The organism is Citrobacter sp. 506, assembly GCF_050434985.1.
Lineage (GTDB): Bacteria > Pseudomonadota > Gammaproteobacteria > Enterobacterales > Enterobacteriaceae > Citrobacter > Citrobacter braakii.
On sequence record NZ_JBNDJN010000003.1, the window covers coordinates 228,467 to 286,137 of the forward strand.

Genomic DNA, 57,671 nt, shown 5'->3' on the forward strand with positions numbered 1-57,671 from the left:
CCCATTCAACTTTCAGCGCCAGCGTGTTGCCGTCGGCGAGCGTGAAATGCAGCACCGAGGCCAGTTGGGACGCCGCGCCTTTGATCGTCGGGAACAGCGGTGAGCACAGCAGGATAAAAACAAAAATAAACAGATAGATAGAGCCTACGCGGAACAACACTTTTGCCGAGCGCGGCGTGGTTTCGCGGGTATGGCTGACCTCAATGCGCCACTCGGGATCGGTTTTCCCTTTGCGCAGGCGGCTGACCATCGCCACGGCAAACAAGCTGACCAGGCTACCGGCAAAGGCGGGCAATTCCGCGCCAAGATGAATGGCGACAAAATATTGCGGAACCAACGTGGTGATGCCGCAAATCAGCGTGATCAGAAATACGCCACGAATGGCTTTCAGGCCGCCGCCAATAATGCAGACAATGACAAACGGCAGCAGGATATTAAACAGCGCGAGCTGCAGAATAATGGTTCCGCCTAAGGTATACACCGGCAGGTTAACCTGTTCCGCCAGAATAGAAACCGGGATCCCGACCGCGCCGAACGCGGTGGGAACGGTATTCGCCACGAGAGAAGCGATCGCCGCCTTCAGCGGGTTGAATCCCAGCGCAATAAGAATGCCGATCGGAATGGCGACCGCCGTGCCATAACCTGCCGCGGCTTCAAGGAATCCGCCGAAGCACCATGAAATCAGTAGCACCTGAATACGCTTATCTTCGCTAATGCTGGCGAGAATATCGCGCAGAATATCCAGCGCTTTGGTTGCCTGCATGACGTTATAACTGAAGATGGCGCCGAGGATCACAATCACAATCGGCCATAACCCCTTCAGGGCGCCATAGCCTATCGCGGCTTTCAGATTCTGTACGGGCATTTCCCAGAATATGGCCGACAGCGCGGCAGTGAATACCAAAGAGATCAACACGGAATAATGGATGGGCATTTTCAATTTCAATATTAAAAATACCATCAGTAGTAAAGGAGAGAGTGCCAGGGCAAACATAAAATATTCGTTCATTGCTATTCCTGATTGGTTTATTAAACCTGATTTATATTTATGGTGGGGAGGCTACATTGCTGGGTTAATAAAGTATGTAAACTGAATCGCTTCAGTGAATAAAGTAATTATGATTTGTGGTTTTGTAACTATTGTAATCTTTTAATTAAAATCCAATGCCAGGTAAATATACTTAAGAGTAAGCTGAATACCTATAAATAGTTATATGATAACCTTTTTAATAATGCTGGTGATGAGAATAGTAAGCACCTGAAACTGTTTTTAAGGTGTTCATAACGCTGTGGTTTTAAATATAAAAATGTGAGCGAGACCGAAAGAAATAAACCTGGTTGTTGCATATGGGGGTTGATTAGGGGATTATTTGGTTTTGTCATACAAATGAAAATACAGACATATGCGACTGTCCTGACTTAAGAAGCGGAGAGTCGGCATCAAAGGAAAACGACCCGAGCATCACCATGAACCCAGGTATTAGTAAAAACAGCAAACAGAAAAACTGGGCGTGAAATACGGCTGAACCTTTGCTTGATATCGCGATATCAAGCGCAATAAACAGAAATGAAGCAATGGAGTAGTTATTGTGAATGTAAATTTCTTTGTTACCTGCATTGGTGACGCACTGAAATCACGGATGGCACGAGACTCCGTATTGCTGCTGGAAAAACTGGGTTGTCGCGTTAATTTCCCCGAGAAGCAAGGGTGTTGCGGTCAGCCAGCCATCAACAGCGGTTACATCAAAGAGGCGATCCCCGGGATGAAAAACCTGATCGCCGCCCTGGAAGACAACGACGATCCGATTATCTCGCCAGCAGGCTCCTGTACCTACGCGGTAAAAAGCTATCCGACGTATCTGGCCGATGAACCGGAATGGGCGCTGCGTGCCGAAAAAGTCGCCGCGCGTATGCAGGATCTCACCTCCTTTATCGTCAACAAGCTGGGCGTGGTGGACGTCGGCGCGAGCCTGCAGGGCCGCGCTGTCTATCATCCCTCTTGTAGCCTGACTCGAAAGCTGGGAGTTAAGGAAGAGCCGCTCACGCTGCTGAAAAACGTGCGCGGGCTGGAGCTGCTGACGTTTGCCGATCAGGATACCTGCTGCGGCTTTGGCGGGACGTTTTCGGTCAAAATGGCCGAGATATCCGGCGAGATGGTGAAAGAGAAAGTCTTACATTTGATGGATGCGCAGCCGGAATATTTGATTGGCGCAGACGTCAGTTGCCTGCTGAACATTGGCGGTCGACTGCAACGGGAAGGCCAGCCGGTCAAAGTGATGCATATTGCTGAAGTGCTGATGAGCCGCTGAGGGGAAAGAGATGTCGATAAAAACCAGCGATGTAGAATTTAAACTGCGCATTCGTCAGCAGATAGAAGATCCGATCATGCGCAAAGCCGTGGCCAATGCGCAGGAGCGTATTGGCGCAAATCGACAAAAAATGGTCGATGAGTTAGGCCACTGGGAAGACTGGCGCGATCGTGCCAGCCAGATCCGCGATCACGTGCTGAGCAACCTCGACGCTTACCTGTATCAACTCTCCGAGAAAGTGACGCAAAACGGCGGCCACGTCTATTTCGCCAAAACCAAAGAAGAGGCCACCGCCTACATTCTGCAGGTCGCGCGAAGCAAAAACGCGAAGAAGGTGGTGAAGTCCAAGTCGATGGTGACCGAGGAGATCGGCGTCAACCATGTCCTGCAGGATGCGGGAATCCAGGTGATCGAAACCGATCTCGGGGAATACATCCTGCAATTGGATCAGGATCCACCTTCGCACGTCGTGGTCCCGGCTATTCATAAAGATCGCTATCAGATCCGCCGCGTGCTGAACGAGCGTCTGGGGTATGACGGCCCGGAAACCCCGGAAGCTATGACCTTGTTCATTCGCCAGAAGATCCGCGAGGATTTCCTGAGTGCCGAAATCGGTATTACCGGCTGTAACTTTGCCGTGGCGGAAACCGGTTCAGTATGCCTGGTGACCAACGAAGGCAACGCGCGCATGTGCACCACGCTGCCGAAAACACACATTGCGGTGATGGGCATGGAGCGTATCGCGCCAACCTTTGCTGATGTGGATGTGCTGATCACCATGCTGGCGCGCAGCGCCGTGGGCGCTCGTCTGACGGGCTATAACACCTGGCTGACCGGCCCGCGTGAGGCGGATAACGTGGACGGACCGGAAGAGTTCCATCTGGTGATTGTCGATAACGGTCGCTCGCAGGTGCTGGGCTCTGAGTTTCGCGATGTGCTGCGCTGCATCCGCTGCGGGGCCTGTATGAACACCTGCCCGGCGTATCGCCACATTGGCGGACACGGCTATGGCTCTATCTATCCCGGCCCTATTGGCGCGGTGATTTCTCCACTGCTCGGCGGCTATAAAGATTTTAAAGACCTGCCGTACGCCTGTTCCTTATGCACGGCCTGCGACAGCGTCTGCCCGGTGCGTATTCCGCTGTCAAAACTGATCCTGCGTCATCGTCGGGTGATGGCCGAGGAGGGCATTACCCCGAAAGCCGAGCGACGGGCGATCAAAATGTTCGCTTATGCCAATAGCCATCCGGGGCTGTGGAAAGTCGGAATGATGGCGGGCGCGCATGCGGCAAGCTGGTTTATCAATGGCGGGAAAACCCCGCTCAAGGTTGGCGCGATTGGTGACTGGATGGAGGCGCGCGATCTGCCTGATGCTGACGGCGAGAGCTTCCGCAGCTGGTTTAAGAAACATCAGGCGCAGGAGAAAAAGAATGGATAACCGTACCGCGTTTTTAAACACCATCGCCCAGGCGCTGGGTCGCCCGCCGCGTTTCGAACCGCAAGCGGATGCCGCGCCGGTTAACAATTATGCCAACGAGCGCCTGACTGAACTTAGCCCGCAGCAGCGCTGCGATGCGTTTATCCAGTTCGCCAGCGAAGTGATGCTGGCCCGCTGTGAACTGACTCGCGAGGACCAGGCCGCAGAAGCAGCGCTACGCCTGTGTGAAGAATTGGGTCAGCCGGTAGTGCTGAGCGGCGACAGCCGACTGGTGGCGCTGGGCATCACCGAACGTTTGCAGCAGGAATGCAACGCCGTGGTCTGGGATCCGGCGCGAGGCAGCGAAAATATTACCGAGGCCGAGCAGGCGAAAGTCGGCGTGGTGTATGCCGAGTATGGCCTGACCGAGTCCGGCGGCGTGGTGCTGTTTTCCGCGCCGGAGCGCGGGCGTTCTTTGAGCCTGTTGCCGGAGTCCTCGATTTTCGTGCTGCGTAAAAGCACCATCCTGCCGCGCGTGGCGCAACTGGCAGAAAAACTGCATCAGAAAGCGCAGGCCGGTGAGCGTATGCCATCGTGCATTAACATTATCAGTGGACCCAGCTCGACGGCGGATATTGAGCTTATCAAGGTGGTTGGGGTGCATGGCCCGGTGAAGGCGGTGTATCTGATTATTGAGGATTGTTAAGGCAGGAGAAGAACCGCTCTGGCGCTGCGGGCCAGAGCGGTATCGATGTTATGCAATCATGCTGATGATCAACACGATTACCAGGCCAACCACGGAGTTCACCAACTCCAGCAGACCCCAGGTTTTCAGCGTATCCTTCACCGACAGGTCAAAGTAGCCTTTGAACAGCCAGAACGAGGCATCGTTGATATGGGTCAGGGTGTTGGAGCCAGCCGCCGTCGCCAGTACCAGCAACGCCGGATCGACGCCCACCAGTTGACCGGTTGCCGGGTCGAGAATGGCTGCGCTGATAATCCCCGCCGCCGTCATGGCTGAGACCACGCCCTGACCGGTTGCCAGACGAATAAGCACGGTTATCAACCACGCCATGATGTATGGAGAAATATTGCCGTGCGACATCAGCATGCCGATGGTATCGCCGATGCCGGTATCGATAATGGTCTGCTTCAGTACGCCGCCCGCGCCGATGATCAGGATCACCATGGCGATGCTTTTCACCGCGTTTTCAAAGGCGTTCATCACCCACTGCATGTCGTGACCACGCGCGGTACCAAACAGCACGAAGGCGACAATCATGGCGATAAACATCGCAATTGGCGAGGAGCCTAAGAAGTTGACCACTTCCCACGCCTGCGTTCCTTTCACCAGCCAGATGTTGGCGATGGTGGTGGAGATCATGATGATCGCCGGGATCAGCGGAACCAGAATAGAGATGCCGAAAGACGGTAGATTGTTCTGGTCAACCGGTACGTCGGCCTTCATGAATGACGGCGTCGGGCGATCGAGGTTGCCGAGGAACTTCGGCAGGATAATCCCGGCGCAGATCACGCTCGGAATAGTCACCAGAATACCGTAGATGTAGACCATACCCATGTCAGCGCCGTAGGCGTTAACCAGCGCGACCGGACCTGGCTGCGGCGGGAACAGAGAGTGGGCGGTGGTGGCTGCGGCAACGGCAGGAATCGCCAGCTTGAGGAACGGGATCTTCGCTTCTGCGGCAATGACGATCACCAGCGGCGCCAGCATAATAAACGCCACTTCATAGAACATCGCCAGGCCAAAAATCAGACCAATAATGATCACCGACAGCTGTACATAGCGCAGACCGAGTCGCGCCAGCAGCGTATGAGCAATCTGATGCGCCGCGCCGGAATCGACCATCAGCTTACCGATGACTGCCCCGAATACCACGATAATCGCCAACTCACCCAGCGTGCTGCCAAAGCCGGATTTCATGGTGTGCAGCAGCGCCATTAAGTCCATACCCGCCAGCATGCCGACCGAGAGCGCCGCCAGCAGCAGGGCGACCATCGAGTTTATTTTGAATCTTAGATTGAGCACCAGCATCAGACCGATGCCGAATACGACCCACAGAATATTGAGAACATGCATATAACGTCTACCTTTATTGGTTGAACTATTATGACTTTGGTTGAGATGTTATCCGTATTGGTTAACCATTGATGCGATGAATGTCACATTGCGTTACATGTTTACATCTTTACTGCGCTTCCTGGCCGCAAAATGGCGATCTAATCAGCAAAAATCGTGATTTGGTTAACCAATTAATTCCTTCAGGTTGACATGTCATACCAAAAGGAGGAATTTATGTGCCATATCGTCGAGTCCATAACGTAAATGAGGAATAAAAGATGGAACAGACATGGCGCTGGTATGGTCCTAACGATCCGGTCACCTTAGCGGATGTACGTCAGGCGGGTGCCACGGGCGTGGTCACCGCCTTGCACCATATCCCGAACGGGGAAGTGTGGACGGTTGATGAGATCCTAAAACGCAAAGCCATTATTGAGCAGGCGGGCCTGGTCTGGTCGGTCGTCGAAAGCGTACCGATCCACGAAGACATTAAAACCCGTTCTGGTAACTATCAGCAGTGGATCGCCAACTACCAGCAAAGCCTGCGTAACCTGGCCCAGTGCGGCATTCGTACCGTGTGCTACAACTTCATGCCGGTTCTCGACTGGACCCGTACCGACCTGGAATACGTCCTGCCGGACGGCTCCAAAGCGCTGCGTTTTGACCAGATTGAATTCGCCGCCTTTGAGCTGCACATCCTCAAACGTTCGGGCGCGGAAGCGGATTACACCGCCGAAGAGATTGCTCAGGCGAATGAACGCTTCGCCACCATGAGCGATGAAGACAAAGCGCGTCTGACCCGCAATATCATCGCCGGTCTGCCGGGCGCGGAAGAGGGCTATACGCTTGACCAGTTCCGCCAGCATCTTGCGCGTTATAAAGATATCGATAAAGCCGCACTGCGCGAGAACTTTGCCGTCTTCCTGAAAGCAATTATTCCTGTGGCGGAAGAAGCAGGCGTGCGGATGGCAGTACACCCGGACGATCCGCCGCGCCCAATCCTCGGCCTGCCGCGCATTGTTTCCACTGTGGAAGATATGCAATGGATGGTCGATACGGTCAACAGCATGGCGAACGGTTTTACCATGTGCACCGGCTCCTACGGCGTCCGGGCGGACAACGATCTGGTCGACATGATCAAACAGTTTGGCCCACGCATTTACTTCACCCATCTGCGCTCCACGCTGCGTGAAGATAACCCGAAAACCTTCCATGAAGCGGCGCATCTTAACGGCGACGTCGATATGTACGAAGTCGTGAAAGCGATCGTTGAGGAAGAGCAGCGCCGTAAAGCCGAGGGTAAAGAGGACCTGATCCCAATGCGTCCGGACCACGGCCATCAGATGCTTGACGATCTGAAAAAGAAAACCAACCCAGGCTACTCCGCGATTGGTCGCCTGAAAGGGCTGGCGGAAGTGCGTGGCGTTGAGATGGCTATCCAGCGCGCTTTCTTTAGCCGCTAAAGCGAGTTGCCGGTCACCTGTCTGGCCGGCTTTTTCTTTTCTCTTCCGTTGGTCATTCAACGGGTTCTGGAGTTCACGATGACAACGACAATTGCCAATAGCAACCTGCCGGTTGCTCGCCCTGCATGGGACAGCTCGCGCCTGCAATCCCGCATTGTTCACCTGGGATGCGGCGCATTTCACCGCGCGCATCAGGCGCTGTACACCCATCATCTGCTGGAAACCACCGACAGCGACTGGGGGATCTGTGAAGTTAACCTGATGCCGGGTAACGACCGCGTCCTGATTGAAAACCTGCGCAAACAGCAACTGCTGTATACCGTGGCGGAAAAAGGCGCGGACAACACCGTGCTGAAAGTGATTGGCTCGATGAAAGAAGCGTTGCACCCGGAGCTTGACGGCTGTGATGGTATTTTACAGGCTATGGCGCGCCCGCAGACGGCAATTGTCTCGCTGACGGTCACGGAAAAAGGCTACTGCACTGATGCTGCCAGCGGTCAGTTAGATCTCAATAACCCGCTGATTAAACACGATCTGGCGAATCCAGGCACGCCGAAATCGGCGATTGGTTACATCGTGCAGGCGCTGCATCTGCGTCGTGAGCAAGGGCTTGCGGCCTTTACCGTGATGTCTTGCGATAACGTGCGTGAAAATGGTCATGTGGCGAAAGTCGCGGTGCTGGGTCTGGCGCAGGCGCGCGACCCGCAGCTGGCGCAGTGGATTGAGGCTAACGCCACTTTCCCGTGCACCATGGTAGACCGCATTGTTCCGGCGGCGACGCCAGAAACGTTGCAAGAGATTGCCGACCAGTTGGGCGTGTACGATCCGTGTGCTATCGCCTGTGAGCCGTTCCGTCAGTGGGTTATCGAAGATAACTTTGTCAACGGTCGCCCTGACTGGGACAGCGTTGGTGCGCAGTTCGTTGCCGATGTGGTGCCGTTTGAAATGATGAAACTGCGTATGCTCAACGGCAGCCACTCTTTCCTCGCGTATTTGGGCTATCTCGGCGGCTATGAAACTATCGCTGATACCATGACAAATCCGGCGTACCGCAAAGCGGCGTTCGCGCTGATGATGCAGGAGCAAGCGCCGACGCTGTCGATGCCGGAAGGCACCGATCTTAACGCCTATGCGACGCTGCTCATTAAGCGTTTCAGCAACCCATCACTGCGTCACCGCACCTGGCAGATTGCGATGGACGGCAGCCAGAAATTGCCGCAGCGCCTGCTGGATCCGGTGCGTCTGCATCTGCAAAACGCCAGCGACTGGCGTCACCTGGCGCTGGGCGTGGCGGGCTGGATGCGCTACACCCGTGGCGTGGATGAACAGGGGCAGGCCATTGATGTTGTCGACCCCTTGCTGGCTGAGTTCCAGCGCATTAACCAACAGTTCCAGGGGGCCGAACGCGTGACGGCGCTGCTGGGGCTGAGCGGCATTTTTGGCCATGATCTGGCGGAAAACGCTGATTTTGTTGAGACAATTATCGCGACGTATCAACAGCTGTGTGAACACGGCGCACGTGAGTGCGTTGCGGCGTTAGGCGCTGACGCATAATCCCCGAAGTATGACGGGTCAATCAAAATGCTGATTTGGTTGACCCGTTTTCTGTTTTTGGCTTCCCGCAAATGCTATAGTTCAGGCGAAAAAACGTTTTTTGTAGGCTTGATAAGATGCGTCAGCGTCGCCATCAGCCAACGGCACAGGTGCCGGATGGCAGCGCATGTGCCTTATCCGGCCTACGGATCTGAATTGACGCATCTGACGGACATAACACGATGAAATCGAACACTTCTCAACAAAGACCCTACCAGGAAGTGGGTGCAATGATCCGCGATCTGATTGTCCAGACGCCGTACCAGCCCGGGGAGCGTTTGCCGCCGGAACGTGAAATTGCTGAGATGCTCAATGTCACTCGCACGGTGGTTCGCGAAGCGTTAATTATGCTGGAAATTAAAGGTTTGGTGGACGTGCGCCGCGGCGCCGGGATCTACGTACTCGACAATGCAGATGCGCAGACCATCGACAGTACGGATGTCAATCATTGCAATGACGCGGGCCCGTTTGAGCTGCTGCAGGCGCGACAGCTGCTGGAAAGCAATATCGCCGAATTCGCCGCGCTGCAGGCTACGCGTGAAGATATCGTTAAAATGCGCCAGGCGTTACAGCTGGAAGAGCGGGAGCTGGCCTCCAGCGAAGCGAACGGTTCTGAAAGCGGCGACATGCAGTTCCATCTCGCCATAGCCGAAGCCACGCATAACAGCATGCTGGTGGAGCTGTTTCGCCAGTCATGGCAGTGGCGTGAAAACAACCCGATGTGGATCCAGCTCCATAGCCACCTTGACGATACCCATTACCGTAAAGAGTGGATGGGGGACCACAAACAGATCCTGGCGGCATTAATCAAAAAGGATGCCCGCGCAGCCAAGCTGGCAATGTGGCAGCATCTGGAAAACGTCAAACAGCGCCTGCTGGAGTTTTCAAATGTTGATGACATCGACTTTGATGGTTATCTGTTTGATTCCTGGCCGCTGGATAAAGTTAACGCCTGATTTTCTTTCCTCTCCTATGCGGGCTGTTGCAGCCCGCGCGACACTTTTCAGCACAAAAGCTTATTGCATAACAACGCTTTTTTCTCGTCATGAACGTCACGTAAAAAAAGGTTTCCATCACCTCAGATGATGATTTTTCCTCCGTCGTTACGCGGTGAAAATTGATTTATATCAATTAAAAACAACTTATTTTTGCATGCGAAAAAATGCATTGTTTACCTTATTTTTACCTTTCCGTGCTTATTTTTAGACAAAATGGGTCTGTGTTAAGTGAGAATCAAACTGATTTCCGCGGTGGTCAGAGCGAGGCAGCCTGGAATAACAGTGCATAAAAACAGGCGCTTCACGGAAATGTAGACATTAATAACGGCACGTAACTTATTGGCTGTAATGATGTTTTGATTTGAGGTCATGTTTATTGTCAATAGTTCTGGCTTTTTTAATCAAATGAATAAAAGTGAATATATGTAAAGTTAAAATTACACATTATTCTATAATCAAGTTATCTTTCATTTGAAATGCTGTTCCAGTTTTTTGTCCGTTATTAACAGTTTCATTACTATTGTCACTGTATTTTGCCGTTGACATGTTTTTACACTGACTGCATATTTCATCGCCATAAGCGTGTTTGCGTTCAGGAGATGATAATGCCCTCTCGAGATTACCCCGATATTAGAAAGGCCAGGGGTACCCGTTCAAAAGATATGGTTCTTTTAAGTGCCCGTGTCGATACCTCTCTGTGGGAATATGTTCGTACGCTGGCATTTGAAACCCGTAAAAGTAAACAAGATATTATTGCCGAAGCAATAATGTTATATCGCTCTGTTAATGAGAGCGTAAACGAAGAATCTAAGTAATTACTCTCTGTTCGGGTTTTATTTAACCCAAAATGATATGTGTCTTGCCACTTTATTATTACCTTCATTGGTGTGTTAGAGGTTTTCCCCTTTTCCATAGGGGGCTTTTTTATGCGGGTATTCTGCCTTCATAACAAAGTTGATAGCAAAATTCACAATTAAAAGTGAGTAATAACATGAAAAAGTCAGCAGTGGCATTAGCTGTAATGGTATTAGGGGTAACCTCCGTTCATGCAGCGGAAATTTATAATAAAGATGGCAACAAACTGGATCTGTACGGCAAAGTAAAAGCGGTCCATTCCTGGACTGGCGGCACCGATGCCGACGGTACATACGCGCGTCTGGGTTTTCGCGGTGAGACACAAATCAACGATCAACTGACCGGTTATGGCCAATTTGAAAGTCAGTTTGATGCCTCTAAAGCAGAAGGTTCTCAGAATGGCGTCAATACACGTCTGGCGTTTGCTGGCCTGGATTATGGCCATGACGTTAGCTTTGACTACGGTCGTAACTACGGTATTGCTTACGACGTGGGAGCTTACACTGACACTCTTTCAGAGTTCGGCGGCGACTCCTTTGAAGATACTGACCGCTTCCTTACTACACGTACTGCTGGCGTTGCAACACTCCGCACCAAAAATCTGTTTGGAGCCGTTGATGGTCTGAACATTGGCGCGCAATACCAGGGCCAGGATGACACTAACATTAGCCCGGCAAAACAGCATGGCAATGGTTATGGCTTCTCCCTGGGTTATGACAATATTGCGGATTCCGGCATATCTGCGATTGCGGCCTACACCACCAGTGCGGTGACTGCTCTGCAGAAACGAAGCGGCTGGGATGGCGAAAACGCAGAGTTCTGGGGCGCGGGTCTGAAATATGATGCTAATGCCATCTACGTCGCGACCATGTACGGCGAGTCCCACAACCTGATTCAGGATGCGGATAAAGCTGAGCACTTTGAAGCAATGGCTGCGTATGTGTTTGATTTTGGTCTGCGTCCGAACGTGGGTTACGTTCACGCGCGTGACAACAACAATAATGACCTGACTGAATACGTAGCGTTGGGCACGGATTACTACTTCAACAAAAACATCGTGGCTGATGTGGGTTACAAAATTAACCTGCTCGACGGCAAAGACGACGACAACCAGGTTGTTGCAGGTCTGACCTATCAGTTCTAATTTGTTTTACTAGCATAAAAGGCGTCTTAGTTAAGACGCCTTTTTTACCTCTGCCGTGTTTAAACTGGCTGACTCTCTTTCACCTGTCCACCGCTAAACAGCCATTGCCAGATGCTCACTTTTACCCATGCGACCACGCAGAGAATCAGGTAAAAAAGTGGATTATGCGTAATGGTAACGTACATGACCTCCATTAAATCCACATGCAAATTACCGGCAATTGCCATATTGATAACAAAAATTGAGGCTACCGCGCTGGCCAGTAAAATAAATACGGCCTGAAGCTGGGTTATCTCTGGTAACCTGCCAGAGGCCCATTGCCATAAAAATGTTGTTGTTAACAGGAATATAAGAAACAATCCTAACGCGCCAAACAGGCCAAAGTCTTTATAATCTTTTAGCGTGCCAATTAAACCCACCAAAATAATTAACCCCAGTAGTATTTTTTTAAACCATGACATGTACTTTTCCCGAAGATAGTGTTGATGCTGAGTTAATATGTCCATTTTTACGCATTTTAAATTGAGTTTATAAATGAACAGCCGGGGATTATAAATTGTCTGGCGGGTAATTGCCGATTATTTGTGGTTTATTAAATGTTGACTTTTGATTGCGGACTAATCCTAAGATACCTGTTTATAAGGTTGTCGATTATACCCTTTTGGGGGAGGCGAAACGCTGTTTGTATAATTGTGCGAGGCTGATGAGTGCCGCAATAAACAAGGCGACGGCACCGCATAGCGTGGCGTTAACGATCGCTTGAGCGCCGCTTCCCAGCAGGCTGGTTAAGAGTGGCCCGAGTATTTGCCCAATGCCGTAAGTCAGGGTGACCAGGCCCAGCAGATTAATATTGCGCGGTACGCAAAGTTGACGGGCGAGCGGCATGACCAGCGAAGTGGTCCCCATAAACGTTGCGCCAAAACCCACGCTGCTTATCACCAGCAGCGGCAAGGAGTCGCTGGCGAGCGTCATGACCACGCAAGCGCTTTGGATCAGTAAATTCGCCGTCAGGCATTGCAACACCCCCCAGCGTCGGGCAGCCCACAGCCAGGCGAAACAACCCGGAATAATCGATATGCCGACCAACGACCAGAGATGGGCCGTCAGCAGCGGCGACCCGGCACTTTTCGCCATCAGTGGCAGGTATGTAGCGACAATGATGTAGCCAAATCCGGCTAATCCATACAGTAGCGCCAGCAGCCACCAGGACATAGGCTGATGCTCTGTTTTTACCGGTGCTGCGGCGGGGAGCGCATGGTCGCGAGATGGCAAGAGCATAACGAGTAGCACAAAGAACAGCGCGGAGGCTGCCGCTGCCCCCAGCCAGAGCGTGTGCGATGACAGCGCAAAATGCAGACCGCTGATGACATATTCATTGCCCAGCAAAATGCCTGCGCCAACTCCGGAGAACAACGCCGCGATCACGAAGGGATGCCGGGTATGATGCAGGACGATCATCGAACCAAAGATCATCATACCGGCACTGGCGACGCCTGCCAGAAAACGGATCAGCATCACCAGCGTGGGCTGCTTAACGCTTGCCATTGCCAGAATCAATCCTGCGGTAGCGAGCGCAGAAGTTAACAACATCGGGCGTAAACGTGAGGGAAGATGGAAGAGCCCGAAGGAGAAGAGCAGGCTTCCCGCCAGATATCCGGCGTAGTTGGCGCTGGCAATCCAGGAGAGCTGGTCAAACGTAAACTGACCTTCCGACAGCAGTACCGGGAGCATCGGCGTATACAGAAAGCGTCCAATTCCCATGCCCAGCGTTAAGACCAGCATGCCAAAGAGCGCGACGCTGATGGCATGACGATTTGAATCGGGGCTTCCCTGGGACATACGGACTCTCATTTCACGCTGTTAGTTTGATGATTGTTATATTACATGTGCAAATGATAATAAAAAGTAAAATAAAAACAGGGATTTTACTTTCTCCTTAAAAATTCGCCAGCGTCAGCAGGGAAGGAATTTGCGACAACAGATATAACACCAGCCCAATAGAACCGCCGACCAGCGTGCCGTTGATGCGGATAAACTGTAAATCTTTACCGATGTTTAGCTCAATTTGCTGCGACATATCGTGCGCATCCCAGCTTTTCACCGTGTCGCTGATGTGGCGCGTCAGGAAGGTGGCGAACTCCGGCGCAACTTTATACGCGGCCTGCTCCAGATGCCCATTCAGTGAGGCGCGCAGGGCGCTGTCGGCAACCAGTGTTTCGCCGAACCACTGTCCGGCGCTGGCGATGCGCTGCTTCACGCGCGAATCGTCAGCGTTAATGTCGGCTTTCACCCACTGGCGCAGGTCTGCCCACAGTTCGCCAAGATAACGGTTGAAGGCTTCGTCTTCCTTCAGATAGTTTTTCATGCTTTCGGCCCGCACGGCCATCTCCGGATCGTGTTTGAGCTTATCGATTAGCTTAAACGTGGCGCGATCGAAGGCGTGGCGGATCTGATGCGCCCGATCGTGGCTGATGTCATCCAGTAAGGAATTAACGGCATCAGACACCAGTTCGGCGCTGTGCTCGCCCAGCCATTCAGTCGGCAGGATCTTCGCTTTCAGCGGATGCTCGGTCTCCAGCCAGTGCACGATCTGTCGGGCGATAAACGCCCGCGAGCTGTCGCGCTGGAGCAGGGCGATAAGTTGGGCGATCAATGTGTCGAGCAACACCTGATGGCGATTGTTTTTGGTCATGCTTTCCAGCATCAGCGCGCTGGTACCGGAGAGATCGACCTTGTCGATGGCTTTGTGCACCGCCCGCTTGATCAGCCGCTGAATGCGGGCGTCGTCGGTGAGTTCGAGAAAACCGCTCATTATTTGCAGCAGATGCTGGCCAATTCGCTGGGCGTTTTCCGGCTGGCTGAACCAGTTACCGATCAACAACGCCGGTTCATGGCGGCGGATCAGGGCGATCAGGGACTGGGTGTCGAGAAATTTTTCCTGCACAAACTGACCGAGATTCTCCCCGATCCGATCCTTATTGCGCGGGATAATCGCCGTATGTTGCGAGATGAACGGGATTGGTACCCGACGAAAAAGCGCCACCACGGCGAACCAGTCCGCCAGCGCGCCGACCATCGCCGCTTCGGCGATCGCTTTGATCCCGAGCACCCAGAAGTTAGGCGGCAGAAACAGCGTGATGACGAAGGTAGCGGCGGCAATCAGCAGCAATGAGAGCGCCAGTCGCTTGGCGCGTTTGAGTTCAGCAATTTTATTCATAGGCTTAAGGATAGAGCCAGACGGGGGGATCGCGCAAAAAATGTGGAGCGCCTCCCATTTTCAGACGAGCAAAGCTTACTCCGGGATCCAGTTGTCCCAGGCGGGTAAGGGGCCGAGTTCCGCCACCAGAAAATCGATAAACGATCGCACCTTCGGATTGCTGTACTTACTGGGAAAATAGAGCGCATACAGGGCGTGGGTTTCGCAGGTGATGGTGCCGTCGAGCATCAGCGGCGTTATCTCTTCTTTTTGAATATGATCGCCAATCAGATAGGTGGGCAAATACGCCACTCCCTGATCTTCTAACACCGATTTCAGCAATACCAGACTGCTGTTGGCCTGGATTGGCATATGCAGTTTTAACTGATGCAGACGATCCTGTTCATCCGCCACCTTCAGCACCGGCGTGAGACCTGGGTAAACCAGGCAATCATGATTGACCAGATCGCTACGACGCTGGGGCATGCCTTTTTTGGCAAGGTAGCCGGGTGAGGCGCAGTACGCCCAGCGGACAGGCACCAGCTTGCGCATTGCGTAGTTCTGCGGTGGTGCGGTGGAGATTCGCAGGGCGATGTCGAAATCTGTTTCGTTCAGATTCACGAAGTTATCGTTGAGATCGATATACAGATTCACATCTGGGAACTGGGAACGATATTTATCCACCAGGTTCACCAGCCGGGAATAACCAAACGCAATTGAGCAGGTTATGCGTAATTCACCCTGCGGGCTGTGGTAATAACCGGAGGTGGTATTCAGCGTTTCATCGAATTCTTTCAAAAGCTTATTGGCGCGGTTAAAGAGATATTGCCCGGCATCGGTCAGGGTAATACTGCGGGTGGTACGTTTAATTAATGTCGTGCCTAACGTATCTTCCATTGCCGCCAGGCTTTTGCTGACCGCAGATGGCGAGACGTTGAGCTGCACCGCGGCTTCTGATAATCCTCCGCAGTCGACGATTTTAATGAAAAACTCCAGATGCTTGAGTGAAATCGGCGTACTCATAGTTTCCTTTTATTCACAAGTGATTTGCAAAAACGGTACGAATAGGCCGTTACATTCGCGTTTTAAACATGCAACTATTGAATCACAGGAAACAACTTGCTGGCAAAATGAAAAAATAACAACTTAGGTGAGTTACGTCACAAAATAAAAGGAGGCGAAACGGAAACTCATCACATTGTGAATTTAATCTCATTAAATATTATTCTAAAGGTACCGATTATGTGGTCACGACTCGAACCCTACAGATCGTCGATTATTTTATTAGTTGCTCTGGTGATTGGCGGCTTATTAGGTATTTATGCCCCCTCGTTTGCAAGTAAACTCCAGCCAATCGGCCAGATATTCTTAAATCTTCTATTTATGATTATTGTGCCGCTGGTGGGGATCAGCGTCATGTCTTCGATCGCCAGTATGACCGACCTGAAAAGGCTGGGGCGCATTATGGCGATTATCTTTATTGTTTCGATCGCAATGGCCTTTATTCCGGCTGCCGGGATCGTTGCGCTGGCGCTATGGTATAACCCGGCGCAGGGCGTCACTATCGATCTTTCGCAGTCGGTGCAGGCGGGCAGCGGTAAGATGGATTTTGTCAGCATGATCACGACCAGCGACTTTATCGGACTGTTTTCTAAGTCCAATATTCTGGCGCTGATTGTGATGGCGATTATTGCTGGTGTGGCGATTGGTCAATCGGATCAGGCCGGTAAGCGCATTGCGTCGCTGCTGGAAGATGCCAATACCGTGATCATGAAGATCGTCTCGATCATTATGAAGGTCGCACCGATTGGCCTGGGCTGCTATTTCGCTGCCACTATGGCCAGTCAGGACTCTGCACTGCTGTTAACCTTTGCTCGCGCCATCGGCCTGTTCATGGTGGCCACGCTGGTCTACTTTGTTTTTGGCTCGATTCTCTATTCGTATATTGGCGGCGGTATTCCGGCGGTCAAAGCCTTCTGGCGTAATGCGATTGAACCGTCTGCGACTGCGCTGGGAACCTGCTCTTCGCTGGGGACTCTCCCGGTAACGCTGCGTGCCGGTAAGGCGATGGGGATTAACCCGGAAATCGTTGATGTCTCCATTCCGCTACTGGTTAACCTGAACAAAGGTGGCGTGGCGATGATTGCCGCGCTGAAAATTGTCTTTATCTATTCCGTGCTGGGCATGGAGTTCACCACCGAGACCTTCTTCCTGACCATGCTGATTGCGGTGCTCTCCGCCATTATCGTCGGCGGCGTACCGGGCGGGGCATTCCTCGGTGAAATCTTTATCGTCACTACGCTGGGCCTGCCAATGGAAGCGATCCCGATGTTGGTAGTGCTGGGCACGATTACCGATGCGCCTGCCACACTGATTAACGTTATCCATGATTTGAATGCGGCGCAGATTGTTGAACGGTTCGCTGGAAAAAAGCAGACCAACACTGAAATAAACTCTACTGCTGCGGTGGTATAGGTTTCACACGGATTAAGAACAGGAGATGTTATGAAAGACGTAATGAAGCTTGAGACGCAATTGGTTGTTGCGGGTCGCGACAAACGCTACACCCAGGGAGCGGTGAATCCGGTTATCCAGCGCGCCTCTTCGCTGGTGTTTGATACCGTGAAAGACAAAAAATTTGCCACCGCCAATCGCGCAAATGGCGAGCTGTTTTACGGTCGTCGCGGAACCTACACCCACTTTGCCTTCCAGAAGGCAATGAGCGAACTGGAAGGCGGCGTTGGCTGCGCGCTTTACCCGTGCGGCGCTGCGGCGGTGACCAATGCGATTCTGGCGTTTGTCCAGGGTGGCGATCATATTTTGATGACGGGCGCGGCCTACGAGCCAACCCAGGATTTTTGCAATAAGATCCTGAGTAAATTCAATGTGGAAACAACGTATTACGATCCGTTGATTGGTGCTGGTATCGTTGATCTTCTGCGTCCGGAAACGAAAGTTGTATTCCTCGAATCGCCAAGTTCGATCACCATGGAAGTCCAGGATGTACCGGGGATGGTGAAAGCTATCCGCGCGGTTAATCCGGAGATTGTCATTATGATCGACAACACCTGGGCGGCGGGCGTACTGTTCAAAGCGCTGGAATATGGCGTGGATATTTCCATTCAGGCGGGAACGAAGTACACCATCGGTCATTCGGACGGCATGCTGGGCACGGCGGTGTCCAACGCGCGTTGTTGGGATCGTCTACGCGAGAACTCCTATTTGATGGGACAAACGCTGGATGCCGATACGGCCTACAACGGCAGCCGTGGATTGCGCACCCTAGCGGTACGTCTTAAGCAGCATCAGGAGAGCAGCATCCATATTGCCCGCTGGCTGTCGGCAAGGCCGGAAGTGGCGCGGGTGAATCATCCGGCATTACCGGAATGCCCGGGGCACGAGTATTTTCAGCGTGACTTTGCCGGAAGCTCAGGCCTGTTCTCGTTTGTGCTGAAAAAGAGACTGACCGACGAGCAGATGGCGAATTTCCTCGATAACTTCTCGCTGTTCCATATGGCCTATTCGTGGGGCGGATTTGAGTCGCTTATTCTGGCGAATCAGCCAGAAGAGCTGAACAGCATTCGCCCAGCCGGAGAGGTGGATTTCAGCGGCACCCTGGTCAGGGTGCATATTGGCCTTGAGGATATTGGCGACCTGATTGCCGATCTGGAAGCAGGGTTTGCGCGCATTGCTTAAGATAATGTGATGGTTGCCGGATGCGGCGCAGGCGCCTTATCCGGCCTATCACTACGACATAGGCCGGATAAGCGTCAGTGCCATCCGGCAGGTTAGTTTTCAGTGGCTAACGTTGTTGTTTCATGCTGGCGAACCCGTTTCAGTAAGCCTGCCAGGGTAAAGACGACAGCAATACCCGCCGCAACCGCCAACAGATGAAACGAAATCCTGCCGCCGTTAAACCACAGCCAACGTCCGATTTCGACAGAAACCGCCATCACCGTCAGGATGACCATATTCAGCGACGCCGAGACCGTACCCTTCGGTAAGTTGTTGGAAAACAGCGTAAAGCGGAACAGCGTCGGAAAGATCATACCAATGCCAAACGCATACAGGCTGGTTCCCAGCACCGACCACAACCAGACGTGCGGCCACAGCAAATTGCCGGCAATCAGCACCGCCAGTCCGCTCAGTTGAATGGGTGCCGCCCGCCAGATAAAGCGTGGCTGGGTTGGATCCTTCACAAAACGAACAACCACCATATTGGCGACGATCACCGCGCCAAACACCGGTGCCTGCGCCCAGGCGAACTCTGATGTGCTCAAACCGCCAGCGTCGATCAGGATCACCGGCGAGACCGCCACCCAGCTCATCATCGGGATATAGCTTAACGACAGCGTGGCTGCGCCAAACAAGAACACCCGGTTACGGAAAACCTCGCGGAAATCACGCAGTACGCCGCGTGCACTGAACGGCACCGCGCCGCGCTTAACGGTTTCCGGCATTGCTAACGCTAGCCCAATCAGGGCGATAAGCCCCATGGCGGCGATAATGGCGAACAGGACTTTCCAGTGTACAAAGTGCATCAGCGCTGCGCCGGAGAGCGGGCCGATAACTGGCGCAACCAGCACAATGGAGGTGATTATCGCCATTAACTTTATGGCCTTCGTTTGCCCAAACGCCTCCTGAACCGTGACATAGCCAACGGTAGCGATAAAGCAGATGCTGGTGCCCTGTACAAATCGGGCGACCAGAAATTGCGTCATTGAGGTGGTCAATAGCGTGGCAGCGCAGGCGAGCGTAAAAATTAACGCCCCCGCAATCAGCACCGGTCGACGGCCAATCCGGTCGGAGAGCGGTCCCAGCAGCCATTGCAGCGCCATGCCGCCAGCCAGATAGAGGCTCACCGCAGCGGGGGCCAGGCTGACGTCGGCGTTGAAATCACGCACCACATTGATGATGCCTGGCTGGATCAGGTCCGTCGACAGATAAGCGGCGAAGTCATATAAAATCAACGCGACAGGAAAAAATAGCGTCGTGGTGCGTTGGGAGAAAAACGCGAGAATCCGTTGCATAAAACAGCTCCTTTTCGGGAGAAAACCCTCAACGGGAATAGCGAAATTCAATACCGTCTTTGAGACGTCAGACCGATGACAGAAAAAAGCAGACTGCAAATGTACTGAATTTCATGTAATCAAAAACGCTGCCTGCGCGAGGCGCAAACAGGAGAAACGTTTTCAGACTCGGGTCAGAAAACGTAACGATTACAGGTAACAATCAGCACATCGCACCTCGGGAAGAATTGGTTGAATGGATAATAGCCACCCAAAGTGTAATGCGGATTGGATATTAATTAAACGAGTTTATCCGCTTTATTTGCAGAAAATCGTCACGCTTATCAGAAAGTGACGCTCTGCAGAAAACGCAGCGCGATCGCACTGCCGAAGACGATCAGCACGCCGCCGGCGATACGCTCAATCCACACGATCCCTCTGGTTAACCGTCGCTGGATCTGCGGTAAGCCGATGAACATCACGATCAGCAGATCCCAGAACAACACCACGCTGGTCATCCAGATCCCGCTCATGGTTTGTTGCAGCAGCGTCACCGACGGGCCGAGCAGGGCGGTCATTAGCGCCAGATAGAACAGCGCATTTTTTGGGTTGAGCAGCGACGAACCTAATCCCAGCAGCAGCTGTTTGCCAAATCCTGGACAGGTAGACTGGGCGTCTGCTCCGGTCAGGGTTTGCGGGCGGCTGCGTATCAGTAGGCTGCCAATCCATAATAAATAGAGCGCGCCCAGCAGCTCAATAACCGTAAACAGCAGGGGAAGCTGGCGCAGGATCCCCCAACCAATAATCGCCAGCAGGATATACAGCCCGTTGCCGATGGCGATCCCCACGCACAGCCCAGCGCTGCCGCGCATCCGGTAACGTACGGCGTAACCGACCAGTAAAAAGAAGTCCGGCCCTGGGCTGAGTAGTGCAACAAAATGCGCCAGCGCCAGCGCGGGAAAAGCAGACGGAAAAAGTTCAGCAAGCAGCGACATAGCGACCTCAGAAAATGAAACAGAGATCAGCGTACGCCTGACGCAACGCTAATTATTGTCTGATATTGATCGTCCCAGTGCGTACTGGCGCGGTGTGGCTGCTGTGTAGCGAACAAAGGTGCGATGGAAATGGCTCTGGTCGGCAAACCCGCTCTGGTAGCCGACATCGACAATCTCGTCCCCGGCCCGTAGCCGCTGACGGGCATAGTCAATCCTCACGATGTTCAGATAATTTCCCGGCGTCAGCCCGGTGTCCTGCTTAAAGGTCCGAATCAGCGTCTCTTTACGCATGTGACACTCATCTGCCAGCTCATCCAGCGAGGGTGGGGAGAGCAGACTGGACTGCAACCGCTCGCGCAGATACTGGCTGGTGACGCTTAGGTTTTCCGGTGTTACCGACTGCAATGGCAGCGAGCGCAGCAATGCTTGTGCGGCATCAGTTATCTGCGTCGTTTGCCGTTGCGGCATGAGCGCCACAAGGTGCATGTAGCACTGGAATAATTGCGGATCGCGGATAACAGGAGTGCGCGTACAAAGCCGTTGATTGCTGTTCAGCGCAGACAGATGGGCAAGACACCACCGGGCATCAAGATAAAGCATGTGATAGCTGCGAAATTGCCCGTTGACGGGATTACAGCTGTGAGGTGCCAGTGGTGGGATCACAATGAGATCGCCCACCTTCAGATGGTATTCCTTGTCATCGCACAGGCAGCAGGTTCCTCCCTCGAGAATTGCCCCAATCGAGAGCTGAGAGTGGTGATGGCGCTTATAGGCCTGCTTGCTGCGCCAGGTGCTGCGCAGCTCCAGCCACGGCAGTTGCTCATCACGCCAGAACGATTGTGGAATATCCCGGGTATGCGTCACATCGTGTCCTCCATGAAAGTGATGATTTGTTATAGCACAGGCCCTGCGGTGAAAAAGCGGGAATGTGCATTGAGGTCGTGATTCTGCGTGATACGTTCCAGACAAATGCAGACGTTACAAAGGGGCGTTTTTATCCCGGAAATCGCCTCGCAAAGAGAGAACGTTACAGGTGAGAGTGTGGTTTACCAGCGCTACAGTCACGGCATCTTATTTCCAGGTGATGGATCGCCATGAACAAAGCACCGACTTCCACCCCGCATGATGCGGTCTTTAAAACGTTTTTGCGCCACCCTGAGACAGCTCGGGATTTTCTACAAATACATCTTCCCGCTTCGCTGCGCGACCTTTGCGATTTTCAGACGCTGAAACTCAAGCCGGATAGTTTCATTGAAGAGGATTTACGTGCGCACTATTCCGATGTGTTGTGGTCCGTGAAAACGACGGAAGGTGATGGCTATGTTTATGTGGTGATTGAACACCAAAGCACACCGGATGCGCATATGGCATTCAGGTTGATGCGTTACGCGGTAGCGGCCATGCAGAAGCATTTAGATGCCGGGCATCAGCAATTACCGCTGGTGGTGCCGATGTTGTTCTATCACGGTGCGAAAAGCCCATATCCTTATTCCCTATGCTGGCTGGACGAGTTTGCCAACCCGAAGCTGGCTCGTCAGCTGTATGCTGTGGCGTTTCCGCTGGTGGATATTACGGTTATCCCGGATGACGAAATTGTGCATCATCGACGTATGGCGCTGCTGGAGTTAATCCAAAAACATATTCGTCAGCGCGACCTTATGGGGCTGGTCGAGCAAATTGTTTCCCTGCTACTTACCGGACTGACTAATGACAGCCAGATAAAGACGCTGTTTAATTATATTTTACGAACTGGCGATGCACCTCGATTCAGTGAGTTTATTCGTGAGGTTGCCGAACGTTCACCGCAGCATAAGGAGCACTTGATGACGATCGCCGACAGATTGCATGAGGCAGGGCTACAAAAAGGCAGGCTGGAAGGGTTACAGGAAGGACGACAAGAAGGGCTTATAGAAGGGCGACTTGATGAGGCGCTCCGTATTGCCCACACCATGCTGGCAGACGGTATTGATATCTGCACGGTACAAAAAATTACCCGGCTTTCCGCAGAAGATATTCAGGGTTTAAGTCATTAGATATGAGTTAAATCGCATAATCGCCTGCCCGGAATCACCGGCCGGTCCGATTTACTCTATCGCCATCTTTACCGCCTCGCCGAGCTTTTGCATCACTTCCTGATGCTTCTCGTTTGGCGGTAACGCGCAGTTGATGCGTACGCAGTTGCGATACTTTCCGGATGCGGAGAACAGCGATCCCGGTGCGACCTGGATTTTCAGGCGACAGAGCTGCTTAGCGACGCAGACCATATCGACCTGGAGCGGCAGCTCGACCCACAGCATAAAGCCGCCTTTTGGTCGGGTGACGCAGATCCCGCAGGGAAAATATTCCCGTACCCAGCAGGTGTAGATCTCCATATTACGCTGATAAATCTGGCGCATACGCCGGATATGCCGATGGTAATGACCTTCGCGCACAAAGGAGGCTGCTGCCAGCTGCGTAGCGGGAACGTTAGTACCAATGACGGCGTACTTCATGTGTAGCAGTTTGTTGTAATAGCGACCGGGAACCACCCAACCCACGCGCAGTCCTGGGGCTACGGATTTGGTAAACGAACTGCAGAGTATTACCCGGCCGTCACTGTCCCAGGAGTGGATCGTACGCGGGCGCGGATACTCTGTGGCCAGTTCGCCATACACATCATCTTCAAAAATGACGATGTCGTGACGCTGGGCGAGGGCGAGCACCGCCCGCTTACGCGCATCCGGCATAATGAACCCGAGAGGGTTGTTGCAGTTGGGAACCAGCAGCACGCCTTTGATCGGCCACTGATCCAGCGCCAGCTCCAGCGCTTCAATGCTGATCCCGGTATCCGGATCGGTTGGGATCTCAATCACCTTGATCCCCAGGCCGCGCAGTAGCTGCATTGTGCCGTAGTAGGTGGGGGATTCAACGGCGACAATGTCTCCTGGCTGACAAACCGCCAGCAGCGCCAGCGACATTCCGCTCTGGCTCCCGTTGGTTATCACAATATCATCGGCGTTGAGGACTGAACCGCTATCCAGCATCAGACGGGCGATCTGCTGGCGTAGATCCTGGCTGCCGGGAAGCTTGTCGTACCCCAGCACTGCCTTCAGGTTATGCTGCACTACGCGGCTGAGTTCGCGCCAGAGCGGTTTCAGGCTCGGTTGACTGACATCTGGCGCGCCGCTGCTGAAGGGGATCACAGATTTATCGCTATGCCCTTTTAGCATATCCAGCACCAGATCCCACTGCGTTATCTCGACCGGACGCTGCACCGGGCGCGACATCGGCGGCACGGGCGGCTGTGCCTTTTGTGGCGCGACAAAATAACCGGAACGCGGCTGCGGGGTGATCAGCTGTCGCTGTTCCAGCATCTGATACGCCTGCTGGACGGTGCTGATACTGACCCCGTGCTCCTGACTCAGGTTACGTACCGAAGGCAGTTTTTCGCCATGGCGATACAACCCCTGCTCAATGCGTTCGGCCAGCAGATTGGCCAGATGTTGATAACGCGTCATGCTGTATCCCTTATGGGTACCATACAGATTAAAAAACCAGTACAGATTGGCGTGAAAAAAGCGATGCAGAACTCTTTTTAACCAATCTGTATGTTAAATAAAAGTACTTTGTGAGTCTGTATTGCTTAGGGCCAAATCCGTGAAGATAAAGCCTCAGACAAGGCGGGGAGGCAAGGTATGGAATTTCATGAGAATAAAGCAAAGCAGCCATTTATTGGGTTTGTTCTGATCTGGCGGGCATATAAGGCGTGGAGGTTACGGGCGCAAACGCGGCGCGTATTGCAACAGATGAGTAATGAGCGGCTGCGGGACGTCGGGCTGCGACGCGATCAGATAGAGTGATTTTCTTCCATCGACAGAGGCTGGAGGGTTATCACCCGGCCTCTTTTGTATTCACATTATTTATCAATTCATGCTTCTGGATAGCCTGTTTCTTGATACTTATCCTGATAAGTATTATTTTCTTCTCAGCGATGAGGGGAAAGTAAGATGACGGAAGATGAACTGTTTGCCCGCCGTCCGATGGGGATGCGCATGGCAATGGTGGTGCGCCAGTGGCGAGCCATTATTGATGCTGCCATCACCGATACTGGCCTGACGCAGTCAAGCTGGACGGTACTGATGCAACTGTATCAACTGGGAGACAACGTCTCGGTCAGTGAACTGGCACAAATGCAGGGCATTGAACTGCCGCCGCTGATGCGCACCCTTTCGCAGCTGGAAAAGCAGGGCTATCTGCTGCGTTCCACATCGCCTTATGACAAACGCATCCGTCTGCTAACGCTGACCGCGCAAGGCCGCTCAAGGCTTGAAGAACTTAACCGGGTGATTGAGACATATCAACATCGCGTCACCTGCACCATTCCCGAAGCGGAGCTTGCCTCATTCAGCGCGACCTTAAATCAACTCGCCTGCAATTTGCGGACAATCCGCGAAGAAGACAATCAACACTAAAAACTATGATGACCCCAGAACAAAAATTTGCCCGTTGGGTAAGGGTGAGTATTGCCGCTTTCCTGGTAATATTCGCCTGGTTTATCGTTGCCGATATCTGGAGCCCGCTGACGCCGGACTCCACGGTGATGCGCGTGGTAACGCCCGTTTCCTCACGCGTATCCGGTTACGTCGCGCTGGTGGCAACGCTAACGATGTATTTCTGGTACACCGGGTGTTTTCAGATTGCCTGCTGCTTCCCCGTTATCTAATTATTCAGAATACGATTTATTTGTTCGAGAAATAAAGATGTATGAATTATAAATATTTTGAATTCTAATAATTGTGACTTTATGAACATATTTAATTTTACAATTAAATATGATAGGCGTAATTATTATATTTTAAAGGATGTAAATCATATGACATGGGAATATAAAGTATCGACAGGTATACTGAGCCATAACGGTAAATTAATTGCTTATTGCTACAGTGGTGCTGGTGAATCAAAGGATAAACCGAACTGTGAACACATACGTAACAAGGGCCCCATTCCACGAGGCGTTTATTTTATTGCTGGATGGAATAATCATAAAAGTCCCGCCGCTATTATCCTCGAACCTATTGCAGGGACAAATACTTTTGGCAGAGATCATTTCGAAATTCATGGTGATAAAAAAGGGCAGCCACCGGGAACGGCATCTGCAGGATGTATAATTATGAATGGACAAGATAAGCGCCAAACCATTTACGATTCGGGTGACACAATTTTGGTGGTAAGATAATGAAATTTATTTTTATCTCCTTTCTATTTATTCTTTCGGGTGCTCCCTGTGCTGCAGTGCATACTGCAGCACAGCTTCTGCAGATGATAAATGAAAAAGGAGCAAATACCGTTGTACACGAACTTTATGATGGCAGTGAGTCAGAATGGTGGAACCATATTATTCCTGAAATTAGCAAAGGTAATAATGACTGGTTAACGGTAGCAAGTGCTCTTGAATCCGGAGTTGATGCTAGTACGGCGGAAGATTTACAGGGGGCGGTCTCTGAAGCCATTCCACATAACCCAGTCGGTGTTCTGGCTATCCTCAACGATAACAGACCATTGCTGAATATTGAGAAGATATGCGCATTTACCTCTTACCCTGAGTCAGAAGAAGAAATGAATAAGCTATTTGTTAATTCCATCAGGGAAATGTATAAGATCAAAACGACAGAAGGGAAGCGGTGTATTGCGGTTATGATCAATAGTGTTGAGAATTCTATTCCATTTAACAAGGATTTATAAATGGTTATCCCCGGGTATATGTCATTAATCGATGATGCTGGCAATATTATCAAAGGTAGTGTAATGGTAAACGACCGTGAAAATCAGATCGAGATTTTAGGCCTGTATCATAATGTGAGCTACAACTCTGATTTGCATAATGGGAGGGTGTTGAATAAACGCCAACATCGTCCATTTTTAATTGAAATGGAAATTGATGCTTCTAGTGTGCTTTTGTACAAATCATTAAGTACCGGAGAAACATTAAGGAAAGTGGTTATTGACCTCTATTGAATAAATTATGCTGGTCAGGAAGAGGTCTATTTTACGATAACCCTGGAAAATGTGAAAGTCGTTACGCTTTTTTCACTGATGCACGATGTTAAAGATCCTTATTACGAAAAACAGACCCATCTTGAACTTGCTCAGCTCCGTTACAAGAAGATTACCTGGCACTATCATGATGGGAATATAGTCCACTATGATGATTGGGATTATCGCTTAGGGTCTTGAGTAAACGGCTCCGGATAAAATGATGTTACCCAGAGCTGTAATGCAATCAATACACGGCGCTTATACTCATGAGCGCCGTCTGGCATCCGGGCGGTACAGGCTTCGCCGAAATCACGTCGATAAACTCCTGCACCTGCTGTTGCTTACGCGCGGACAGCTTGCACACCCGACGCAGCGACTGCAGTAACGCCGGTTCTTCCGGTTCCGGCAGCTTGGCCGTCAGCACAATGCAGCCGGGCATCACTCTGACATCGAATTTGCAGCCGGTGGCGAAACCGGCTGCCTCCAGCCACTGGCCTTTCATAATAATTGCCGGAACATGCGTGTAATCCGGATAACGACTCGCATAAGTCACTATTGATAAGAAATATAAATCAGGCCGGATAAGCCATCCGGCAATAATCAAAACCTTAAGCAGGCAACGCGAAATGCCCCGTCGCCATATCAAACATCAGGCGGGCAAAGCCCTTAGCGCACTGCGGGTTCGATAAATACTGCAGCATAAATTCTTGTCGCGCTTCGTCACTGTCCATCACCGCGTCGTCTACCGCCTTGAAAAAACCGCCTAATATTGCCTGCTCGGGACTGTTATTCCTGATTTGTTTCATCACCGTTTCATTCTCAGTGATTTTATTAAACACGGTCATTGCGCTGCTGAGCATATCTTTATCCGTCAGATGGTCGGTGATAAACAGTTCATTCATTCGCGATAAAATATGCGACAGAAATTCCTCTTTCTTGTCTTTTGGTTTTGCCGTACCCACGTCGTTACTGGGATCAAGTGTATATTTCGCATCATCTTCTTGTAGTTTCAGATGTTGTTCGTGGATCTTTGATAAGCGATAGTGGCTCATCTCCACGTTACTGAGATCAATCTCGTCCTCTTCCAGATGTTGCTCATGCAACAGCGGGCGCAGATGGCGGGCAAACAGGCTTAGTTTCTCCAGATCTTTGTCATCGTACTCGACGATCTGCGACATAAACTCGTAGAAGCGAACAAAACTGCCAAGATCTTTCTTGAAAATCTCCAGACGATCTTTTTCCTGCTTGCAGGCGTTAAAGCTATTTTCCGCATTGGTAATTAATACCGTATCGCTTGTTTTTTTGGTGCGCTCAAACATCTCTTTTGCCATCAGGTAAGCATCGATTGCCAGGGCGTAACGCTTTTTCCAGCGTTCGACCGCCGGTTTGCAAATATTGCTGATTGCCGCGTTGGATTTATTTTTGCTGAAAAATGCTATGCAGAATTGCTCCACTTCATTCCACTGGAAAATCTGCGTGGCACGCAGTTTTTCAAACAAATCGAACACCTGCTGCGGATCGCTGACATCGGTCAGTTCCGCCGTCTGGTAATAAGGCTGGAACGCGCTGAGGATCTCGTCCGGCTCGTTATAAAAATCGAGCACGAAGGTGCCCGACTCCGCTTTGCCCGGATAGGTGCGGTTCAGGCGTGACAGCGTCTGTACACACTCAACGCCGCCGAGGGCTTTATCGACATACATGGCGCACAGCTTAGGCTGGTCAAAACCGGTCTGAAACTTATTGGCAACCAGCATGACCTGATAATCGTCGCTGTCGAAGGCTTTGCGCATGTCCCGGCCTTTCAGACCAGGGTTCATATTCATCTCGGTAAATTTCTGATTTAACAGCGCGAGGCTATTCTGGTCGCCTTCCTGGAATTCCACCTCCCCAGAAAATGCCACCATCGCGCTGATTTTCGGGTAATTGTTCTCGCTAATATATTTATCAAAGGCCAGCTTGTAGCGAACGGCGGCTTTACGCGAGCTGGTAACTACCATCGCTTTCGCCTGACCGCCAAGCAGGTGCATAACGTGTTTGCGAAAGTGCTCGACGATCACCTTCACCTTCTGCGAGACGTTGTAATCGTGCAGCGTGACCCACTGACTCAGCCTGACCTTGGCCCGATTGCTGTCGACTTCGCGGTCTTTATCTTCCAGCTTTTGCAGCAGCTGATACGCCACTTTGTAGTTGGTATAGTTTTTCAGCACGTCCAGGATAAAGCCTTCTTCGATCGCCTGGCGCATGGAGTAGACGTGGAAGGCAGCCGGTTTATTGGTTTTTGACGCAGGTTGTTCCGGATGCGGGCGGCGGCCAAACAGTTCGAGGGTTTTGGCCTTCGGCGTGGCGGTAAAGGCGTAGTAGTTCAGATTACTGCTGCCCTGACGCGCGGCGATGGTGACATCCAGAATATCTTCTGACGACAGCACCACGTCGTCATCCATCTCTTCGGTCATCAGCACTTCTTTTAGCTGACGGGCGGTGGTACCGCTCTGTGAGGAGTGCGCTTCATCGGCAATAACCGCGTATTTACGCTGTTTCAGGCTGACGCTGTTTTCGATGGCTTTCAGGACGAACGGGAAGGTCTGGATGGTGACGATAATAATCGGCTGCGAGTTTTCCAGCGCGCTGGCCAGCTTTTCCGATTTAGAACCATCACCTTCTTTATTATTGATGCGTCCGACCACGCCGTCAGCGTGTTCGAATTGCCAGATGGTGTCCTGAAGCTGGTCGTCCAGTACCGTGCGGTCCGTCACTACGATCACGGAGTGGAACTGTTTTTCTCCGTTCACGTCGTACAGACGGGAAAGCTGATGGGCGGTCCAGGCAATGGAATTCGATTTACCGGAGCCGGCGCTATGCTGTATCAGGTATTTGTAGCCGGTTCCTTCCAGCGTTGCGGCTTCCAGCAGCTTGTTGACCACGTCCCACTGGTGATAGCGCGGGAAAATCAGGCTCTCTTTCTTCGATTTCAGCCCGTTCCAGTCCTCTTTTTCTTCAATCTGCAAATGCACGAAGCTGGCGAGGATTTTTAATAAGTTATCCGGCAGCAGGACTTCATTCCACAGGTAGTCCGTGGCATAGCGGGTGGTATCTTCGGGAATATTGTTGCCCGCACCGCCCTCTTTGGTGCCTTTGTTAAAGGGCAGGAAGAAGGTGCTGTCCCCCGCGAGCCGGGTGGTCATAAAGACGTCGTACTGGCTGACCGCGAAATGGACCAGCGCCCCGCGCTTAAAGGTCAGCAGCGGTTCGGGTTTGTTGGTGGCCGGATCTTTCGCCAGACGGGTCTTTTTGTACTGCACAATCGCGCTATGCACCGTCTGTTTAAATTCGGATTTCAGCTCCAGCGTGGCGACCGGCAGGCCGTTGATAAACAGCACCAGATCGATGCGCCACTTTTTGGCTTTCAGGCCGGTTTCCGCAAAGGCGCAGTTGGAGGCATAGGGGCTATACACCAGCTCCGGTACGATGCGGCAGAGATTCTGCCGATAGCACGCCAGGGTTTCCGGGTTCAGATTGTGCTCGGGTTTAAACTGGCACAGGGAAAAACGGGCGTTGCGGATTTTCAGGCCGTGGCGCAATACGCCCAGCGTGCCCCAGCTGCGCGACTGGATATCCGTAGCGTTACTGTCGGCTTTTTTAAGCTGCGTAACCAGTGCGTCGAGGAAATGGCGCCCGGTATCGTTGGGATAGACGCGGACGAATTTCTCCCACTCCTGCGGTTGGGTGGATTGCACAAATTGTAATGTGTCCTGCACATAGAGCGCCCGTTCGCGATCGTAGCCGTCACCTTTGCCGATAATCCAGCCTTTTGCCACCATCTGCGCGATGATATCGTTTTGAAGATTGACCTCTTTGGCTATGTCGTTGCTCATGCAAAGGCCTCCGCGGGTGATTCTGCTTTGGCTTGTTCGCCCGGCGCAACCCAGTTGCGCACGTCGATTTTTCCGGTGACGGCGGCGGAGATCAGAGCGGTACGGCGTTCCTGGAGGAGTTGAATAATTTGTTGCTGTTTCTCCAGAAGATTATCAATTTTTGTGGTTTCTTGATCGAGAAAAACCGCTATTTTTTTCTGTTCGTTTGTCGGTGGCAGTAGCAGTGGCAATCTCCTGAAATCCTCAAATTTCATGGACTGTCTCAGACCCCCGCCCATACCATAAAAAACCTTAGTTGTATCGTATGAATGAAGTAACTGATATAAAAAATCGGGGGATATTCTACTCTTTGATTTCAGTTTTAAATATGCTGATGTAATAATCCCTTTTTGTTTAACTAAACCTACGCGTAAACTATTTTTATCGTTTTGTAGATCAGTTAATCTTAAAATAATATCTCTGCATTCAACAATTTGATAAGTATTGAAGGATTCTGGAAGTAGCCCATAGTTTGTATCCACATTTCTGGGAATAATTTTCCCATAACTTAATGAAAGTACGTTACTCTCTATACCATCGTAATTTTTTTTCATCGATGCTTCGCATACAGAAAATGTAGGCATTACTTCCCAGTGGGAGGGGATAGAGTCGACCCACTCAACACCAGAATCTTTCATCGGCACATTTGGATTTAGCCCTTTGGTCACCACATGGCTAATTTCTGTCTGACGCTTTAGCAGTTGCATAATCTCGATGCTGATCGCATCCAGATCCGCATCAATCTCCTCCAGCGGGCGCGGCGGCTGATAAATATAAAAATGACGGTTAAACGGAATTTCATAACCGATAATTCCGATATCGCCGTCTTTCGCATCACGCTTATCGGCGTTGATCCACGCATCCGCCACGTGCGGCAAGACTTCCGCTTTGAAGTAGCTCTCGATTAGCTCGCTGCTGGAAATAGCCGGATTCAGCGGCACATTCTCGTTATCGCGCAGGTCGCCATCCTGCTCAAACTCAACAACTTTTCCTTGGTAATCAAACGCGCCGTACAGCGGCTGAGCGGCCTCTTTCAGCACCTTTTTCACCACCGGTTCGGCATTCGGATTTTTGCGGGTGATGGCGTCGATAAGCTGCTTGTTCTCTTTGGCATCCAGCTTCACGCCTGCGGTGTTGAGCGCGCCCTTCAGCGTCAGCTGGAACTGGTTAAAGTCGTTGCTGATGACCTCTTTTCCCCCCGCCTGAGCGCCTACCGCTGCCTGAATACGCCGCGCTTTTTCCATTAACTCTCGCTGGAATTGCCACAGTTTGCTGTCGAACAGGTCTTTGATTTGCTTCTCTTTCAGCTCGGCAAACTCGGCTTTGATAATGGCGCGGGCTTCGGTTGCCAGTGTGGTGAAATCACCATAATTCTCATCCCGCCACTGCGAGGCAAATACTTCGTACAGGCGTTCCATCGGCGCATTAAACGGCTTCGGCGCGAAGCGCAAAGTGGCAATGGCCTCATCGGAAATCTGTGCCGACAGGCGTAGCGGACGCTCAATGGTTAACCGGCGGTAGCCAAAATCGGTGTTGTTGAAGATTTTGCTGGCGAAAGTTTTTGGCGCTTCGCTTTTCGCGGTAGCAGACTGGCGACCGCGGCTGGATTTTTGCTCTGGTGCTTTTTCCAGACCCAATACGTCCAGCGTGGTCGCACTAACTGACTCAATATCCCCGAAGGTGCGGGTAATCAGCCGGATATCCTCATCGCCCATTTGATGACGTTTCGACCCCAGCGATTTGCGCATCTTGTCGCACAGGTTGCTGCCGTCAATCAATTGAACCTTGCCCTTACGTTCTGCGATCTTTTTGTTGGATAAAATCCATATATAGGTGGCGATGCCGGTGTTGTAGAACATGTCCGTTGGCAGGGCGATAATCCCTTCCAGCAGGTCGGCTTCAAGGATGTAGCGTCGGATCTCGCTCTCACCGCTGCCTGCGCCGCCGGTAAACAGCGGCGAGCCGTTGAGGATAATGCCGATGCGTCCACCGCCGTTTTGCGCATCGCGCATTTTGCCGATCAGGTGCAGCAGGAACAGCAGTGAACCGTCGGAAACGCGCGGCAGGCCGGGGCCGAAACGACCGCTAAAGCCTTTCTGTAGATGCTCGTCGTTGATCTCCCCTTCAATCTTTTTCCAGTCCACGCCGAACGGCGGATTAGAAAGCATGTAATCAAACCGATCGGCCGGAAGCTGATCGTTAGAGAGGGTGTTGCCGAGCTTAATGCGGCTGACATCCTGACCTTTGATCAGCATATCGGCTTTACAGATGGCGTAAGACTCCGGGTTTAACTCCTGTCCGAAAGCACGCATGACCGCATTCGGGTTTAGTTCGTGCAAGTATTCCATACCCGATGAGAGAAACCCGCCAGTACCGGCGGTCGGGTCGTAAATCGTGCGGATAATACCGTCTTTGGTTAACGCATCATCGTCTTCCATAAACACCAGTGAGGTGGTCAGGCGCACGATATCGCGGGGGGTAAAGTGTTCTCCCGCTGTCTCATTTGAGCTTTCAGCAAAGCGACGGATCAACTCTTCAAACACAAAGCCCATTTCATGGTTGGAAATCGCTTCAGGGCTCAGATCGGTGGCCGCGAATTTTTGTACCACTTTATACAGTAGATTCGCGTCTTCCAGTTGCCCAACAAACTCGCTGAACTTGAAGTGATCGAAGATCTCGCGGGCATCCGTGGAGAACGATTGAACATATTTCTCCAGGTTGGCCTTGATACCGTTTTGCCCCATTTTGCTGAGGTCCATCGGTGAGGTGTTGAAGAATGTCAGATTGTCCGCCGCTCGCAGGATCATTTTCTCTTGTGCTTCTTCCGGCAGGTTCATTGACTGGATTTTTTCGACCTGAGCAAGCACGGATGGTTTGCTGCTTTCGAGTACGCACTCCAGGCGGCGCAGAAGAGTGAAAGGGAGAATGATGCGGCCATATTGTGACTGTTTGAAATCGCCGCGCAGCAGGTCTGCTACCGACCAGAGAAAGGCGGCCGTCTGGGAAAAACTTCCTGATGTCATAAATACAATCCTGGCCTCTGCTGTGAGGCTTTTTTTCAATGGTTAGATAGTCTCCTTTTTACCAGAAATTCGTAAGTTGATCATTTATAAAGGTTTTTTATAATTTTCGGTGATTTTTGGGCATTAATGATCATCCTAATGAATGTTTTATGAGGGGGGAGAAAAAATAGCGTTCTCCGTCGGTAAGAGTGCGACAAACGGTTGGGAATATATGCCGGATGGCGGCTGCACCTTGTCCGGCCTGTGGGCGTAGGTTTTGAGACATGGTGGGGAATTGTAGGCCCGAAAGCTGCGCGCCATCGGGCAATCCAGAATGAGGGTTACTTCTTCAACCCCGCAAACGCGGCTCGAATCTCGTCTTCCGGCAGGTTAATGCCGATAAACACCAGCAGGCTGTGCGGTTGTTCGTCGCCCCACGGGCGATCCCAGTCGGCGCTGTACAGACGCTGAACGCCCTGGAACAGCAGGCGGTTTGGCTCGTCTTCAATCCACAGCATGCCTTTGTAGCGCAGCAGCTTCTCGGCGGATTCCAGCAGCAGATTTTCCATTACCCGCGACACGTCACTGATGTTTACCGGGTAATCCAGCTCGACGACGATCGAGGAGATATCGTTTTGCTTGTCGGCGATAAAGTGGAAGCGTGGTTTGGCGCTGACCACGTTCTCCTCGAGCATGAAACCGTTGGTATCGAACAGCAAGGAGAGGTCGATATCACCATGCGTGACGGTATACACCGGGGCGCGGGCGTTGATGCGCGCCAGGCGCTCACGCAGTTTCTCGCTTTCACCCGCCACGTCGGTTTTGGTCAGCAGGATGCGGTCAGCGTAGCCCACCTGCGACTGGGCGATGGTGAACTGGTTCATCTGCTCGTCGGCATGTACCGCGTCAACCAGCGCAATCACACCGTCCAACAGGTAGCGTTCGCAAATCACTTCATGGGAGAAAAAGGTCTGGATAATCGGGCCGGGGTCGGCCATGCCGGTGCACTCGATCACCAAACGGTCGAAATGGATGGCGCCTTTGTCGAGGTTGTCGAGCAGATCTAACAGTGCGTCTTCCAGCTCACTGGAGCGGGTACAGCAAATGCAGCCGTTGGTCAGGGTTTTGATCTGCGTGGCGCGGTCGCCAATCAGCTGATCGTCCACCGAGACTTCGCCGAATTCGTTTTCGATAACGGCAATCTTATAGCCGTGCTGCTCGTTGAGAATATGGCGCAGCAGGGTGGTTTTACCCGCGCCAAGAAAACCGGTGAGTAGGGTAACTGCAATCGGGGTCATTCATTTCTCCTTCTAACAGCAACTGCTTCCGCCGCTACCGTAGCGGGCTTCCTGGCGCTCGCGGAAGAATTCTTCGTAGGTCATGTACGGCTTATCGGGATGGTTGGTCTTCATGTGCTCGACGTAGTTGTCGTAGTCCGGAATGCCAATCAGCATCTTTGCCGCCTGACCGAGGTATTTTTTTGCCTGACCTAAAGTACCAAACATAAACAATCCTGATAAGCGAAAAGCCCCGCCGAAGCGGGGCTGAATACGGTTAGTGATGTGAAGAGGTCTTCACGCCGCCTTCCGGCACCGGTACATACGGCGTCTCTTTATCAGAGCGACCGTTGATGGCGCGGGCTTTCTGCCAGGTACGGAACCCGTAGAAAATGATGCTGTACACCACCACCAGGAACAGAATACTCAGGCCTGCGTTGGTGTAGTTGTTGACGACGATGTGGTTCATGTTGGCAATCTGCTGAGCGGTCAGTTCGCCGCCGTTAGCAATCTTCTCTTTGTACTGATTCGCCATGAAGAAGAAGCCTTCCATCTGCGGGTTGGTGCTGAACAGTTTCAGACCCAGCGCCCAGGTGGTGCAGATAAGCAGCCATACAGCCGGAACAACGGTAACCCAGATGTATTTGGTGCGCTGCATTTTAACCAGTACCACGGTGCCCAGAACCAGTGCCACGGCAGCCAGCATCTGGTTAGAGATACCGAACAGCGGCCACAGGCTCTTAACGCCGCCCAGCGGGTCAACAACGCCTTGATACAGCAGGTAACCCCACAGGCCTACGCAGCCCGCAGTACCGATGATACCCGCAACCAGAGAGTCGGTTTTCTTCAGGAACGGAACGAAGTTCCCCAGTAAATCCTGCAGCATAAAGCGGCCAGAACGGGTACCGGCATCCAGTGCGGTCAGGATGAACAGTGCTTCAAACAGAATACCGAAGTGGTACCAGAAGCCCATATCAGCCATTGGCAGCACTTTGTGGAACACGTGAGCGATACCAACGGCCAGCGTCGGTGCGCCACCTGCGCGGTTCAGAACGGACGGTTCACCGATGTCTTTCGCGGTCTGCAGGATCTGCTCAGGCGAAATGACGAAGCCCCAGGAACTGACGGTCGCCGCCGCATGTGCGGTTACGTCTTTCAGCTGCGCCATAATCAGCGGGGCGTTCTCGCCGCTCATTTCATGCAGGTTCGGCATGGTGATGCCAAGGCCCGCAGGCGGGGTGTTCATTGCGAAGTACAGACCCGGTTCGATGATAGATGCAGCAACCAGCGCCATAATCGCCACGAAGGATTCCATCAGCATGGCGCCGTAACCGATAAAGCGCGCGTCGGTTTCACAGGCCAGCAGCTTCGGTGTGGTACCAGAAGCGATCAGCGCGTGGAAGCCAGAGACCGCACCACACGCGATGGTGATGAACAGGAACGGGAACAGAGCGCCTTTCCACAGCGGACCAGTACCATCAACGTACTGAGTCATCGCCGGCATTTTCAGTTCCGGGTTGAGGATAACAATCCCCACCGCCAGACCGACGATAACGCCGATTTTCAGGAAGGTAGCCAGATAGTCGCGCGGCGCGAGGATCAGCCATACCGGCAGCAGCGCAGAGATAAACGCGTAGCCGATCAGGGTAAAGGTAATGGTGGTGTCTTTAAAGGTCAGCGCCGGGCCCCAGTACGGGTCGTGAGCAATCACGCCGCCGAAGTAGATAGACGCAACCAGCAGCACAATACCAATCACCGACACTTCGCCCACACGACCCGGTCGCAGGAATCGCATGTAGATCCCCATGAATAGCGCGATAGGTACGGTTGAGCAGACGGTGAACACACCCCACGGGCTTTCAGCCAGCGCTTTCACCACGATCAGCGCCAGTACCGCGAGGATGATGATCATGATTAAGAAGCAGCCAAACAGCGCTATGGTTCCCGGGATCGGGCCCATCTCTTCTTTGATCATCTCACCCAGAGATGCGCCGTTACGGCGTGAAGAGATAAACAGCACCATGAAGTCCTGCACCGCACCGGCCAGCACGACACCCGCCAGCAGCCACAGCGTACCGGGCAGATAGCCCATCTGCGCGGCCAGTACCGGCCCAACCAGCGGACCCGCACCTGCGATAGCGGCAAAGTGGTGGCCAAACAATACGTTACGGTTGGTTGGAACGTAGTTCAGACCGTCATTGTTGATGACCGCCGGCGTGGCACGCGTCGGGTCAAGTTTCATCACCTTTTGGGCGATGTACAGACTGTAGTAACGATAGGCCACCAGATAAACAGAAACTGAGGCGACCACGATCCACAGGGCACTGATGTGCTCACCCCGACGTAATGCCACTACCGAGAGGCAGAATGCACCGATGATTCCGAGAATCACCCAGGGTATGTGCTTGAATATCTTTTTCGTATCCATAGTAAAACCTGGTATCTAATTAATAATTGGCCGAAGCCGCGTGGGTTTGATCTTGTGTTTGAGGAGGTAAATTGACTGCTATGTTGGGGGGATCTTGCCAGAGAAATACGCGCGTAAAGTAAGGTAAATAAGTGAGCGGTTATATGTCAGCTTAAGCGGTCCCAAGTGTCAGTGAGCGGTAAGCAATGGGGGAGAGTGGGGGAATTTATGTGATTGAGATCACTAATAAACTCGCTTAGCGCTTTGGCAGACGGCGTGGATCGACGAATCATCGATGCTGAGATCGATTCAACTAGCACAAATTTCATAAAGTTTTCCCTTTCCAGGCCGAAAATTCTGACATCTGTCTAGCGGAAAGAGAAAACATGTTAAAACGAATGAAGATTGTTACCAGCTTACTGCTGGTATTGGCGCTATTTGGCCTTTTACAGCTCGCCTCCGGCGGCTTGTTTTTTAACTCACTTAAGAATGACAAAGAGAACTTTACCGTTCTGCAAACCATTCGCCAGCAACAGTCTGCGCTGAACGCCACCTGGGTTGAGCTGCTGCAAACGCGTAATACCCTGAACCGGGCGGGTATTCGCTACATGATGGATCAGAGCAATATCGGCAGCGGTGCGACCGTTGCTGAGCTGATGCAGGTAGCCAGCACGGCGCTGAAACTGACGGAAAAAAACTGGGCGATTTACGAGTCGCTCCCGCGCGATCCGCGTCAAAGTGAAGCCGCTTTCCAGGAGATCAACCGCACCTATGACATCTATCACGGCGCGCTGGCGGAGCTGATCCAGTTACTGGGTGACGGGAAGATCAATGCGTTCTTTGATCAACCCACGCAGAGCTATCAGGATGGTTTTGAGAAGACATACATCAACTACATGCAGCAGAACGATCACCTGTATGACATTGCGGTAGCAGATAACAACAGCTCTTACAGCCAGGCGATGTGGGTACTGGTCTGTGTGCTGATTACCGTACTGGCGGCAATTATTGCGGTCTGGTTCGGCATCAAACTGACTCTTATCTCCCCAATGAACCGTCTGATCGACAGCATTCGTCATATCGCCAGCGGCGACCTGGTGAAGCGTATTGAGGTGGAAGGTTCCAACGAGATTGGCCAACTGGCGGAAAGCCTGCGTCATATGCAGGGTGAGCTGATGAACACCGTGGGTGATGTGCGTAACGGTGCCAACGCGATTTACAGCGGGGCCAGCGAGATTGCGATGGGCAACAACGATCTCTCCTCGCGTACCGAGCAGCAGGCTGCATCTCTGGAAGAAACCGCAGCCAGCATGGAACAGCTGACGGCGACCGTGAAGCAGAACGCCGAAAACGCGCGTCAGGCTAGCCATCTGGCCCTGAGCGCTTCTGAAACCGCGCAGAAAGGCGGCAAAGTGGTGGATAACGTGGTGCAAACCATGCGCGACATCGCTTCCAGTTCGCAGAAAATCGCCGACATTATCAGCGTCATCGACGGCATTGCCTTCCAGACCAACATTCTGGCGCTCAACGCCGCGGTAGAAGCTGCGCGTGCGGGCGAGCAGGGCCGTGGTTTTGCGGTGGTTGCGGGTGAAGTTCGTAACCTGGCCCAGCGTAGTGCGCAGGCCGCGCGCGAGATCAAGAGCCTGATTGAAGACTCGGTCAGCCGTGTGGATGTGGGTTCAACGCTGGTAGAAAGCGCTGGTGAAACCATGGATGAGATCGTCAATGCGGTAACCCGCGTGACCGATATCATGGGTGAAATCGCCTCTGCTTCTGATGAACAGAGCCGCGGTATCGACCAGGTCGGTCTGGCCGTTGCTGAGATGGATCGTGTGACGCAGCAGAACGCCTCGCTGGTGGAAGAATCCGCCGCCGCCGCTGCGGCGCTGGAAGAGCAGGCCAGCCGTCTGACCCAGGCCGTTGCCGTGTTCCGTATTCAGCATGACCAACAGCGCGCGCGTGACGTTGCTGCTGCTAAACCAGTTTCAACGGTCCAGCCGCGTAAAGCTGCGGTAACGGATGCCGGGGATAACTGGGAAACGTTCTAAGTTGGTAATGCCCGATAAGGCGTAGTCGCCCGCGGGCAATTAACGCAGCATCAGGCGCATGGCGCAGCGTAGTTCGTACGTCTGCCCGTGCGCCGCTTCGTCTTCTCTTTTCTGGCGCAGCAGTGCAGGAAGCGTCTCGTCAGCCAGCATTTCAAACCCCAATCGTGCGTACAATGGCGCATTCCACGGCACATCACGGAAGGTGGTCAGCGTGAGCGATGTATAACCCTTCTCGCGCGCCTGTTCGGCAACATAGCCAATCAATCTGCGACCAATACCTTTTCCCTGCCACTCCAGATGCAGTGAAAGTTCAGCTATAAACAGCGATGACCCCAGCGTTTCGGCAACTAAAAAACCGACCGGATGCTCGTCGACCTGCGCCAGCCAGCTCATGCCAGCAGCGGCAAATGCCCGATGCTGGTCAACCGATATAATCTGGTCGTCAGCAATCCACGCCAGTTCGGGGATGAGTAAAAAACGTTGCCCCGCAGATCGTTCGATGGCGGGAAGAGCGGCAGTTTCTGCCAGAGTGGTGGAGCGTAAGGTGATGTTCATTTGTCGAGCATAACATGCCCGATAAGCGCGGTGTTATCGGGCATCATGAGGATTAATCTTTACGCGGATCGCTGATGGGTTGGCGCACCAGGAAGATGTAGGCGAGGGCTCCCACCATGGTGACGCAGCCACAGATGATTAGCGCCAGACGGAAAGAGTTGGTGGTATCAACAATAAATCCGGTGACGATTGGTGCAAACGACGCGCAGATAAAGCTGGCAAAGTTCTGGATACTGCCCACGGAGGCGGTCATGCGTGAGGCGACGGCTACGTGGATCAGGCCCCAGCACGAGGTGCCGGCGAAGTGGATACAGAACAGCGCCATACCGATCAGTAAGACGGCGGCCATCGACGTTGTGGCCTGCGGCACGATGAAAGTGAAGGCCGCAGAACAGAACATCCCGGCGATAATACAAATTTTACGGCTCTTAATCGGTGCCATACCGCCTTTCACCAGCCAGTCGGTGACAAAACCGTTAATTAACATGCCGGCTGCGCCAAACAAGAATGGGATCGCCGCCATTAATCCGGTGCTTTTTAAATCCAGGTTGTAGGAGGTTTGCAGGTAGCCTGGCAGCCACGCCAGATATAACCATGCGGTGTAGTTGATGCCGCTAAAGCCCAGCATCATGCCCCACATAGTGCGGTTGCGGAACAGGCTGCGCCATTCAGCAAAGCTCAGCGGATCGCGGCGGGCATTGACGCTACCGGCATTCAGATACGCTTGTTCAGTGGCGCTCAGCGCAATCTGCTCGCGGTTGCGATACAGCATGTACCAGCCGATGGCGAGGAAAATACCCAGCACGCCGATGGTAATAAACATCCAACGCCAGCCCATCACCAGCATCATGGCAGCCAGAATCGGCGGGCTAATGGCAACACCGATGGTGGAAGCGGCGTTGAATAATCCCATCGGGCGACCGCGCTCTTTGATGTTAAACCAGTCGTTGATGACCTTTACGCCGCACGGGTTCATAGGCGCTTCGCCGATCCCCATCCCGATACGCACAAGCACAAACTGAGTGAAGCTGTGAACCATGCCAGACATCGCCTGAAACAGCGACCAGAAGAACATCCCCAGCCCCAGCATAATGCGCGGACCTTTGCGATCCAGCAGCGGGCCGCAGGGCAGTTGTGCAATACCGTAAGCGAGAGAAAACACTGACAGCAGTACGCCGATTTGCGTGGCGCTCAGCCCCAGTTCTTCACGAATCGTTAAGTTGGCGACCGACAGTGAACTGCGGTCGAGATAATTAATCACCGCAGCAAAAAATAATAAAATCATTGCTGTGGTCTGAATACGTTTTATTCGGCTACTGCGTTGCACCATGCCCTCAGGCGGAACGTTAATATCCGCAGATGACGACGTGCCAAACGAAGAACTCGGGTCGAGGGTAATATTATTTTTTTCCACGCCGGACTCCTGAACCTCAATAATTTATTTTCACACAGCCGGGCTGTGCAGTATTGAAAAATACCAGTGATGAATCAATTTGCTCATCACCGCTCACAAAAGTTTTTAATGCAGTCGACTTAGCGTGAGCATAGGCAAGCGGTATTTTTCCGGCGTTTTTATTTTTATAAAATCGTGCTCCCGGTAATGGTTTGCTGTTTTTTATCGGTACTTAATGAGCGGCGCTATGGCTTTGGTTGATGGAGCGAATCATCGATTGTTTGGCTGAATTCAAATGGTTACAGAGCGCCAGGGTGGCATCCAGGTCGCTGCGGCAAATCAGTGCGCTGAGGATGGTCATATGCTCATCAATGGCAATGATATTGCGCTGCTTGAGGTCGCTTTCATCCCACTGATAATGAAAGTGGAAAATCACGGAGATGATTTCAAGTGATTGATTAAAAAATATATTATCTGCTGCGGAGAGCAGTAAAGCATGAAACTCACGGTCTAACTGCGAGAACATACGAAAGCTGCTGCCGATGCTGTCGCGCAGGACCCGGTGACGCTCCAGCAGTGTTTTAGCCTGCAGCCAGCGCGGGTCATCGTCGGGCAGATTGAGAAAATGCTGCAGGGAATGGGTTTCCAGCATCTCTCTGAGTTCAAACAGCTGTTCCGCATAGGCCTGATCGAACTGCTTCATGCTCCAATGGCCGCGTTTTTCGTTTTTGATCAGATTGTAACGTTCGAATTTTAAAAGATATTCTCTCACCACCACCGGGCTGACCCCTGCAGCTCTGGCAAGCTGAAGTTCGGAGAAACTCTCCCCTGCGCGTAGCTGACGCTGGTTGATCATGGTGAAAAAAGCCTGCTCAAAAATCCGGTTTTGCTCAGTCATGGAGGCGGTGGTACAGGCAAAACCGTCGTCATGGTCGGGTTTACGTACGATGACATAGTGGCTGCCGACCTGGGTCAGCACGCCGCACTCGCCTAAGTGGCTCAGCATATGGCGCACGGTGGTGCGGCTGATGTTGTACATCTCCGCCAGCGCGCTTTGCGACGGGAGGGGGGAAGGGATATGACCACGCGCCATATCGTCAATCATCTGGTTAATCACATTGTGGCGTAAGTTCTGTGAACGGCTCATGGCTTCTCCTTTTTGCGTATTAAAACCCGATTTAAAACATTTTTATGCGCTGGGATTCACAGATTGTGTTTCTGCTTTCTCCGGCGTTTTTATTTTCGTTGATATCTGAGGCAACAAAAAAACAGGAGAGCAGAATCATGTCTACGATGAATACGTTGATTTGCCAGGAACCTAAAAAATTAGTCTGGAAAGAGCGTGAAATACCTATTCCGGGTGAGGGTGAAGCATTAATAAAAATTAAATCAGTCGGGATTTGTGGTACCGATATTCATGCCTGGGGCGGCAATCAGCCATTTTTCAGCTATCCACGTGTACTGGGTCATGAAATATGTGGGGAAATTGTCGGGCTGGGCAAAAATATACAGAATCTGAAAAATGGTCAGCAGGTGGCGGTTATTCCTTACGTGGCTTGCCAGCAGTGTCCGGCCTGTCTGAGCGGGCGCACTAACTGCTGCGAGAAGATTTCGGTGATTGGCGTGCATCAGGATGGCGGCTTCAGCGAATACCTGTCCGTACCGGTAACCAACCTGTTGGATGCGCAGGGAATTGATCCGCAGGCGGCGGCGCTGATTGAGCCTTATGCCATTAGTGCGCATGCGGTACGCCGGGCGGTGGTGGCTCCGGGTGAGCAGGTGCTGGTGGTCGGTGCTGGTCCGATTGGTCTGGGCGCGGCGGCGATTGCCAAAGCCGATGGCGCACAGGTGGTGGTCGCCGATACCAGTCCGGCTCGCCGGGAGCATGTGGTTTCCCGGTTGGGGCTCCCGGTTATCGATCCGTCTGCTGAAGATTTTGATGCGCAGTTGCGTAACCAGTTTGGCGGTTCGCTGGCGCAAAAGGTCATTGATGCCACGGGCAATCAGCATGCGATGAACAACACGGTGAATTTGATTCGCCATGGCGGCAGCATTGTTTTCGTTGGGCTATTCAAAGGCGATTTGCAGTTCTCCGATCCGGAGTTCCACAAGAAAGAGACCACCATGATGGGCAGTCGCAACGCCACACCGGAAGATTTCGCCAAAGTGGGCCGCCTGATGTCGGAAGGCAAACTGACCGCCGACATGATGCTCACGCACCGTTACGCGTTTGCCACACTGGCAGAAATCTACGAACGGGATGTGATTAACAACCGTGAGCTGATTAAAGGCGTGATCACGTTCTGAGAGGGTAAATGCGATGAAGACATTGAATCGACGTGATTTTCCGGGGGCAAGCTACCCAACGCGCGTGATCCAGTTTGGTGAAGGGAATTTCCTGCGGGCGTTTGTCGACTGGCAACTGGATATCCTCAACGAGCAAACCTTTCTGAATGCTGGCGTGACCATCGTTCGCCCGATCAATACCGATTTTCCACCGTCGCTGAATACCCAGGACGGGTTGTATACCACGCTTATTCGCGGGCTAAACGCGCAGGGCGAAGCGGTGAGCGAGGCGCGACTTATCCGTTCGGTGAATAACGAAATCAACCCGTATCAGGACTTCGCGGCGTATCTGGCGCTGGCCCACAATGCGGATATTCGCTTTGTGTTTTCGAATACCACAGAAGCCGGAATTAGCTATCACGCGGCAGACCGGGTCGATGATGCGCCGCCGGTAAGCTTTCCGGCTAAACTGACACGTCTGTTGCTGGAGCGTTTTAATCATTTTGAGGGCGCAGTGGATAAGGGCTGGGTCATTATCCCGTGCGAGCTTATCGACTATAACGGTGAGGCGCTCAAAACGCTGGTACTGCAGTATGCGCAGGACTGGCAGCTTCCCCCGGCGTTTGCCGACTGGGTGGCGACGGCAAACACCTTCTGTTCCACGCTGGTCGACCGCATTGTCACCGGCTACCCGCGAGAAGAAGCCGCCGCGCTGGAAGCTACGCTTGGCTATCACGATGCGTTTCTCGATACCGCGGAGCATTTTTACCTGTTTGTGATTCAGGGGCCGCAGTGGCTGGCCGAGGAGCTGAAGCTGGCGCAGTGCCCGCTGAACATTCGGATAGTGAGCGATATCAAACCGTACAAAGAGCGTAAGGTCGCCATTCTCAATGGCGCGCATACGGCGTTGGTGCCGGTGGCCTGGCTGTGTGGTCTGGAGACCGTCGGCGAAGCGATGCAGGATGCCGATGTCCGTCACTTTGTCGAGCGGGCGATTAGCGAGGAAATTATACCGGTATTGGATCTCCCGGCGGATGAACTGCGTGAATTTGCCGACGCGGTGAGCGGGCGTTTTCAAAACCCCTACATTCGTCACCAGTTGCTTTCCATTGCGCTTAACGGGATGACCAAATTCCGTACCCGAATTTTGCCGCAACTGCTGGCGGGCCAGCAAAATGGGCGCTGGCCCGTGCGGTTAACGTTCGCCCTCGCGGCGCTGCTGGCGTTTTATCGCGCAGAGCGGGAGGGAGAACGCTATCCGATACAGGATGATGAGCAGTGGGTTAGCCTGTATGCCAGTCTGTGGCCGCGAGTTGGCAAAGATTTAACGCTGCGTGAACTGGTGGATACTGTGCTCAGCGATGCGGCGCACTGGGGTGAAGATTTGACGTTGCTGCCCGGGCTTGCCGGGCAGGTGACGGCAAACCTGGAAATGATTCTGGTGCAGGGTATGCGCCAGGCAGTGAAAAGTCTGGAATAAGGTTGCCATGCAGCGCCCGGTGTGGTGTTGGGCGCTGTTTTTTTTCAGACAATAAATGCGGCTGGCTGTAAGGCTGATAGGCGAAGCGCCATCAGCCATTTCATGTTACGAGCCCTGAGCGACCACTTTGATTTCAACCATCCCGATCCCCAGCTTACGCGGCGAGTGGCCGAGAATATTGCCCTCGTTGGTGGCGACCGGATCGGGTGGGACAATCACCAGCGTATCGGCATCCGCCGGGTTATCAAAATGCAAGGTAGTGGTAGTGACATCATGGCCTAACACCAGCATCTGTTCCTCGTGGCCAACGCGTACGGGAATAGGGCGATTGGCGTTGTCGCCGAAGGCTTTCGCGGTGATGACCAGATCGAATTTCTTCGGCAGCGGGGCCTTGTACTCGATGGTCACCTCTTTGCTGAGCTGCGCATTGGACCAGCGCCCCCAGGATTCGGGGCGTGATATGCCGCTAAACTGTTTAACCTCTTCCGGCGCGCCCGCCACGTTGAAGACGAAGCTGTCGGCTTTGTAGCGAATGTCGTTATCGACAATTTTCAGCGTATCAACGTTACCTTTGTAGCGCTCCATGTCGATCACCGTGTCTTTGAACACGGTTTTACTTTTCCATTTGGCTTTGTCGACGTGCTGCACGATTTGCTGTCCGCCTAACTGGCCTTGCGATACGCACCAGTCGGTGGAGAGCGCCAGCTCCGGGGCCCATAGCTGCGCCATTTTGTAGCAGCGATCAACCCAGACAAAGTTATCTCGCGGCGCGAAATCTGCCAGTTGGAAGCGCAGCGGGGCCGAGTATTCGCTTTCCGGCAGCGGCTCGACGCGTTTGTCCGATACGCGTAGCAACAACGGCAGGCGGAAATGGCTGCCGGAGAAAGAGATCATGTTTTTGTCCTGGTCGACGGTGAACTCTTTCATCTCTTTCGGGAAATTCCACAGGCGAATGATATCGGGCTTCCACGCCAGCATTTTTTCTTTGATGTTCAGGAACACTTCCGACACGGATTCGCTCGACAAACTGCTGCGGCCAAGACCGATAAAGTTATCGCCACCGAGAATATCCAGTACCGTTGCCCCGTTATCCATCGTGTTACGCTTCACCGCCAGCGTCTCCTGCTGTGGCTGGTCGCCGCGCAGCACGAAGAACAGGTTGTTGCGATCCTGCTTGTTCAGATACTTCCATGCGGTGTTGTTCATCGCCAGATGATCGGAAGAAACCACGATAACGGTATCTTTGAACCACGGTGAGGCTTTGATCTTATTGATAAATTCGGCAATGTTTTCCTGGCTGCAACTGACCGCGCTGAAGGATTGGTTGGCCTTCCCGTCGATGTCATAACGTTTACGGTTGCAGCTACGTGAGATAAATCCATCTGGATGATGGGTATCCACGGTCAGCGTAAACAGTGAAAAGCGCTGGCCCGAACGTGAAAGCTCTTCGAATTTTTTCCATGCTTCATCCAGCACGGTATCGTCGTAGAAGCCCCAGTCGTTGCGATAGGCTGGGTCCGCAACCACGCTTTTTAACTCTTCCGCACCGTAGAGATGATCAAAACCGTGAGATTTCAGGAACACGTCTTTGCCGGCAAAGCGCAGGTTGGCTCCCTGCACAAAGTAGTTTTGATAGCCGGAGTTTTTCAGGATATCGCCCAGACAGATATTGTTGGGGAAGAAGCTGGAGACCGACGCCGAGGCGTTGCCTTCAAACGGCGCAAACAGCGGAATACCACACTGGGAGGCGACCATGCCAGCGATGGTGTAATCGGTACCCGGCAGTTGCATGGTATTGCTGAAATCCAGACCTTCGTTTTTCAACGCACCGAGTTCCGGGGTCAGATCCGGAAACGCGTCGTTGTTAAAATAGGTGCGCTCGAGGCTTTCGCCATAGATATAAACCAGATTCAGCTTCGGGTTGGGAATCGTTTTTGACGGCTCTTTATAATAGGTTGGGAAATCCGGATCGCCATCGCGCGACTGCGACTTTACCAGTTCGGTTATCTGGTGAAACGCCGGGCTGGCGTCTACGGAGGCCAGCGCCAGCAGCAGGGCCAGCAGACTGTAACCCACATGATGCGGATGATGGCGACGGCGGCGCAGAATCCAGCCGAGAGCGACAAAAACGGTCGTCAGGACCAGCGCAATCCCGACACCAGGTAAGATATATTTTCCAATTCCCGCGCCGGTCAGGCTGTTGGTCAGCGTGTACAGAACCGCGTCATTGATACCGTCGCCGGTGAAATAGTCACTGGCATACAGCGTGATATTCAAGACAATAAAAATCCCCAGCACCGTTAACGTGGCAGCAAACCACCAGGTATTGCGACCCGCTTTCCAGGCGTAAATCAGCACTGAAGCGAGAAACAGAGTGATGGAGATGAGTTCTGACAACGATCGATCCTCAGTAAACCGGGCAAACGCCTGGCAGGCTAATGATTTGGGGAAAGCACAATGTAATAGCGATGTTGCATTGCTGCAATTGTAGTGACATTAAATTACGTTGTTATTCAGAATTGGTTTAGATATGCGTGTTTTTTGCGGGGGATTTACTGATTATTTGACGTGTGAATTTTATGGGGAGCAGGTTGATGCCGCGCAGGGTATACGCGGCATGTCGTGCGTCAGGAAATGAAGTTCATACCCTGTTTTAACACCAGATCGCAGGCCTTGGTTTTTACCTGCTTCGCCAGCGAGCTGTTGCCAATTGTGTTCAGGTCCAGTTGTTGACCATCTTTGGCGTTGAGCAGCCCCTGAATGCCATCCATATAGTTGGTGTCTTGTTTCTGCTCCGGAGCACTGAGGCCCAGTTTATCCAGCACCTGGTTTTTGACGTTTTGCGTGTCGGTGACCGAGGCCAGTTTCTGTTTCGCGCAATATTCCAGGATCCCGGCGGCGTTATTCATGCTGCTGGAGGTCAGCGACTGATTGCTGCCATTCAGTAGACTGGTCAGGGAAGAGAGCGACGAGCCGCCCTGCGAGCCGGAGCTTTGTTTGCTCAGTTCGCTGGCCGCGCTGGAGAGCGAATCCTGCCAGGAGGCGGCGAAAACGCTGGTCGAGATGAGCGTGCTGGCGGCAAGCGCACAGCACAGCAGACGTTTGGTTGTTTTCATCATTATATGCAACTCGTGTTATGCCTTTTCAGCGCAGTATAGCGCCGGCAGTCTTAGGAGTGGTCCTAATACGTTAATACTCTTTACCGGTTACCCGACTACGGTAGCTTTCCCAGTTAAAAATCACCCACAGGCTGTTGCCAAGGCGCATACGGTCCATTACCCGCTCACCCAGCAGTTTGTTCATTTCATCCATATTGCTGTTGGTTAACATACCGGTCGGGCGTTTTGAAGACGAGCGGCGATCGACGATCTGGTTGATGATCACTTTTTCATAGCGGGATTCGGTCTGCACGCCGATTTCGTCGATCACCAGCAAATCGACATTGCTGAGATCGTTGAGTAGCTGTTCTTCGCTGGTTTCACGGTTGCTGAAGGTATCTTTCATGGCTGACATAATGTCCGCAACGGTGATAATCAGCACCGACTTGCCGCGCAGCAGCAGTTCGTTGCAGATAGCGGCGGCCAGATGGTTTTTGCCGGTGCCGGGCTTGCCAGAGAAAATAAAGCTGGCGATGTTGCCGTCAAACTCTTCAACGTACTGGCGAGCTTTGCTCAGGGCGTTCATCTGACCTTCGCATTCCACCCGATAGTTATCGAACGAACAGTTCTGATGCAGTGGACGAATACCGGAACGGTTGAATGTGCGCTGCATTTTCATAGCCCGGTTTTCACGGGCCAGCGCTGCGGCGCGAATTTCACCTTGCTCTTTTTGCCATGCCAGCAGCTCCTCGCCCGTTTTAAAGGCTGGCTCGACATTAGCCGGCATCATTTTTTGCAGACGTTTCATCAGGTCGCCAACGTTTTTCATCGTTATCCTCTAAAACCCGGTGGAATATGGTTGTCAGGCTCGCTGACACTGTTCACATCGCGCTTCGGCATTCCGCCATTGCTGGCCCGGCCAATCTGGATGCTGCGTGCCAGTTTTTGCTGCCACTGAATATGGTGAAAGACTTTGCCTTCGGCCTGCCAGTAGGCGACAAATGAGGCCAGTTCCTCGGCGGTGACCGGTTCTCTTAACGCCACGCCCCACAGGGCGGCCTGGCGCTGAAAGTCGGCATCGGGCTGCCAGTCAGCGTACATCGCAAATTTCCCCATTGGCACGACAACAGGAGCGGTTTGCGGCTCTTCATAAAATTGTGCATCCAGCGTCACATCGCTTCCCGGGCGTGACAGTTTCTCTTCAAGCGCCAACAACTCGGCCAGTCGTGCAGGCGTCACCGCGTAAAATGCTGGCGCGTTATTGGCGAATACGGCTACGGCACCGCCCGCAGACCTGGCCAGCACCGTGTGGTGATCGTGTAGTAAGGCGTCAATGCTAGTGACGTCCGGCGTCAAAATTTTGCTGGGCATAATGTTTCTCAATACTGAACAACAACCGAGAAGGGGACTGCTTTTATAGTAACACAGAGAAGAAGGAGAGCAGCAGATGAGGGGGCGATTCCCCTCTCTGCGAGGGCTAACAAAGCGTGCCGCTAAACGCGCGGGCGTTTGCGATACAGCCATAATCCCGGTACGGATAGCCCGATGGAGAGCGCTCCGACAATTGATGAGGCTTTCAGGAAATTGGTCAACAGCGTGATCATCAGCGCTTCGCTGTAACCAAAATGGCCGATTTTTACCGCCGAGATCATGGCGGTATAGGCAGAGATCCCAGGGAACATGGGGATTACTGCCGCAACGGTGAAGACTTTCGGATGCGCCAGATACCAGCGTGACCACTGGATCCCAATGCAGCCCACCAGTAGCGACGCCATAAAGGTTGACCATTCGATATTAAATCCTGCGCTCATCATCACCATTCGTGAACCATGGCCGAGAGCGCCGAGTAACGCGCACCAGGGGAGCGCCCGATGTGGTACGTTAAATACCATGGCAAAACCAAGCGCAGGTATTGCCGACAGGATCATGTCCTGCATTAGCGCCAAAATGAAATCGATCACGCCCATCCGCGCAGCCCCCATAAGGTCATCGACATGACTACGCCAATGCAGGTCGCCAGCGTCAGCAGACTGGCAATAGCCCAGCGAGCGAGCCCTGTATTAATGTGTCCCTTAAACATATCCGCGACGGAGTTGATCAACGGAAAACCCGGAACCAGCAGCAGCACGCTGGCGGCCATGGCGATGGTTGGAGTGTGGTTAAACGTCGGCAAGGTCAGCAGCAGACCAGAAATCGAGGTTGCCACAAACGCAGTAATGCAGAAGTTGATTTGCGGGTGCAAATGTCGGGACGCCAGAATCTGGCGAATATACATTGCCACCATGCTGGCGAAAAAGGTGATCACCGCGCCATCCCATCCGCCATTATTGAGTTTACAAAAGCAGGCGCAGGACAAGCCGACCATAAAGGCGACCAACCATCTTGGATAGCGCAGCGGCTTAATCTGGCTAAAGCGTTTCTCAACGCCTTTAACATCCAGCAGTTTGTGTTCCGCCAGAATAACGATGTGCTGCACCTCCGTCACGACGTGCATGTTAATTCCGCGATCCTGATTTTTTCGCGTTGAAGTCAGGCACTGCCCGTCTTTAATGGTGGTCAGGACGATGGCGTTAGAGGAGATAGCGCTTTCTACGCTATCCATGCCAAGCGCCAGCCCGAGGCGGGTGGATAGCTCGTCAACCAGCGCACTTTCTGCCCCATGCTGCAGTAAAAAAAGACCGCATTGAATACATAACCGTGTAACCGTTCGCTGTGACGACTGCTCTGTTTGCATGACTCGCTCTGACTGAAAAGGATCTCTTTGCGTGGCGGATGTCTTCTTTTTATCATGAAGCATGATCCTGTTGGCTCTGGCTAAGATCAATCTTTGCGTCGAAAAAAGATGCAGATTGTACGTCTGATGCGTTTGCATACCTCACTTGCTTATCAATAAAGACAGCGCTTATGAAAATGTAGTGCTATTTATCAGGATGGAAAATACGTAAGCAACGCTAACGCTCTATTGTAGTTCTTTTAATTGTACAAAGAGTGTATTTATGAGTAATTATTGGCATGATGGTTCAATAGTTTGATGCTACTGGGATTGTAGCGGTGTAACTTTATTTATAAATAAAAGCCAAGGATAAACAATTCACCTCGTCTATTGTTTAGGGTTTCCTGTTAATTAATGTTTTTAATTTATCAGGGGATTTTTAATACGTGCGAATACGGACTGGTGAATGTGGAGGAGATATGTTGCCAGGACGCTGCAAAAACGCAATTATTATTAGTAAATTACCGATCGTACAAACCGGACTTAAAGGTGTAATGCAGGGGCAGTTCGCTGATTATGAACTTACCTACTGCCGCTCCGTCGAAGAACTGACGTTGCTGCAGCTGCGTTGTGCTGATTTGGTGATTGCTGATTTATCCGGAGACTGTAATCATCCACGTTCAGTCTGCGAACAGTATTATTCTTTATTATCTCAATACCGCGATATTCACTGGGTATTTCTCGTTTCTCGTGTTTTTTATCCGCTGGCCATTGAATTGCTGATGTGCCCTGTCAGTTCGCTGTTATCTGATGCCGAGACGATTGAAAGTTTGGTGAATGTTATTCACGCAGGAAATAGCCGTGCCGAGAGAATTAGCAAGTCGCTGCTCTCTCCGCCCGTGATGCCAGAATTAGCAGACCATAGCGCCCGCTCAATTGTACTTACCCTCTCGGAGAGGAAAGTGCTGAGACTCCTGGGAAAAGGTTGGGGAATTAATCAGATTGCGACATTGCTGAAGAAAAGCAATAAAACGATTAGCGCCCAAAAGAACAGTGCTATGCGCCGCTTGTCGATACATAGCAATGCAGAAATGTACGCCTGGATAAACAGTTCTCAAGGATCGCGAGAATTGAATTTACCTTCAGTTTATGGAGAAACCACGGAATGGAAAGCCGAAGCATCAAAAGAAACGTTGCGCTGGTAGAGAAGTGCGCGATGAGTAGCGTCGGTATTAAGAGCCTGTTTAATACCATGCCGGATAACCAATACGAACTTCATATCTTTTCGAGCCAGCCTGCATTTAGTCAGGTGATGTTAAAAACGTCGTTTTCGGCGGTTATTTTCTCCCTCTCTGCAATCAGAACCGATCGCAGGGCCGGGTTAGCTTATCTGACGGAATTGGCGGTAAATTTTCCGCGTATTCGCCGGGTGGTGATTGCTGATGATGACGCTGAAGCGCGATTAATCGGCTCTTTGTCGCCGTTGCCGTTAGATGGCGTTGTGAGCAAATCTTCTTCATTAACGGTACTGCAGGACGCGTTATTTACGGTATTGAACGGTCCCAACCGGGGAACCGAAGGTTCTAAAAACCATTGGTATATCAATCAAAGCCGTATGCTCAGTCCAACAGAACGAGAAATACTGCGCTTTATGTCGAATGGCTATTCAATGCCGCAGATCGCTGCTCAGTTAGAGCGGAATATTAAAACCATTCGGGCACATAAATTTAATGTGATGTCCAAGCTGGGCGTGAGCTCAGATGCCGGACTGCTGGATGCTGCAGATATCCTGCTGTACCTGCGTGCAGGTGAACCTGCACCTTTTCTACAGGCGGCTTCTTAACGGGTAATGTTAGATCGTTTCGTGCCGGGTTTCGTTATCGGCACGGAACGTGAATCATCCCTGACACACATCCACCCAGGTGGCGGAAGTCAGCTCAGCCATCCTTTCTGGCGTGATACGAACGGCGCTGTGGATGGCGCCTGCGGCGGGAAGCACTTCAGCGTAATGCTTCAACGAAACGTCGCAGTACACCGAAATCGGCGTTTCCAGTCCGAAAGGGCAAACACCGCCAACGGGATGGCCCGTCGCGTTAACCACTTCATCGCTACTCAACATCCGGGCTTTGGCACCGAAAGTGCTCTTTAGCTTTTTGTTATCCAGTCGGGCATCACCTTTGGCGACGACCAGAATAATGTCGTTCTTGACCTTCAGAGAAAGCGTTTTCGCGATCTGGCCAGGTTCGACGTTATGGGCTTTCGCTGCCAGATCGACGGTAGCTGTGCTCTGATCTAATTCGATAATCTCAATATCTGGTGCATATTGCGCTAAAAATTGGCGTACTGATTGCAAACTCATTCTTCTCTCCAAATCGCCTACAGGCAGCTCCATCCAGCAGAAAACCGCATGGCGTAATTTGTCATAGGGGCAAGCTCGCTGTAAATATTTTAATATAACAACATGGCAACATTGGCAGTTTTTCGATCATCTTCACAATCAAAGAAACCGGTTACAGTAACCGGTTGCAGAATGCTCAAATGGCGATTAATACTGAAGTTGTCACTTCCTCTGTATTACATAATAAGAGCCATCTATGAAACTGAACTCAAAATGCAGTAGCGCTGGCGTTCCTCCCGGCACGGTTGCGAAAAGTAGTAATGGGCTTTACGTGGTGGTGTTGATACCAGCACGGTTGCAGGGTTTTGCACAACGGGAGAACGGCTATGTCTACTAATCATGCTGTGTTTAATGTGATTTTCCGCTTCGTTGAAAATTACGTCAGCCCTGTTGCCGGGCGCATCTCTTCACAACGTCATGTGATGGCTATCCGTGATGGGTTTATTTCGGCGATGCCCTTTATGATCGTAGGCTCGTTTCTGCTGGTTTTCGCCTATCCGCCTTTTTCTCCGGATACCACCTGGGGGTTTGCACGTGCGTGGCTGGATATGGCGAAACAGTTTGAAGGCCAAATCCTCACACCGTTTGATATGACGATGGGGATAATGTCAGTCTACATATGTGCGGCTATCGCTTATAACCTGGGCAAGCACTATGTGAAGTCACATCAGCTAGATCCCTTCATGTGCGCGATGCTATCGATCATGGCTTTTTTGCTGATTGCTGCACCGAAAACCAAAGGCACTATGCCGGTTGATAGCCTGGGCGGTACGGGGATTTTCACTGCGATCCTGGTGGCTATTTACTGCGTTGAAATGATGCGCTTCCTGAAGGCGCACAACATCGGCATTCGTTTACCCGATCAGGTGCCGCCGATGATCAAAAACTCCTTCGATCTGCTGATCCCTGTGCTGGTGGTGGTACTGACGCTGTACCCGCTGAGTCTGGTGATTCAGTCGCAGTTTGACATGCTGATCCCGCAGGCCATCATGGCCATCTTTAAACCACTGGTGTCTGCAGCGGATTCTCTGCCAGCGATACTGCTGGCGGTGCTGATCGGCCATCTGCTGTGGTTTGCCGGTATTCATGGCGCGGCAATTGTGTCGGGAATGCTGCAAATGTTCTGGCTCACCAATCTCGGGATGAACCAGTCGGCGCTGGCGCAGGGCGCGCCTTTACCGCATATCTTTATGGAAGCGTTCTGGACGTTCTTTATTGTGGTTGGAGGTTCCGGCGCGACGATGGGGCTGGTGATTTGCTATCTGCGTAGCCGTTCGGCCCATCTACGATCGATCGGGCGTTTGAGCGTTGTCCCGAGCATTTTTAATATTAACGAACCGGTGATTTTCGGTACGCCGATTGTCATGAACCCGGTGTTCTTTATTCCCTTCCTGTTGGCCCCGATGGTGAACGCGGTGCTGGCCTGGGCGGCGATGAAGCTGGATTTAATTGGGCGGGTGATTTCAGTGGTTCCCTGGACGGCCCCGGCACCGGTTGGCGCGGCATGGGCGTTAGGCTGGGATTATCGTGCGGCCATTCTGGTTGTCCTGCTGGCACTGGTGTCTGCCGTCATCTACTTCCCATTCTTTAAGGTTTACGAAAAGCAGCTATTAGCGCAGGAAAAAGAAGAAGCACAGCGTATAGAAGAGGAAAATCAGCAGGTTGCATAACTGACGGGCGAGGGGCTACGGCTCCTCGCTTACTTCAGCGTGCAGTCACCGCATTGCTGGACATCGGGCAGGCGATAGCGCTGGCAGCAGGTTCTGCGCACTAACAGTCCCTCGCGCGGAACAACGGTACGCCACAGGGGATTATCCTGACCGCAGGAGAGTTGCTTCTCAAAAAAACAGGTCTGGCGCAGTGTGGTCAGCAGTTCTTCACCTAATAACGGCTTCATTTCCGTTAAATACCAGTGAATTAAATATCCGGTGTTGCTCCAGATAAGCTTCGCATTGATCTCGCCTGTCGCTTCCAGCGCCTGCACAACCGGCGTCAGCGCCGAGAGAATCAGTGTTTCCATGCGTTGCTGAGGAGACTGGGCCGTGACCTGGTGATCCTGATGCACGTCGATCCAGAAGCAGGCAGCACGGCCTGTTTCGTGGAATTCTACGTGCATGTGTTCAGGAGAGACGTCGATGGCCTCTTTTTGCGTCAGCAGGGCCACCATGAGCGGAGGCATCATCAGGCCGATATACCACTGCGCCCAGAGAGAAATCAGCGGCTTATTTTCGCGTGGCAGCGTGGGCTGATTGCGATAAATATGGTCCGAATAGACAGCCAGCAATGAACTTAACGTCGTTGATTGCGTCCATTCATGTAGCGTCATCGCACCTGGCACGGGCGTTTCGTCAAGACGAATGAAGTCCAGCAGGTGCTCACGGGTGTTGGCTATCGTTGCGCGTACGGCAGCAGCCAGCGAGGGTATCTTTGCAGGCAGAGGACTACGCCAGATGACATCTTCAACGATCGGTGCGGAACGATAAGCCATGTCGATATAAGGATGTTAATCTTAATGATAATGATTGCTAATCCTATAATTGACATTGAGCGATGGCAAGATCTTTGTCGCCATCCCGAGTGACACCGCACAGATAGCTCAGGCAGAAGGGCAGTTTACCCGCAGGTCATCGCTGACCAGCGTACTGTTGCGCCCAAGGCTCTTGGCCTCATAAAGGGCTTTATCCGCTCGGGCAACAGCGGCATCAATATCCTGCTCGACCAGAGGCGCAATACCAATACTCACGGTTACGTTGGTTGCCACGCTCTCGTTAAACATGTGAGGAATTTTAAGGTCGTACACCTTCTGGCGAATACGTTCGGCGGCAGCCTGGGCCTGCTGGGGATCGACCGCGGTCAGCAAAACCATAAACTCTTCCCCACCAAAGCGCGCCACCACGTCCCGGGAGCGCACGGAGTCACGAATCGCGGCAGAGACGCGGATCAGCGCCTGATCTCCCATCATATGACCGTAGTGATCGTTATAGGCTTTGAAATGGTCGATATCCAGCAGCAAGACGTAGTGCTTCGCGTTGCTCAAGGCCAACAGCGTATCGAGTCGGTGTTGCAGCCCCCGACGATTGTACAAACCGGTTAGCGGGTCGAGCATGCTGAGCCCGTTCAGGGTTTCCCGTTCTTCCAGCAGTTTATACATCAGCTGCTGGGCGAAGCCATCGTAGCGCTTTTGTATCACATGCTGGATGGCGATCCCGGCCATGGGCAGCGCCATAAAATAGATAATTCGCAAACCATGCTCGCTGCCATTCAGCCATAAACAGACGGCGACGGAAGGCAATGAGTGAAGCGTAAACGCGATGATATTATTGGCAAAAGCGATAGATCCAATAAACAGCACGCTGAGAAGCGCGATTAATAGAAAATAATAATCATTATGACCCAGTGCGTTATATTTCAGGAAAATATGTAATGCCCATAGCAAACCAAAAACGATTGAAATAAAAGGAAGATTAATTCTTTTATCCACATATTTCCTATGCCATGCCAGCAACAATGTACTCATCACGAGAATCAGCAATGCCGGTACTGACAACGCTTTGACGGCAAACAGGGGAAAAAAAAGCGTAAACAACGCGGAGACTGCGTTGAGTAGCAGAAACAATCGTAAAGAGAGTTGGTATTTTTTGGTGCGCAGAGCTCGCCAGGATTGTACTGTCATAGGTAAATATTGTTAGTTATCTGCAATGTACGAAGGTGTGTTGGTAAATAAAACAAATAACGAACGGGGTATCATTCGCAGAGGTTTTTATTGTTTTTAGTTGAAAAGCTAGCCGGCGAGCAATTTATCACCTTAAATTATTCATGTCATCAATCGTTAAGTAAAACTCATATAATTGATAGTGCCTCCCAGCTGACAAATGAGAAAATTTATCATATGATATTGGTTATCATTATCAATGTCATAGGTGGTACCATGTTGCAACGTACGCTGGGCAGTGGATGGGGTGTTCTGCTGCCGGGAATACTGATTGCCGGGATGGCATTTAGCGACCTGTCGGTCTACGTATGGAAGGC

At 52.1% G+C, this 57,671-nt stretch carries 49 protein-coding genes and 4 pseudogenes (2 of these 53 running past the window's edge); 24 read left to right on the top strand and 29 right to left on the bottom strand.

Annotation, left to right across the window (positions count from 1 at the left end; translation table 11 throughout):
• Positions 1 to 1,009: the 5' portion of an L-lactate permease gene (locus ABIE10_RS14070; RefSeq protein WP_016151550.1), read on the bottom strand. Its footprint begins 545 nt before the window's first position; the window shows 1,009 of its 1,554 coding nt (coding positions 1-1,009); the start codon lies at positions 1,007 to 1,009; the stop codon falls past the left edge of the window.
• Between the two features lie 580 nt (positions 1,010 to 1,589).
• Here ABIE10_RS14070 and ABIE10_RS14075 point away from each other — a divergent pair.
• From ABIE10_RS14075 to ABIE10_RS14085, 3 genes are read left to right on the top strand one after another with little or no spacing between them, the layout of a single operon-like run.
• Positions 1,590 to 2,309, top strand: a complete 720-nt coding sequence (locus ABIE10_RS14075; RefSeq protein WP_016155592.1) for a (Fe-S)-binding protein — start codon at positions 1,590 to 1,592, stop codon at positions 2,307 to 2,309.
• A 10-nt stretch (positions 2,310 to 2,319) separates the two neighbouring features.
• A complete protein-coding gene (locus ABIE10_RS14080) occupies positions 2,320 to 3,747 on the top strand; it encodes a LutB/LldF family L-lactate oxidation iron-sulfur protein (RefSeq protein ID WP_016151552.1) in 1,428 nt (475 codons plus the stop codon).
• Positions 3,740 to 4,432, top strand: a complete 693-nt coding sequence (locus tag ABIE10_RS14085) for a LutC/YkgG family protein (RefSeq protein WP_016151553.1) — start codon at positions 3,740 to 3,742, stop codon at positions 4,430 to 4,432. The genes ABIE10_RS14080 and ABIE10_RS14085 overlap by 8 nt, the downstream gene beginning before the upstream one ends.
• A gap of 48 nt (positions 4,433 to 4,480) precedes the next feature.
• Here ABIE10_RS14085 and gntP read toward each other — a convergent pair whose 3' ends face one another.
• Positions 4,481 to 5,824 carry a gluconate permease GntP gene (gntP, locus tag ABIE10_RS14090; protein WP_047414558.1) on the bottom strand — a complete coding sequence of 448 codons (1,344 nt, stop codon included), beginning with the start codon at positions 5,822 to 5,824 and terminating at the stop codon, positions 4,481 to 4,483.
• 260 nt (positions 5,825 to 6,084) lie between these two features.
• Here gntP and uxuA point away from each other — a divergent pair, with 260 nt between their 5' ends.
• From uxuA to ABIE10_RS14115, 5 genes are all read left to right on the top strand, one after another.
• A complete protein-coding gene (gene uxuA, locus ABIE10_RS14095) occupies positions 6,085 to 7,269 on the top strand; it encodes a mannonate dehydratase (protein ID WP_016151555.1) in 1,185 nt (394 codons plus the stop codon).
• Between the two features lie 78 nt (positions 7,270 to 7,347).
• Positions 7,348 to 8,823, top strand: coding sequence for a fructuronate reductase (locus ABIE10_RS14100; protein WP_429156082.1), 1,476 nt, complete (start codon positions 7,348 to 7,350; stop codon positions 8,821 to 8,823).
• Positions 8,824 to 9,044: 221 nt separating this feature from the next.
• Positions 9,045 to 9,818: a Uxu operon transcriptional regulator gene (gene uxuR / locus ABIE10_RS14105; protein WP_029139754.1), complete on the top strand. Its 774-nt coding sequence runs from the start codon at positions 9,045 to 9,047 to the stop codon at positions 9,816 to 9,818.
• Positions 9,819 to 10,465: 647 nt separating this feature from the next.
• Positions 10,466 to 10,675, top strand: coding sequence for a hypothetical protein (locus ABIE10_RS14110; RefSeq protein WP_016151558.1), 210 nt, complete (start codon positions 10,466 to 10,468; stop codon positions 10,673 to 10,675).
• Between the two features lie 176 nt (positions 10,676 to 10,851).
• A complete protein-coding gene (locus ABIE10_RS14115; RefSeq protein ID WP_429156084.1) occupies positions 10,852 to 11,859 on the top strand; it encodes a porin in 1,008 nt (335 codons plus the stop codon).
• Between the two features lie 59 nt (positions 11,860 to 11,918).
• Here ABIE10_RS14115 and ABIE10_RS14120 read toward each other — a convergent pair whose 3' ends face one another.
• From ABIE10_RS14120 to ABIE10_RS14135, 4 genes are all read right to left on the bottom strand, one after another.
• Positions 11,919 to 12,320 carry a hypothetical protein gene (locus tag ABIE10_RS14120; protein ID WP_279263595.1) on the bottom strand — a complete coding sequence of 134 codons (402 nt, stop codon included), beginning with the start codon at positions 12,318 to 12,320 and terminating at the stop codon, positions 11,919 to 11,921.
• 190 nt (positions 12,321 to 12,510) lie between these two features.
• Complete coding sequence (locus ABIE10_RS14125; RefSeq protein ID WP_429156086.1) at positions 12,511 to 13,698, bottom strand: MFS transporter; 1,188 nt, start codon at positions 13,696 to 13,698, stop codon at positions 12,511 to 12,513.
• A gap of 97 nt (positions 13,699 to 13,795) precedes the next feature.
• A complete protein-coding gene (locus ABIE10_RS14130) occupies positions 13,796 to 15,076 on the bottom strand; it encodes a DUF445 domain-containing protein (protein WP_279263593.1) in 1,281 nt (426 codons plus the stop codon).
• 75 nt (positions 15,077 to 15,151) lie between these two features.
• Positions 15,152 to 16,078, bottom strand: a complete 927-nt coding sequence (locus tag ABIE10_RS14135) for a LysR family transcriptional regulator (RefSeq protein ID WP_200080220.1) — start codon at positions 16,076 to 16,078, stop codon at positions 15,152 to 15,154.
• A 219-nt stretch (positions 16,079 to 16,297) separates the two neighbouring features.
• On the opposite strand from ABIE10_RS14135, the gene ABIE10_RS14140 reads away from it, so the two are divergent.
• Both ABIE10_RS14140 and metC read left to right on the top strand, forming a co-directional pair.
• On the top strand, positions 16,298 to 17,530 hold the full coding sequence (locus tag ABIE10_RS14140) for a dicarboxylate/amino acid:cation symporter (RefSeq protein ID WP_003019196.1): 1,233 nt from the start codon (positions 16,298 to 16,300) through the stop codon (positions 17,528 to 17,530).
• Positions 17,531 to 17,560: 30 nt separating this feature from the next.
• Positions 17,561 to 18,751 (top strand): cystathionine beta-lyase, encoded by a 1,191-nt coding sequence (gene metC, locus ABIE10_RS14145; RefSeq protein WP_049282575.1) that lies wholly within the window; start codon positions 17,561 to 17,563, stop codon positions 18,749 to 18,751.
• 92 nt (positions 18,752 to 18,843) lie between these two features.
• Here metC and mdtM read toward each other — a convergent pair whose 3' ends face one another.
• From mdtM to ABIE10_RS14160, 3 genes are all read right to left on the bottom strand, one after another.
• Complete coding sequence (gene mdtM / locus ABIE10_RS14150; protein WP_429156089.1) at positions 18,844 to 20,085, bottom strand: multidrug efflux MFS transporter MdtM; 1,242 nt, start codon at positions 20,083 to 20,085, stop codon at positions 18,844 to 18,846.
• A 323-nt stretch (positions 20,086 to 20,408) separates the two neighbouring features.
• A complete protein-coding gene (locus tag ABIE10_RS14155) occupies positions 20,409 to 21,059 on the bottom strand; it encodes a LysE family translocator (RefSeq protein ID WP_046275092.1) in 651 nt (216 codons plus the stop codon).
• Between the two features lie 48 nt (positions 21,060 to 21,107).
• Positions 21,108 to 21,923 carry a helix-turn-helix transcriptional regulator gene (locus tag ABIE10_RS14160; protein ID WP_200046611.1) on the bottom strand — a complete coding sequence of 272 codons (816 nt, stop codon included), beginning with the start codon at positions 21,921 to 21,923 and terminating at the stop codon, positions 21,108 to 21,110.
• 230 nt (positions 21,924 to 22,153) lie between these two features.
• Here ABIE10_RS14160 and ABIE10_RS14165 point away from each other — a divergent pair, with 230 nt between their 5' ends.
• Positions 22,154 to 23,092 carry an Rpn family recombination-promoting nuclease/putative transposase gene (locus ABIE10_RS14165; protein WP_153689756.1) on the top strand — a complete coding sequence of 313 codons (939 nt, stop codon included), beginning with the start codon at positions 22,154 to 22,156 and terminating at the stop codon, positions 23,090 to 23,092.
• Between the two features lie 51 nt (positions 23,093 to 23,143).
• On the opposite strand, the gene ABIE10_RS14170 is transcribed toward ABIE10_RS14165, so the two are convergent.
• Positions 23,144 to 24,556, bottom strand: a complete 1,413-nt coding sequence (locus ABIE10_RS14170) for a PLP-dependent aminotransferase family protein (RefSeq protein ID WP_172860613.1) — start codon at positions 24,554 to 24,556, stop codon at positions 23,144 to 23,146.
• Between the two features lie 177 nt (positions 24,557 to 24,733).
• Between ABIE10_RS14170 and ABIE10_RS14175 the strand changes: the two genes are divergently transcribed.
• The 6 genes and pseudogenes from ABIE10_RS14175 to tssD all read left to right on the top strand — a co-directional run bounded on the left by ABIE10_RS14175 (position 24,734) and on the right by tssD (position 27,272).
• Complete coding sequence (locus tag ABIE10_RS14175; protein WP_064484482.1) at positions 24,734 to 24,898, top strand: DUF1127 domain-containing protein; 165 nt, start codon at positions 24,734 to 24,736, stop codon at positions 24,896 to 24,898.
• Between the two features lie 147 nt (positions 24,899 to 25,045).
• A complete protein-coding gene (locus ABIE10_RS14180) occupies positions 25,046 to 25,510 on the top strand; it encodes a MarR family winged helix-turn-helix transcriptional regulator (RefSeq protein WP_049041985.1) in 465 nt (154 codons plus the stop codon).
• A gap of 5 nt (positions 25,511 to 25,515) precedes the next feature.
• Positions 25,516 to 25,692, top strand: a pseudogene (locus ABIE10_RS14185) (hypothetical protein); the annotation flags it as partial.
• A 219-nt stretch (positions 25,693 to 25,911) separates the two neighbouring features.
• Positions 25,912 to 26,274: a tlde1 domain-containing protein gene (locus ABIE10_RS14190; protein ID WP_016151573.1), complete on the top strand. Its 363-nt coding sequence runs from the start codon at positions 25,912 to 25,914 to the stop codon at positions 26,272 to 26,274.
• A complete protein-coding gene (locus tag ABIE10_RS14195) occupies positions 26,274 to 26,780 on the top strand; it encodes a hypothetical protein (RefSeq protein WP_429156093.1) in 507 nt (168 codons plus the stop codon). Before ABIE10_RS14190 ends, ABIE10_RS14195 begins: the two co-directional genes overlap by 1 nt.
• Positions 26,781 to 27,272, top strand: a pseudogene (gene tssD / locus ABIE10_RS14200) (type VI secretion system tube protein TssD). It begins immediately after the preceding gene.
• Positions 27,273 to 27,318: 46 nt separating this feature from the next.
• Here the strand turns inward: tssD and symE are convergent.
• The 7 genes and pseudogenes from symE to btsT all read right to left on the bottom strand — a co-directional run.
• Positions 27,319 to 27,627: pseudogene (gene symE / locus ABIE10_RS14205) on the bottom strand (endoribonuclease SymE); the annotation flags it as partial.
• A 55-nt stretch (positions 27,628 to 27,682) separates the two neighbouring features.
• Positions 27,683 to 30,946, bottom strand: coding sequence for a type I restriction endonuclease subunit R (locus ABIE10_RS14210; protein WP_429156095.1), 3,264 nt, complete (start codon positions 30,944 to 30,946; stop codon positions 27,683 to 27,685).
• A complete protein-coding gene (locus ABIE10_RS14215) occupies positions 30,943 to 31,692 on the bottom strand; it encodes a restriction endonuclease subunit S (protein ID WP_429156249.1) in 750 nt (249 codons plus the stop codon). The genes ABIE10_RS14210 and ABIE10_RS14215 overlap by 4 nt, the downstream gene beginning before the upstream one ends.
• Positions 31,678 to 34,008, bottom strand: a pseudogene (locus ABIE10_RS14220) (type I restriction-modification system subunit M); the annotation flags it as partial. The pseudogene ABIE10_RS14220 and the gene ABIE10_RS14215, both read right to left, overlap by 15 nt.
• Before the next feature lie 320 nt (positions 34,009 to 34,328).
• On the bottom strand, positions 34,329 to 35,285 hold the full coding sequence (gene yjiA / locus ABIE10_RS14225; RefSeq protein ID WP_103766865.1) for a GTPase: 957 nt from the start codon (positions 35,283 to 35,285) through the stop codon (positions 34,329 to 34,331).
• A 12-nt stretch (positions 35,286 to 35,297) separates the two neighbouring features.
• Complete coding sequence (locus ABIE10_RS14230) at positions 35,298 to 35,492, bottom strand: YbdD/YjiX family protein (RefSeq protein WP_003830038.1); 195 nt, start codon at positions 35,490 to 35,492, stop codon at positions 35,298 to 35,300.
• 49 nt (positions 35,493 to 35,541) lie between these two features.
• Positions 35,542 to 37,692 carry a pyruvate/proton symporter BtsT gene (gene btsT, locus ABIE10_RS14235; RefSeq protein ID WP_003830033.1) on the bottom strand — a complete coding sequence of 717 codons (2,151 nt, stop codon included), beginning with the start codon at positions 37,690 to 37,692 and terminating at the stop codon, positions 35,542 to 35,544.
• A 365-nt stretch (positions 37,693 to 38,057) separates the two neighbouring features.
• Between btsT and tsr the strand changes: the two genes are divergently transcribed.
• Entirely contained in the window at positions 38,058 to 39,719 is a 1,662-nt protein-coding gene (gene tsr / locus ABIE10_RS14240) for a methyl-accepting chemotaxis protein (RefSeq protein ID WP_016151579.1), read from the top strand.
• Between the two features lie 39 nt (positions 39,720 to 39,758).
• Here the strand turns inward: tsr and ABIE10_RS14245 are convergent, their stop codons facing one another.
• From ABIE10_RS14245 to ABIE10_RS14255, 3 genes are all read right to left on the bottom strand, one after another.
• Positions 39,759 to 40,274: a GNAT family N-acetyltransferase gene (locus tag ABIE10_RS14245; RefSeq protein WP_047358387.1), complete on the bottom strand. Its 516-nt coding sequence runs from the start codon at positions 40,272 to 40,274 to the stop codon at positions 39,759 to 39,761.
• Positions 40,275 to 40,326: 52 nt separating this feature from the next.
• Positions 40,327 to 41,688 (bottom strand): MFS transporter, encoded by a 1,362-nt coding sequence (locus ABIE10_RS14250; protein WP_016155619.1) that lies wholly within the window; start codon positions 41,686 to 41,688, stop codon positions 40,327 to 40,329.
• A gap of 211 nt (positions 41,689 to 41,899) precedes the next feature.
• On the bottom strand, positions 41,900 to 42,814 hold the full coding sequence (locus ABIE10_RS14255) for a GntR family transcriptional regulator (protein ID WP_047414521.1): 915 nt from the start codon (positions 42,812 to 42,814) through the stop codon (positions 41,900 to 41,902).
• A 137-nt stretch (positions 42,815 to 42,951) separates the two neighbouring features.
• Here ABIE10_RS14255 and ABIE10_RS14260 point away from each other — a divergent pair, with 137 nt between their 5' ends.
• The gene (locus ABIE10_RS14260) at positions 42,952 to 43,974 is read left to right on the top strand and encodes a zinc-binding alcohol dehydrogenase family protein (protein ID WP_429156100.1); all 1,023 of its coding nucleotides are present in this window, start codon (positions 42,952 to 42,954) and stop codon (positions 43,972 to 43,974) included.
• Positions 43,975 to 43,987: 13 nt separating this feature from the next.
• On the top strand, positions 43,988 to 45,433 hold the full coding sequence (locus ABIE10_RS14265; protein ID WP_429156102.1) for a tagaturonate reductase: 1,446 nt from the start codon (positions 43,988 to 43,990) through the stop codon (positions 45,431 to 45,433).
• Between the two features lie 105 nt (positions 45,434 to 45,538).
• On the opposite strand, the gene opgB is transcribed toward ABIE10_RS14265, so the two are convergent.
• From opgB to ABIE10_RS14295, 6 genes are all read right to left on the bottom strand, one after another.
• A complete protein-coding gene (opgB, locus tag ABIE10_RS14270; protein ID WP_284104104.1) occupies positions 45,539 to 47,830 on the bottom strand; it encodes a phosphatidylglycerol--membrane-oligosaccharide glycerophosphotransferase in 2,292 nt (763 codons plus the stop codon).
• Between the two features lie 230 nt (positions 47,831 to 48,060).
• Complete coding sequence (locus ABIE10_RS14275) at positions 48,061 to 48,552, bottom strand: DUF2501 domain-containing protein (protein WP_016151586.1); 492 nt, start codon at positions 48,550 to 48,552, stop codon at positions 48,061 to 48,063.
• 70 nt (positions 48,553 to 48,622) lie between these two features.
• Complete coding sequence (gene dnaC / locus ABIE10_RS14280; protein ID WP_016155623.1) at positions 48,623 to 49,360, bottom strand: DNA replication protein DnaC; 738 nt, start codon at positions 49,358 to 49,360, stop codon at positions 48,623 to 48,625.
• A 2-nt stretch (positions 49,361 to 49,362) separates the two neighbouring features.
• Positions 49,363 to 49,902, bottom strand: coding sequence for a primosomal protein DnaT (dnaT, locus tag ABIE10_RS14285; RefSeq protein ID WP_016151588.1), 540 nt, complete (start codon positions 49,900 to 49,902; stop codon positions 49,363 to 49,365).
• A 122-nt stretch (positions 49,903 to 50,024) separates the two neighbouring features.
• Positions 50,025 to 50,498, bottom strand: a complete 474-nt coding sequence (locus tag ABIE10_RS14290; protein ID WP_016151589.1) for a threonine/serine exporter — start codon at positions 50,496 to 50,498, stop codon at positions 50,025 to 50,027.
• Positions 50,489 to 51,265, bottom strand: coding sequence for a threonine/serine ThrE exporter family protein (locus ABIE10_RS14295; RefSeq protein ID WP_016155624.1), 777 nt, complete (start codon positions 51,263 to 51,265; stop codon positions 50,489 to 50,491). The genes ABIE10_RS14290 and ABIE10_RS14295 overlap by 10 nt, the downstream gene beginning before the upstream one ends.
• A 458-nt stretch (positions 51,266 to 51,723) precedes the next feature.
• Here ABIE10_RS14295 and ABIE10_RS14300 point away from each other — a divergent pair, with 458 nt between their 5' ends.
• Together ABIE10_RS14300 and bglJ are read left to right on the top strand one after the other, a co-directional pair.
• Positions 51,724 to 52,449: a helix-turn-helix transcriptional regulator gene (locus ABIE10_RS14300; protein WP_016151591.1), complete on the top strand. Its 726-nt coding sequence runs from the start codon at positions 51,724 to 51,726 to the stop codon at positions 52,447 to 52,449.
• A complete protein-coding gene (gene bglJ / locus ABIE10_RS14305) occupies positions 52,410 to 53,087 on the top strand; it encodes a DNA-binding transcriptional activator BglJ (RefSeq protein ID WP_029139757.1) in 678 nt (225 codons plus the stop codon). The genes ABIE10_RS14300 and bglJ overlap by 40 nt, the downstream gene beginning before the upstream one ends.
• 54 nt (positions 53,088 to 53,141) lie before the next feature.
• On the opposite strand, the gene ABIE10_RS14310 is transcribed toward bglJ, so the two are convergent.
• The gene (locus tag ABIE10_RS14310) at positions 53,142 to 53,603 is read right to left on the bottom strand and encodes a YbaK/EbsC family protein (protein WP_016151593.1); all 462 of its coding nucleotides are present in this window, start codon (positions 53,601 to 53,603) and stop codon (positions 53,142 to 53,144) included.
• Between the two features lie 365 nt (positions 53,604 to 53,968).
• On the opposite strand from ABIE10_RS14310, the gene ABIE10_RS14315 reads away from it, so the two are divergent.
• A complete protein-coding gene (locus ABIE10_RS14315) occupies positions 53,969 to 55,312 on the top strand; it encodes a PTS sugar transporter subunit IIC (RefSeq protein ID WP_016151595.1) in 1,344 nt (447 codons plus the stop codon).
• A gap of 29 nt (positions 55,313 to 55,341) precedes the next feature.
• Here the strand turns inward: ABIE10_RS14315 and fhuF are convergent, their stop codons facing one another.
• Entirely contained in the window at positions 55,342 to 56,130 is a 789-nt protein-coding gene (fhuF, locus tag ABIE10_RS14320; protein WP_047500102.1) for a siderophore-iron reductase FhuF, read from the bottom strand.
• A 108-nt stretch (positions 56,131 to 56,238) separates the two neighbouring features.
• The gene (locus tag ABIE10_RS14325) at positions 56,239 to 57,315 is read right to left on the bottom strand and encodes a GGDEF domain-containing protein (protein WP_016151597.1); all 1,077 of its coding nucleotides are present in this window, start codon (positions 57,313 to 57,315) and stop codon (positions 56,239 to 56,241) included.
• 216 nt (positions 57,316 to 57,531) lie between these two features.
• Here ABIE10_RS14325 and ABIE10_RS14330 point away from each other — a divergent pair, with 216 nt between their 5' ends.
• On the top strand, positions 57,532 to 57,671 hold the 5' portion of the coding sequence (locus tag ABIE10_RS14330; protein WP_019078313.1) for a DUF1435 domain-containing protein. 136 nt of this gene lie beyond the right edge of the window; only the first 140 of its 276 coding nucleotides appear in the window; it begins with the start codon at positions 57,532 to 57,534; its stop codon lies off the right edge, out of view.

Coding starts and splice junctions, on each gene's coding strand:
- ABIE10_RS14130 (WP_279263593.1), bottom strand. CDS start 15,076: ATGAATAAAATTGCTGAACTCAAACGCGCCAAGCGACTGGCGCTCTCA.
- dnaT (WP_016151588.1), bottom strand. CDS start 49,902: ATGCCCAGCAAAATTTTGACGCCGGACGTCACTAGCATTGACGCCTTA.
- uxuR (WP_029139754.1), top strand. CDS start 9,045: ATGAAATCGAACACTTCTCAACAAAGACCCTACCAGGAAGTGGGTGCA.
- dnaC (WP_016155623.1), bottom strand. CDS start 49,360: ATGAAAAACGTTGGCGACCTGATGAAACGTCTGCAAAAAATGATGCCG.
- ABIE10_RS14125 (WP_429156086.1), bottom strand. CDS start 13,698: ATGTCCCAGGGAAGCCCCGATTCAAATCGTCATGCCATCAGCGTCGCG.
- ABIE10_RS14165 (WP_153689756.1), top strand. CDS start 22,154: ATGAACAAAGCACCGACTTCCACCCCGCATGATGCGGTCTTTAAAACG.
- ABIE10_RS14080 (WP_016151552.1), top strand. CDS start 2,320: ATGTCGATAAAAACCAGCGATGTAGAATTTAAACTGCGCATTCGTCAG.
- ABIE10_RS14290 (WP_016151589.1), bottom strand. CDS start 50,498: ATGGGCGTGATCGATTTCATTTTGGCGCTAATGCAGGACATGATCCTG.
- ABIE10_RS14210 (WP_429156095.1), bottom strand. CDS start 30,946: ATGAGCAACGACATAGCCAAAGAGGTCAATCTTCAAAACGATATCATC.
- ABIE10_RS14310 (WP_016151593.1), bottom strand. CDS start 53,603: ATGAGTTTGCAATCAGTACGCCAATTTTTAGCGCAATATGCACCAGAT.
- ABIE10_RS14215 (WP_429156249.1), bottom strand. CDS start 31,692: ATGCAACTGCTAAAGCGTCAGACAGAAATTAGCCATGTGGTGACCAAA.
- ABIE10_RS14295 (WP_016155624.1), bottom strand. CDS start 51,265: ATGCAAACAGAGCAGTCGTCACAGCGAACGGTTACACGGTTATGTATT.
- ABIE10_RS14230 (WP_003830038.1), bottom strand. CDS start 35,492: ATGTTTGGTACTTTAGGTCAGGCAAAAAAATACCTCGGTCAGGCGGCA.
- mdtM (WP_429156089.1), bottom strand. CDS start 20,085: ATGCAACGGATTCTCGCGTTTTTCTCCCAACGCACCACGACGCTATTT.
- ABIE10_RS14115 (WP_429156084.1), top strand. CDS start 10,852: ATGAAAAAGTCAGCAGTGGCATTAGCTGTAATGGTATTAGGGGTAACC.
- metC (WP_049282575.1), top strand. CDS start 17,561: ATGAAAGACGTAATGAAGCTTGAGACGCAATTGGTTGTTGCGGGTCGC.
- ABIE10_RS14190 (WP_016151573.1), top strand. CDS start 25,912: ATGACATGGGAATATAAAGTATCGACAGGTATACTGAGCCATAACGGT.
- ABIE10_RS14085 (WP_016151553.1), top strand. CDS start 3,740: ATGGATAACCGTACCGCGTTTTTAAACACCATCGCCCAGGCGCTGGGT.
- uxuA (WP_016151555.1), top strand. CDS start 6,085: ATGGAACAGACATGGCGCTGGTATGGTCCTAACGATCCGGTCACCTTA.
- ABIE10_RS14300 (WP_016151591.1), top strand. CDS start 51,724: ATGTTGCCAGGACGCTGCAAAAACGCAATTATTATTAGTAAATTACCG.
- ABIE10_RS14135 (WP_200080220.1), bottom strand. CDS start 16,078: ATGAGTACGCCGATTTCACTCAAGCATCTGGAGTTTTTCATTAAAATC.
- ABIE10_RS14110 (WP_016151558.1), top strand. CDS start 10,466: ATGCCCTCTCGAGATTACCCCGATATTAGAAAGGCCAGGGGTACCCGT.
- ABIE10_RS14170 (WP_172860613.1), bottom strand. CDS start 24,556: ATGACGCGTTATCAACATCTGGCCAATCTGCTGGCCGAACGCATTGAG.
- ABIE10_RS14155 (WP_046275092.1), bottom strand. CDS start 21,059: ATGTCGCTGCTTGCTGAACTTTTTCCGTCTGCTTTTCCCGCGCTGGCG.
- ABIE10_RS14260 (WP_429156100.1), top strand. CDS start 42,952: ATGTCTACGATGAATACGTTGATTTGCCAGGAACCTAAAAAATTAGTC.
- ABIE10_RS14195 (WP_429156093.1), top strand. CDS start 26,274: ATGAAATTTATTTTTATCTCCTTTCTATTTATTCTTTCGGGTGCTCCC.
- bglJ (WP_029139757.1), top strand. CDS start 52,410: ATGGAAAGCCGAAGCATCAAAAGAAACGTTGCGCTGGTAGAGAAGTGC.
- gntP (WP_047414558.1), bottom strand. CDS start 5,824: ATGCATGTTCTCAATATTCTGTGGGTCGTATTCGGCATCGGTCTGATG.
- ABIE10_RS14175 (WP_064484482.1), top strand. CDS start 24,734: ATGGAATTTCATGAGAATAAAGCAAAGCAGCCATTTATTGGGTTTGTT.
- btsT (WP_003830033.1), bottom strand. CDS start 37,692: ATGGATACGAAAAAGATATTCAAGCACATACCCTGGGTGATTCTCGGA.
- ABIE10_RS14180 (WP_049041985.1), top strand. CDS start 25,046: ATGACGGAAGATGAACTGTTTGCCCGCCGTCCGATGGGGATGCGCATG.
- ABIE10_RS14275 (WP_016151586.1), bottom strand. CDS start 48,552: ATGATGAAAACAACCAAACGTCTGCTGTGCTGTGCGCTTGCCGCCAGC.
- fhuF (WP_047500102.1), bottom strand. CDS start 56,130: ATGGCTTATCGTTCCGCACCGATCGTTGAAGATGTCATCTGGCGTAGT.
- ABIE10_RS14140 (WP_003019196.1), top strand. CDS start 16,298: ATGTGGTCACGACTCGAACCCTACAGATCGTCGATTATTTTATTAGTT.
- ABIE10_RS14255 (WP_047414521.1), bottom strand. CDS start 42,814: ATGAGCCGTTCACAGAACTTACGCCACAATGTGATTAACCAGATGATT.
- ABIE10_RS14245 (WP_047358387.1), bottom strand. CDS start 40,274: ATGAACATCACCTTACGCTCCACCACTCTGGCAGAAACTGCCGCTCTT.
- ABIE10_RS14315 (WP_016151595.1), top strand. CDS start 53,969: ATGTCTACTAATCATGCTGTGTTTAATGTGATTTTCCGCTTCGTTGAA.
- ABIE10_RS14325 (WP_016151597.1), bottom strand. CDS start 57,315: ATGACAGTACAATCCTGGCGAGCTCTGCGCACCAAAAAATACCAACTC.
- ABIE10_RS14100 (WP_429156082.1), top strand. CDS start 7,348: ATGACAACGACAATTGCCAATAGCAACCTGCCGGTTGCTCGCCCTGCA.
- yjiA (WP_103766865.1), bottom strand. CDS start 35,285: ATGACCCCGATTGCAGTTACCCTACTCACCGGTTTTCTTGGCGCGGGT.
- ABIE10_RS14265 (WP_429156102.1), top strand. CDS start 43,988: ATGAAGACATTGAATCGACGTGATTTTCCGGGGGCAAGCTACCCAACG.
- tsr (WP_016151579.1), top strand. CDS start 38,058: ATGTTAAAACGAATGAAGATTGTTACCAGCTTACTGCTGGTATTGGCG.
- ABIE10_RS14120 (WP_279263595.1), bottom strand. CDS start 12,320: ATGTCATGGTTTAAAAAAATACTACTGGGGTTAATTATTTTGGTGGGT.